Origin of the sequence: Citrobacter sp. Cpo221 (genome assembly GCF_030332345.1) — a bacterium.
Lineage (GTDB): Bacteria > Pseudomonadota > Gammaproteobacteria > Enterobacterales > Enterobacteriaceae > Citrobacter > Citrobacter portucalensis.
On sequence record NZ_JAOWIA010000057.1, the window covers coordinates 85,062 to 130,061 of the forward strand.

Annotated in this window: 34 protein-coding genes, 1 rRNA gene, 1 other RNA gene and 1 other annotated feature (1 of these 37 cut by a window edge); of the genes, 15 read left to right on the forward strand and 21 right to left on the reverse strand. The window is 52.8% G+C overall.

Annotated features, from left to right (window positions below; translation table 11 throughout):
* Window positions 1–79 precede the first annotated feature (79 nt).
* A protein-coding gene (locus OGY72_RS16050) for an IS3 family transposase (protein ID WP_103848104.1) occupies window positions 80–1,191 on the forward strand; the annotation gives its coding sequence in 2 pieces (ribosomal slippage) (window positions 80–341 and window positions 341–1,191; 1,113 coding nt in all).
* A gap of 138 nt (window positions 1,192–1,329) precedes the next feature.
* Here the strand turns inward: OGY72_RS16050 and OGY72_RS16055 are convergent.
* The 8 genes from OGY72_RS16055 to smpB all read right to left on the reverse strand — a co-directional run bounded on the left by OGY72_RS16055 (window position 1,330) and on the right by smpB (window position 20,962).
* Window positions 1,330–1,974 carry a hypothetical protein gene (locus OGY72_RS16055; RefSeq protein WP_286548284.1) on the reverse strand — a complete coding sequence of 215 codons (645 nt, stop codon included), beginning with the start codon at window positions 1,972–1,974 and terminating at the stop codon, window positions 1,330–1,332.
* Window position 1,975: 1 nt separating this feature from the next.
* Window positions 1,976–3,223, reverse strand: a complete 1,248-nt coding sequence (locus OGY72_RS16060) for an integrase domain-containing protein (RefSeq protein WP_286548286.1) — start codon at window positions 3,221–3,223, stop codon at window positions 1,976–1,978.
* A 166-nt stretch (window positions 3,224–3,389) separates the two neighbouring features.
* Window positions 3,390–3,753, reverse strand: a transfer-messenger RNA (tmRNA) gene (gene ssrA, locus OGY72_RS16065).
* 72 nt (window positions 3,754–3,825) lie between these two features.
* Window positions 3,826–4,989, reverse strand: coding sequence for a beta-barrel domain-containing protein (locus tag OGY72_RS16070; RefSeq protein ID WP_286548515.1), 1,164 nt, complete (start codon window positions 4,987–4,989; stop codon window positions 3,826–3,828).
* 7 nt (window positions 4,990–4,996) lie between these two features.
* Window positions 4,997–7,183: a type I secretion system permease/ATPase gene (locus OGY72_RS16075; RefSeq protein ID WP_286548288.1), complete on the reverse strand. Its 2,187-nt coding sequence runs from the start codon at window positions 7,181–7,183 to the stop codon at window positions 4,997–4,999.
* On the reverse strand, window positions 7,180–8,589 hold the full coding sequence (locus tag OGY72_RS16080; protein ID WP_286548290.1) for a TolC family outer membrane protein: 1,410 nt from the start codon (window positions 8,587–8,589) through the stop codon (window positions 7,180–7,182). The genes OGY72_RS16075 and OGY72_RS16080 overlap by 4 nt, the downstream gene beginning before the upstream one ends.
* Before the next feature lie 100 nt (window positions 8,590–8,689).
* Window positions 8,690–19,894, reverse strand: coding sequence for a BapA/Bap/LapF family large adhesin (locus OGY72_RS16085; protein WP_286548292.1), 11,205 nt, complete (start codon window positions 19,892–19,894; stop codon window positions 8,690–8,692).
* Window positions 19,895–20,479: 585 nt separating this feature from the next.
* Window positions 20,480–20,962, reverse strand: coding sequence for an SsrA-binding protein SmpB (gene smpB, locus OGY72_RS16090; RefSeq protein WP_003031211.1), 483 nt, complete (start codon window positions 20,960–20,962; stop codon window positions 20,480–20,482).
* Window positions 20,963–21,116: 154 nt separating this feature from the next.
* On the opposite strand from smpB, the gene ratA reads away from it, so the two are divergent.
* The gene (gene ratA, locus OGY72_RS16095; protein WP_003826396.1) at window positions 21,117–21,560 is read left to right on the forward strand and encodes a type II toxin-antitoxin system toxin RatA; all 444 of its coding nucleotides are present in this window, start codon (window positions 21,117–21,119) and stop codon (window positions 21,558–21,560) included.
* Window positions 21,544–21,840 carry an RnfH family protein gene (locus OGY72_RS16100; RefSeq protein WP_008785525.1) on the forward strand — a complete coding sequence of 99 codons (297 nt, stop codon included), beginning with the start codon at window positions 21,544–21,546 and terminating at the stop codon, window positions 21,838–21,840. The genes ratA and OGY72_RS16100 overlap by 17 nt, the downstream gene beginning before the upstream one ends.
* A gap of 49 nt (window positions 21,841–21,889) precedes the next feature.
* Here the strand turns inward: OGY72_RS16100 and bamE are convergent, their stop codons facing one another.
* The 3 genes from bamE to nadK form a co-directional block, all read right to left on the reverse strand.
* A complete protein-coding gene (gene bamE / locus OGY72_RS16105; protein ID WP_003826401.1) occupies window positions 21,890–22,234 on the reverse strand; it encodes an outer membrane protein assembly factor BamE in 345 nt (114 codons plus the stop codon).
* A 149-nt stretch (window positions 22,235–22,383) separates the two neighbouring features.
* Window positions 22,384–24,045 carry a DNA repair protein RecN gene (recN, locus tag OGY72_RS16110; protein ID WP_286548295.1) on the reverse strand — a complete coding sequence of 554 codons (1,662 nt, stop codon included), beginning with the start codon at window positions 24,043–24,045 and terminating at the stop codon, window positions 22,384–22,386.
* 85 nt (window positions 24,046–24,130) lie between these two features.
* Window positions 24,131–25,009, reverse strand: coding sequence for an NAD(+) kinase (gene nadK, locus OGY72_RS16115; protein WP_003826406.1), 879 nt, complete (start codon window positions 25,007–25,009; stop codon window positions 24,131–24,133).
* 122 nt (window positions 25,010–25,131) lie between these two features.
* Between nadK and grpE the strand changes: the two genes are divergently transcribed.
* The gene (gene grpE / locus OGY72_RS16120; protein ID WP_003826408.1) at window positions 25,132–25,725 is read left to right on the forward strand and encodes a nucleotide exchange factor GrpE; all 594 of its coding nucleotides are present in this window, start codon (window positions 25,132–25,134) and stop codon (window positions 25,723–25,725) included.
* Window positions 25,726–25,774: 49 nt separating this feature from the next.
* Here grpE and OGY72_RS16125 read toward each other — a convergent pair whose 3' ends face one another.
* On the reverse strand, window positions 25,775–27,064 hold the full coding sequence (locus tag OGY72_RS16125) for an HlyC/CorC family transporter (protein WP_286548299.1): 1,290 nt from the start codon (window positions 27,062–27,064) through the stop codon (window positions 25,775–25,777).
* A gap of 18 nt (window positions 27,065–27,082) precedes the next feature.
* Window positions 27,083–27,874, reverse strand: coding sequence for a cytochrome C assembly family protein (locus tag OGY72_RS16130; protein WP_003031224.1), 792 nt, complete (start codon window positions 27,872–27,874; stop codon window positions 27,083–27,085).
* A gap of 165 nt (window positions 27,875–28,039) precedes the next feature.
* Here OGY72_RS16130 and ffh point away from each other — a divergent pair, with 165 nt between their 5' ends.
* The 5 genes from ffh (at window position 28,040) to rplS (ending at window position 31,665) form a co-directional block, all read left to right on the forward strand.
* Complete coding sequence (ffh, locus tag OGY72_RS16135; protein ID WP_003031226.1) at window positions 28,040–29,401, forward strand: signal recognition particle protein; 1,362 nt, start codon at window positions 28,040–28,042, stop codon at window positions 29,399–29,401.
* A 249-nt stretch (window positions 29,402–29,650) separates the two neighbouring features.
* Window positions 29,651–29,899 carry a 30S ribosomal protein S16 gene (rpsP, locus tag OGY72_RS16140; RefSeq protein WP_003031228.1) on the forward strand — a complete coding sequence of 83 codons (249 nt, stop codon included), beginning with the start codon at window positions 29,651–29,653 and terminating at the stop codon, window positions 29,897–29,899.
* Window positions 29,900–29,917: 18 nt separating this feature from the next.
* A complete protein-coding gene (gene rimM, locus OGY72_RS16145; RefSeq protein ID WP_003031230.1) occupies window positions 29,918–30,466 on the forward strand; it encodes a ribosome maturation factor RimM in 549 nt (182 codons plus the stop codon).
* 44 nt (window positions 30,467–30,510) lie between these two features.
* Window positions 30,511–31,278, forward strand: a complete 768-nt coding sequence (gene trmD, locus OGY72_RS16150) for a tRNA (guanosine(37)-N1)-methyltransferase TrmD (RefSeq protein WP_003826417.1) — start codon at window positions 30,511–30,513, stop codon at window positions 31,276–31,278.
* 39 nt (window positions 31,279–31,317) lie between these two features.
* Window positions 31,318–31,665 (forward strand): 50S ribosomal protein L19, encoded by a 348-nt coding sequence (gene rplS, locus OGY72_RS16155; RefSeq protein ID WP_002914145.1) that lies wholly within the window; start codon window positions 31,318–31,320, stop codon window positions 31,663–31,665.
* A gap of 131 nt (window positions 31,666–31,796) precedes the next feature.
* Here rplS and OGY72_RS16160 read toward each other — a convergent pair whose 3' ends face one another.
* The 4 genes from OGY72_RS16160 to OGY72_RS16175 all read right to left on the reverse strand — a co-directional run bounded on the left by OGY72_RS16160 (window position 31,797) and on the right by OGY72_RS16175 (window position 34,562).
* The gene (locus OGY72_RS16160; protein ID WP_286548302.1) at window positions 31,797–32,279 is read right to left on the reverse strand and encodes an OmpA family protein; all 483 of its coding nucleotides are present in this window, start codon (window positions 32,277–32,279) and stop codon (window positions 31,797–31,799) included.
* Between the two features lie 15 nt (window positions 32,280–32,294).
* The gene (dgcN, locus tag OGY72_RS16165; RefSeq protein WP_286548304.1) at window positions 32,295–33,518 is read right to left on the reverse strand and encodes a diguanylate cyclase DgcN/YfiN; all 1,224 of its coding nucleotides are present in this window, start codon (window positions 33,516–33,518) and stop codon (window positions 32,295–32,297) included.
* Window positions 33,511–34,029 carry a regulatory sequestration protein YfiR gene (gene yfiR, locus OGY72_RS16170; protein ID WP_148361624.1) on the reverse strand — a complete coding sequence of 173 codons (519 nt, stop codon included), beginning with the start codon at window positions 34,027–34,029 and terminating at the stop codon, window positions 33,511–33,513. The genes dgcN and yfiR overlap by 8 nt, the downstream gene beginning before the upstream one ends.
* Window positions 34,030–34,187: 158 nt before the next feature.
* The gene (locus tag OGY72_RS16175; RefSeq protein ID WP_286548307.1) at window positions 34,188–34,562 is read right to left on the reverse strand and encodes a DUF2799 domain-containing protein; all 375 of its coding nucleotides are present in this window, start codon (window positions 34,560–34,562) and stop codon (window positions 34,188–34,190) included.
* Between the two features lie 215 nt (window positions 34,563–34,777).
* On the opposite strand from OGY72_RS16175, the gene aroF reads away from it, so the two are divergent.
* Window positions 34,778–35,848, forward strand: coding sequence for a 3-deoxy-7-phosphoheptulonate synthase AroF (gene aroF, locus OGY72_RS16180; RefSeq protein ID WP_003031241.1), 1,071 nt, complete (start codon window positions 34,778–34,780; stop codon window positions 35,846–35,848).
* A 10-nt stretch (window positions 35,849–35,858) separates the two neighbouring features.
* Window positions 35,859–36,980 (forward strand): bifunctional chorismate mutase/prephenate dehydrogenase, encoded by a 1,122-nt coding sequence (gene tyrA, locus OGY72_RS16185; protein ID WP_003826456.1) that lies wholly within the window; start codon window positions 35,859–35,861, stop codon window positions 36,978–36,980.
* A gap of 96 nt (window positions 36,981–37,076) precedes the next feature.
* Here the strand turns inward: tyrA and pheA are convergent, their stop codons facing one another.
* From pheA to bamD, 4 genes are all read right to left on the reverse strand, one after another.
* Complete coding sequence (gene pheA, locus OGY72_RS16190; protein ID WP_286548310.1) at window positions 37,077–38,237, reverse strand: bifunctional chorismate mutase/prephenate dehydratase; 1,161 nt, start codon at window positions 38,235–38,237, stop codon at window positions 37,077–37,079.
* 22 nt (window positions 38,238–38,259) lie between these two features.
* Window positions 38,260–38,385: a sequence feature (Phe leader region), on the reverse strand.
* Window positions 38,337–38,384 (reverse strand): pheA operon leader peptide PheL, encoded by a 48-nt coding sequence (gene pheL, locus OGY72_RS16195; RefSeq protein WP_100250063.1) that lies wholly within the window; start codon window positions 38,382–38,384, stop codon window positions 38,337–38,339. (Overlaps the previous feature by 48 nt.)
* A gap of 102 nt (window positions 38,386–38,487) precedes the next feature.
* Complete coding sequence (gene raiA / locus OGY72_RS16200; protein WP_003031244.1) at window positions 38,488–38,826, reverse strand: ribosome-associated translation inhibitor RaiA; 339 nt, start codon at window positions 38,824–38,826, stop codon at window positions 38,488–38,490.
* Between the two features lie 269 nt (window positions 38,827–39,095).
* The gene (gene bamD, locus OGY72_RS16205; RefSeq protein ID WP_003826460.1) at window positions 39,096–39,833 is read right to left on the reverse strand and encodes an outer membrane protein assembly factor BamD; all 738 of its coding nucleotides are present in this window, start codon (window positions 39,831–39,833) and stop codon (window positions 39,096–39,098) included.
* Between the two features lie 131 nt (window positions 39,834–39,964).
* Here bamD and rluD point away from each other — a divergent pair, with 131 nt between their 5' ends.
* The 4 genes from rluD to OGY72_RS16225 all read left to right on the forward strand — a co-directional run.
* Complete coding sequence (gene rluD / locus OGY72_RS16210) at window positions 39,965–40,945, forward strand: 23S rRNA pseudouridine(1911/1915/1917) synthase RluD (protein WP_003826464.1); 981 nt, start codon at window positions 39,965–39,967, stop codon at window positions 40,943–40,945.
* Entirely contained in the window at window positions 40,942–41,673 is a 732-nt protein-coding gene (yfiH, locus tag OGY72_RS16215) for a purine nucleoside phosphorylase YfiH (RefSeq protein WP_286548312.1), read from the forward strand. Before rluD ends, yfiH begins: the two co-directional genes overlap by 4 nt.
* 129 nt (window positions 41,674–41,802) lie before the next feature.
* Window positions 41,803–44,376, forward strand: coding sequence for an ATP-dependent chaperone ClpB (clpB, locus tag OGY72_RS16220; protein WP_003826468.1), 2,574 nt, complete (start codon window positions 41,803–41,805; stop codon window positions 44,374–44,376).
* Between the two features lie 443 nt (window positions 44,377–44,819).
* Window positions 44,820–45,000, forward strand: a 16S ribosomal RNA gene (locus tag OGY72_RS16225) (it continues 1,361 nt past the right edge of the window).

Below are 45,000 nucleotides of genomic sequence, written 5' to 3' on the forward strand. Positions count from 1 at the left end.
TGTAAGTATCCCGCATAATCGTGCCATTCACATTTAGAGACCCTCCGGCATAATCACTCTGCCAACAAAGGAGATCGCTATGCGTAAAGCCCGTTTTACTGAGCATCAGATCATTGCTGTAATTAAATCGGTTGAAGCCGGACGAACCGTTAAAGATGTCTGCCGGGAGGCCGGTATCTCTGAAGCCACCTACTACAACTGGAAGTCCAGATACGGCGGCATGGAGGCTTCTGATATTAAAAAGATCAAGGATCTTGAGGACGAGAATCGACGTCTCAAACAGATGTTTGCCGACCTGAGCCTTGAGAACCGGGCGCTGAAAGACGTTATCGAAAAAAAGCTTTAAAACCAGCCTTTAAGCGTGAGCTGGTCACTCATCTGATAACGACATTTGGACTCAGTATCCGTCAGGCCTGCCGGAGTCTGAACCTGAGCAGAACGGTTTACCATTACCGTCCGGATACCACGCGTGACGAACCCGTTATTGTCGCGTTACAGGCAGTGGCAGAGCGATACCCACGGTACGGTTTTCCAAAACTTTTCCAGGTTCTGCGGCGGCAGGGATACCCGTGGAATCACAAAAGGATCCATCGTATTTATTGTCTGCTGAAGCTGAATTTTCGCCGTAAAGGCAAACAACGGTTGCCGGTGCGTAATCCCTCGCCACTGGCCACACCGGAAGCGCTGAACCAGAGCTGGTCTGTCGATTTTATGCATGATGCTCTGGTCTGTGGCCGTCGTTTTCGCACGTTCAATGTCGTTGATGACTTTAACCGTGAGGCATTGTCGATTGAAATCGATCTGAATCTGCCAGCTTTGCGCGTGGTCCGTGTACTCGACAGGATCGCGGCAAATCGCGGCTATCCGGTCATGCTACGCATGGATAATGGTCCGGAATTTATCTCACTTGCACTGGCTGAATGGGCAGAGCAACATGCAGTAAAACTGGAATTTATTCAGCCGGGTAAGCCGACGCAGAACGCTTTTATTGAGCGCTTTAACCGAACATACCGTACAGAAATACTCGATTTTTATCTGTTCAGAACGCTGAATGAAGTGCGGGAAATCACGGAAAGATGGGTGTCAGAATATAACTGTGAACGCCCGCATGAATCACTGAACAATATGACGCCGGAGGAATATCGGCAACACAATCATTTGGCCGGGATCTCAAAAAATGCCTGGAACTAAAACGGGTCTATTTACAGTATCAGCTGATAAAGATCAAAATTACCTGAATCTGCTGAGGTTTTAAATGGGTGCAAAACCTTGTAAGTTCAAATTAGTGTGCCTGTTAGAGTCGCTACTTATGGTAAATATAATAGATGTCTACTCATCCTTTTCCCTTCCCATCCTCAAAACCTCATAAAATGTTCCTCTCCCAAGCCCATCCGACGGCAATTCCTGCTCCTGAGCCAGAACCTTCAGCTTTTGAAGTATCCTATCCGAAGCCGGTTTATCAGACGTACCGTACCGTCCGTCAGTCTCCTCAACCAGAAGCTGAACCAGCAGCCAGCAGAGTCGGGCAGTATTCTCCCGTGCCTTGTCGCGCTTATGTATCCCACGCTGGGAAGGTTGTATGGATGCAGTGAGATCCGGCAGCGCATCGTCGCCGAGCGTCTTCAGCCACTTGCGGCCACGGCTATTACGCGACAGTTTCATCACCGCCTTCAGGCTACGGTCTTTTACTTCTGACGGCGTCAGTTCGTCATCAATAAGCCGCCAGGCCAGGGCAAACATCTCATCGGCATAGAACATGCGCTTGTTCGCCGGGGCACTGACCATGCCTGTTGCCTTAATGGTCCGGCTGATGGCGTCGTGCAGGATACGGTAGTTTTCCTGATGTTCTTCCGGCAGGGCGTTTGCAGGTTGGGAAGCATCGAGGCCTAGAAGCAGAAGGGCGAGATGCCGCGCTTCCAGCAGCGGCATATCGCATTCCCGTTCAAACAGATTCTGACGAATGGGACTGGTCACATTATTCTCCTTCCACGATCCGCAGCGGTTCTTCCTCACCGAGCAATGCCTGCCGTCTGGCAGCATCAACGTAGTTTCCCCACCACTGCATCAGCGGTCGCCTTTGTTCCAGATAGTCGCTGCAGTTGTAGGCCGCTTCGATCTCATCTTCTTTCTGGTGCGCCAGCGCAGATTCCAGGACTTCACGGGGAAAATGACCTGCGCCCGCCGTTCTGGCGATGCTGCGCATGCCGTGGGCGACCAGCTCGCCACCAAACCCCATTCGGATAAGTGCGGCGTTCGCGGTTTGCTGGTGCATGTGCTCCAGTGGTTTGCGGATGCTGGGGAAGACCCACGGGCGATGGCGACTAACGGGCTCCATAACCTGAAGAACGCGCAGCGCCTGTTTGCTGAGCGGCACCGTGTGCGAACGGTTCATCTTCATAAAGGTGTCGGGGATGCGCCATTCCGCTTTTTTCATATCGATGTCGCACCAGCGGGCGCTGACGGCCTCGCCGGGGCGAACCCAGGTCAGTAGCTCCCATTCGATAAGGCAGCGGGTTTCCTTGCGGATAGAGGCGTTTTGTAGTGCCAACATTAGCCTGCCCAGTTCGCTGGGGTGAAGGGCGGGCATGTTCTGCTTTTTCGGTTTCTTGAAGCGGGCGACCAGGTTGTCTGCTGGATTAAACTCGATGAGCTCTTCGGAGATGGCGAAGCGGAAGATTTCATTGAGCCGTGAGATAACCCGCCGCAGCGTTTCGAGGATGCCCTGTTCTTCCAGCGGTGTGAGGTGTTCCTTGAGCATCTTCGGGCGGATTTCGGTAACGGGTGTATTGCCCAGAGAAGGGAAGACGTGCATCTCCAGCGAGCGCCAGACATCTTTGGCATGATCTTCGCTAAGATCGCTGGTCCGTTTCTTCTCTTTGAGCCACTGTTCCGCAACTTTTTCCAGCGTGCTTTCATTCTGGAGTCGTTGCTCCTCTGCAACCTGCTCCAGATGGGCCTGTGGGTCGATGCCCTGTACGAGTAAACGCCGGTATTGCAACCTGAAATCTCGCGCCATGGCGAGGGTGACTACCGGGTAGGGGCCAATGCTGATTTTGGTCCGTTTTTTCAGCGCCGGGGGAGTGTATTCGAAGTACCAGATCTTTCTGCCGGATGGCTTAATCAACAACGCCAGTCCGTCACCATCGCGCAGCATATACTCGGTCTTCTGCGGCTTGGCGGCAGCGATCTCGGTATTGGTTAGGGATTTCAATACCTTAGGCATGTTTTTGCACCTTGTTTTTTTAGCGTTCTGGCAACGCGGTGCAAAACAAGATACATAATGCTCAAGATTCATACAGAGATCATGACCACACATGCAACAAAAAAGCCTGCAACTCGTTGAAGTTACAGGCTTTTTTAAGGTTCATGATGCATCATGAATGAATGTTTGGTGGAGCTGGCGGGAGTTGAACCCGCGTCCGAAATTCCTACATCCTCGGTACTACATGCTTAGTCAGTCTTTACATTCGCCTGGCACCTGCGGACAGACACGCCACTACCAGACTAGCCTGATTAGATTTAACGCTTCAACCCCAGGCAGGGCCTCCACGCGATCTCTTTTGGGTTTGACCTCTCTTTGATCCCCGTCTTAAGAGCGGAAGCTAGGGAGAGAGGGCTCAGAGCAGGTTATTAAGCTGCTAAAGCGTAGTTTTCGTCGTTTGCGACTATTTTTTTGCGGCTTTTTACGAGGCCAACCGCCCCTCGGCATGCACCTTGGGTTTCGCGAATCCCGTCGAATCCAGAATCAGCCCCAATGTGTTAGAGCAAGTATAACAGACTTGTGACACGCGTGACCAGCCCCCGCAACCCCTAATCCTCAAGGATTTAGCGCTCGCGCAGCGCTTCTTTTGCGCGATTAAACGGTTTGATTAAATAGTCGACGATGGTTTTTTCACCTGTTTTTATATCCACTGTGGCAATCATGCCCGGTACGATGGAGAAATGGCGTCCCAGTTTGTTCTGTAAGAAGTCCTGATGCGTGCGGATAAACACGCGGTAATAGAAGATTTCCGGTTTCACTTTGTCCTGAATGGTGTCCGGAGAGATGGTTTCGACTACGCCTTCCAGGCCGCCGTAAATGGCGTAGTCATAGGCGGTAATCTTCACCAGCGCCCGTTGTCCAGGATGGATGAACGCGATATCACGCGGCGACAAGCGGGTTTCTATCAGCAGATGATCGTCCAGCGGCACAATCTCCATCATCTCGCCGTTGGGCGGGATAACGCCGCCGATGGTGGTGACCTGGATGTTTTTCACAATACCGCGCATCGGCGCGCGTACGGTCAGGCGGGTGACGGAATCCTCGCGTCCTTTTAAAATCGCCGCCAGCATGTCCACTTCGGCGTTAGCTTTTGACAGCGCTTCCCGCGCCTGCACGAAATATTGCGAGCGCAGGTCGGTGATTTTTAATCCCAGATCGCTTTTTTGTCGTTGCAGGCGCAGCACTTCTACGTGGCTGGCGGCGCCGCTTTTCTCCAGCCGTTGGGTGATGGCCAGTTCTTTATTAACTGAGACCAGGGCATCTTGCAGTTCCGCCATTGAATCCGCAAGCTGCGCGCGACGGCTTTTATACAGGCGAGTTTCGGAGGCGATGAGATCCGGCCATGCGCGCAGTGAATCGGGAAAGACCAGCGGCAGATCGTTAACTTCGGCATTAAGCCTTGCGCTGGAAGCCAGTGAGGCGCGATAACGGGCGGCGCTCTCCCCAACGTTGGACTCAGAACGGGTAGGGTCGAGGCGCGCCACAATTTGATTGGCCTGCACTTTATCTCCCTCGCGTATCGTAAGCTCAGCGAGAATGCCGCCATCCAGCGACTGCAAGATTTGCTCTCGCGAGCTGGGGATCACTTTCCCGCTGCCGGTTGAGACTTCATCCAGCTTGCCGAAATATGCCCAGATACCCAGGACGGCAAACAGCAGCGTGCTGAGCAGAATAATGCGGCTGGCCCCGGAAAAACGGTGCTCGCGGCGGATATCGAGGTCGTCCATGGCGGCATCATGCGGATTGGTTTTCATTTTTCCACTCCCGACCGTGAGTTGGGGCGGGTGCCCGACTCGCATTTAATGCCTGCGCTTTCGGGGCATCCATAACCAGTTGGCCTTCTTTTAATACCACCACGCGTTCGACCAGCTCCAGAACCGGTACGCGATGGGTGGCGACAATCAATGTGCGGTTGCCTAGCCATTGGTTCAGGCGCTGAATAAACTCCCGCTCGGTATGTTCATCCAGCGAGGCGCTGGGTTCGTCGAGCAGCACGATATTGGGCGATCGCAGCAGCATTCTTGCCAGCAGGATCGACTGCCGTTGTCCACCGGACAAACCGTTGCCGCCCTCCATAATGGGATGCGCCAGCCCTTTGGCGAGCTGTTTAACGAAGGCTGCCGCGCCGCTGACCTCCAGCGCTTCGAAGATCTGCGCGTCGCTGGCATGCGGCGCGCCGAGGGTCAGGTTCTCGCGCAGGGTGCCGAAAAACAGCCGCGCATTCTGGCTAAGAAAACCGATGTTGCGGCGTAAATCAGCCATATCGATCTGCGCCAGACTCAGGTTGTCGAGCCGGACATCGCCCTGGGTAATCTCCACTCCGCCCGCCATGGCCTGCAGTAGGGTTGATTTCCCGGCACCGTTACGCCCGAGAATCGCCACCCGTTCGCTGGGCATGACCTCCAGGCGCGAGATGCGCAGCGGAACGCGCTGATCGTCGCTGTGGTAGCGAAAGTGTGCGTTCTCAAACAGATAATGACCGTGAAAAATCTCCTGATGTACCCGGTCTTCGTCGTACTGCGTTTCGGTGGGGAGCTGCATGATGCTGTCCAACCCCATCTTCGCCGCCTTGACCTGTTGCCAGCGGGCCAGCACGCCGCACAGATTAGCCATTGGGGCAATCATTCTGGAACCGAGCATCGAGGCGGCCACCACGGCCCCGGTGGTCATCGTGCCTTCAATGACCATCGGCGCACCAAACATAATGATGGCGGCGTAGACCAGACTTTGTACCGACATGCCCCAGCCAATCAGCCCCTGAGTCAGCCTGCGCGTGCGCAGCCCGGACTCTCCGGTAATGCGGATGTAGCTGTTCCACTGCTGTAAAAAGCGGTTTTCAGCCTGCATCAGCTTGATGTCTTCCAGCCCCTGGACGCTTTCGACCAACACTGCGTTGCGCAGGGTGGATTCATGGGCAGCCTGGTTGGCGAGCACCGCCAGCTTCTTCTGTAACAACAAACCGGGCAGGATCATCAGCAGGGCCGCGACGGGCGCTATCCATGCCAGCGGCGGGGCGATAAAAGCCAGCACCACGATAAACAAAAAGAAAAACGGCAGATCGACAATGGTCGACATGGTCGAGGAGGTGATCATCTCGCGAACCTGTTCCAGCTCGCGCAGTTGAGAAATGAAGCTCCCCGTCGAGCGAGGGACGGCGCTGTTACGCAGGCGCAATGCATGGCTGAATACGCGATCGGAAATACGCATATCGGCGCGTTTTCCGAGCAGGTCCATTATGTGGGTACGCGCTTCACGCAGCAAAAAGCCAAACAGCACCGCCACCAGAACGCCAGTGGAGAGAACATACAGCGTTGGATAAGACTGAGCGGGGATCACCCGGTCATAAACCTGCATAGAAAAGATAATCCCGGCGAGCGACAGAACGTTAATCAGAAAGGCGGCAATCATGACCGGCAGGTAAGGGCGGATGTCCTTTAACACCAGTTCGCGCATCCAGTCGGGCTTGAAGCGCGAAATATAGCGGTCTACCCGACTGTCCTTCAGCGCCGACAGCGGGCGCAGCGCGGTAATACTCACGATCTCCGGCAGAAGCTCTGCGACCGTGAGCCGGTTACGCTGGCCCCCTTCGGCGATGATAAACACATCCAGTGCATCTTCGCCGTTGAAATGCTCTATCACCATTAGCTGGCCGTCGCGCAGTTCCGCCACCACCGGCAGATGCCACTGACCGAACGCCTGCGTGGCGGTATCCAGCGCATGAAATGACAGGCCCGCCTGACGCGCCAGTTGCGACAGGGCCGTTGCCCGGCTTTTTCCCGCAAACCACGGGGCGTTGGCCTGGATTGCGCCGGGAGAACAGGCCACGCGATAGTGATTGGCAATATGCGTCATCGCCAGCGCCCACTGGCTAAGAGCGTGTTCACTAATCGCATCTTCTGCATGTGAATCGAGGTCGCTCATAGCTTGATCTCCACCGATTGAATGCTGCGATTATTTAAGGCGAACGCCTGGCGAAGCGAGCCAGTGTTATAGAGGCAGTTCAGCTGGAGCTGGCGCAGCTGGTTTTGAGTCTGGAGTTCGGCAAAACGGGCCTGATACACCTCTTGCTCGGCGTTAAGCACGTCGAGCAGCGGGCGCGAACCGAGGTCCAGATACTGCTGTTGATAAAGCTCGCGCGTTTGTTCACTCAGTCGCTGCTGGCGGCGCAGAATCTGCAGGGCGGTGGCGAGGCTCATTGCCTGGCTGCGGGACTCCAGTAATTTTTGTCGTACTTCGAGTCGGGTGCGCTGGATGGAGTATTGTGCAGACTCTACCGCATGGCTGGCGGCGTTGCGCCTGGCGGTGAGTCCGCCCCCCTGATACAGCGGCATCTCAACTTTTACCCACGTGGAGTACTGGGTTTTGTCGAGTACCTCATGGCTGGGGTATTTGTCGTTGAGATAATGCTGAACCGACGGTTCCAAAGAGATGGTGGGCGTCATCTGCGTGTTGGCGTAATCGAGATTTGCTTGTGCCACATTCGCTTGTGCCCAGGCCGCCAGAACCGCGGGAACCAGTTTATCTTCCGGTTTGACCACATCGCAGCTGCTGTCCAGTTTGGCCGGGAATTCGTTGCTGATGCCGTTAAGTGAGTTCCAGCCGAGGTAACTCATCAATGTGGCCTTACTGCTGTCGAGATTGGCCTGATACTGCGCCAGCTGAGAACGTGCAGACTCGATACGCGCATCGGTTTGCACCACGTCGGACAGCGAGGTTGCCCCTTCATCATTGCGTTGTCGGGTCAGTCGACCAATGTCGTTTAAGGCGGTGAGCTGTTCTTCGGCGGCATCCACCATTTGTTGCCACGTCTGCACCTGGACTATCGCGTTGGCGGTTGCGTGGGCGATGGTATCAATACTGAGTAACACATTCGCCTGCTGTTGTGCGGCTCCGGCGGTCTCGGCGCGGACCTGGCTTGCCACTTTGCCGAAGTCGTACAGCATTTGTGACACCGAAATAACCAGCGCCGGGCTAAAGCCGTGGTCGGAATAGGTATTGCTGTAACCGTTATTCATTCCGGCAGAAACCTGCGGGTAATATTTCGATTTCGCCACGTCGATCTGCTCGTTTTGTGAGAGCAGTTTGCCGATCGATTCACGAATAGAAGGATGCCAGCTCACGGCACGACTTACCGCGTCGTTGAGCATCAGGTTGCCGGGGGCGGCAGCGCTCAGCGGCAGATCGGCAACCGCGCCGTCCAGCGAGGGAAGCATCTGGCTGGTGGCCAGTCCTTCCGGCGTAATAATTTGCGGTTCATCTTCGGCATTCACCCGCAGGGTACAGAGCGTTAATGCCAGAAGTAATGCAACAGGCGCGACATTTTTCATAGTTTATCCCTTACAAAATACGGCAGCGACGACTGTTATTGCCCCGGACGTCATGGCATCCGGGGCTGTAGTTATGGCGCTTTAATGCATTGCGTTAACGTCAGGGTACAATGTGATTTTGTTGCACCAGCTCATCGAGCGTGGTGTGTACGTTCTCCAGCGTTATGAGATTGGTTGAGTGATATGTGTTGCCCGTACCGTCGCGGTCGATGGCAATCACCGTGTTGTTACCGCTGGTGGTTACGGTGAGGTAGTTGCCGAGCGTAGCGTTCTGCCCGTTCCAGCCCACCAGCAGGTCGCCGATATCTATTTTGTCACCCTGGGCCAGCGAGAAGTTGGTCCAGGTATCGGTAGCACCATTGCTAATGTTGCCGCCGGTAGCGTCGTTGGCGTTGAGCAGGTGATAAATCAGCGTATCGCCGTAGGCGCTGCCAGTCAGGCGATCGGCATCGACGGTACTCACCACTTGCGGATTCATATTGATGGTCAGCGTAGCGGTATCGGTATGGCCATTCTGGTCGTTAAGGGTGTAGGTAAATGTCTCTTTGGTGACGATGGTGGAGAGCGAGACATCGCTGTTGAGGGCATAGGTGTAATGACCATCAATGCCAATGGTCAGTTTGCCGTACAACCCGTTAATGATGGCGCTGGTCGTGCTACTCAGCGGATCAAGCGTGGCGGTACTGCCGCCCGTGCCGTTCACCGTCAGCAAGGTATGCACGCTGGCAATATGGTCTCCGTCATAAATATTGCCGGTGACGCTGTTCGCTGTGGAAGTCTCGAAGTTTTGCAGGTCGATTATCGTGCCTTTCACGCTGGGGGTGATGGTGATATTCCCCAGCCCCAGCCCCCCGACGCTTCCGGTATAGTCGAGGCGATAGTTGCCGGGGTGCAGTACGATCCCGTTCAAGGCTATATCGATATTGCCGCCAACCAGCAATCCGCCATTGAAAGAGTTACCGGCAATCTTGATGTTGTTGCTGTCATACAGCGCCCAGGTGACGGTCAGCCCGCCCAGCGTCAGACCTGACGCGACGTTAAAATGCAGTATGGCGTTTTGCACCGCCGTTCCCGTAGCGATTTCAATGACGCCAGTACCACTTTTTGAGGTGGGTGAAAGGAGTTGGGCACTCCAGCTGGCGTTCCCGACGCTGTCGTCGGTAAACGACCGGGAAGTATCCGCCTGGGTGGTGACCGCCATCGTGCTGCTGACGTCATTTACTGCATCCAGCGCCTGCGGTGTTGGTTTGATATTCAGCGATGCACTGCCGGTATCACCGTTTGGTGCTTTGACCTTATACACGAAACTGTCCGGCGTATTGATACCGTCTGCGCCCAGTCCGCTTCTTAGCGTGTAGGTGTAGTTCCCTTTCGCATCAATAGTCAGCGTGCCGTACTGCCCGTTAATGGTGGTAGTGCCCGTTCCGTTTACGGTGACACCGTTAACTTCGGTGATAACGGTATTGGCCGGAGCCGAGTCGTTGACCAGCAGGTTTCCATTGGTTGTCGCACTCAGGCTGTCGACGGCGTAGGTGTGATCGGCCTGGATATTCAGGGTATAGCTGGTCAGCAGCGTCAGACCGCCGGAGGCGTTAAGCAGGAACAGGTAGTCACCGCCAGGCAGGGTGATGGTGTAATCCGTTGAGCTACCTCCTAGCAGCGCCGTGACCCAGTTGGGCTTCACGCGGAACTGCTCATACTGCTGAATGGACTCGTTGAAGCGATAAACATAGAGATCAAAACCGCCAACCGTGACGCCGAGAACGCTGGCCTTGACGGTCAGCGTGCGGGTTGCGCCATCATCCACATTAAATTTGATCGGATTGGTTAAACCGTTAACCAGGCTGACGTCCAGCACATTACCCAGTCCGACGTTGGCGAGGGTGAAGCCGGTTTGCTGTGATGTGCCATGATCAACCGCGATGACCTGCGTCCCGTAAGTCAGCGCAGCTACATCATCTGCCGCGGTTACCGTACTGGTGGTGGGCGCCTGACCCAGCGTTACCACCAGTTTTGCCGAGGAGTGATCGCCGCCATGCGTCAGCGTGTAGGTGAAACTTTCAGAACGGCCATACACCGAGATTGACGTATTGGTCAGGGTATAGGTGTAACTACCGTTCTGATTGATATGCAGGATGCCGTATTTCCCCTGCACATCAATGCCGCCCGCCGGGATGTTCACGACGTTGCCGTTACCGTCGGTGATGGCGGTGACCAGCGTGCCGGAAGGGGCATTATCCTGCCCGTTGGCGGGATCGGTATCGGTGATGATATTCCCGGATTCCGTGGTACCGCCGGTGATGGTCCCTGCGCTGGCTTTTACCACTGAGACATCAAGGCTGGTGTATGCCCCGGTCGCCAGCAGGTTGGTGTTGTAGCTGACCACGCGGTAATCACCGCCAGTCAGTCCGCTGTAATTGAGCGTTACGCCCGAGGCGCCCAGGGTGAGCAGGCTGGCAAAGTTTGGTTTCCCGGTATCCACGACTGTCACCCAGGTATTCAGCGCGGTGTCAAAGCGCTGGATGACGACTTCAAGCGTGTTTAAAAGCGACAGCACCACGCCGGTTGCAGCGGCATTGATCGTAATGGATCCGCTGCCGCCAGAGGCGATGCTGAAATTCACGCTTGCCGTATCGTTCCCCAGCACGTTGGCGACATTTCCCAGCGCATTGACCAACAGGAAACCATAATCGCTTTGATGCTCGGTGCTGACGGTGACATCGGTTTGTAGCGGCAGGCTGGTGACATTGTCTTCAGCCAGCAGCGGCAATACTGGTGCGAGAGCGCTTGTCGGCGATGAGGCATTTCCCGCCGCATCGGTCGCCGTGGCAGACAGCGACTGCCCTTCAATTTGGCGAACCGGCAGGTTGACGCTGTAGACACCGCTGCTGTTGGCGATTGCCGTCACGCTGGTGCCGCCGGGCAGAGAAATGGTGACGGTGCTTCCCGCTTCGGCGACGCCGCTGACGGTACCGCCATCGGCGCTGATCAGGATCGTTGGTGCGGTCGGTGGTGTGGTGTCCACAATTACGCTGAACGAACCGGACAACCCACTTGCGCCGTTGGCGTTGGTTGCCGTGGCGGTAAACGCATGGTTACCTTCGCTGAGTGCACCGGATGGGGTAAAGCTCCAGATCCCGTTACCGTCTGCGGTCGTGAAGCCCATTAGCACGCCGTTGTTGTACAGATTGATGACGGCGTTAGCCTGCGCCGTTCCGCTGAGCGTTGGCAGGGTGTCATTGGTGGTTTTACCGGGAGCGACGGGTCCCATGATAGTGCCGACGTCATCGAGCACGCTGGCAATAACAGGCGCAGGTGGTACGCCGGTAAACGGTGCCAGCACGTTACCCGCCGTACCGATGTTGCCTGCGGCATCCTGTGCGCTGACCAGCAGAGTTTGCCCACTGATTTGCGGTGGGTTCAGAGTGAAGGTGAAATTACCGGAGGCGTTGGCGGTTGCCGTGCCGAGTACCGTTCCTCCGCTGGAGGTAATAATGACCGTGCTGTTTGGCTCGGCAACGCCGGTGAGCGCGGTGCCGTTGGCGTTTACCGCCAGCCCGGTTGGGATACCCGGGGCAACGGTATCGACCACGATCGCTGCCGCAGACGATATGCCACTGGTATTACCCGCACTGTCCGTTGCAGTGATGGTAAACGAGTGGGTACCTTGTGCCAACGCGGTAGTCGGGGTGTAGCTCCAGTTGCCGCTGCCGTCCGCCGTTACGCTGGTGACAAAGCTGCCGTTATCATAAATATCAACTCGCGCGTTGGCTTCCGTGATGCCGTTTAACGTTGGGCGCGCGTCATTGGTCGGCTGATTGCTGCCAATCGGCCCGGTGTTTGGCCCGACATCGTCAATAATGCTGCTGATTGAAGGCTGCGTCGGCGCCGTGGTGTCAACTACCACGCTAAAGCCTGCCGTCGCGCCGCTGGTGTTGCCCGCCGCATCGGTGGCGGTGCCGGTGAAGGTGTGCGATCCATTTGCCAGCGGTGTGGTTGGGGTAAACGACCAACTGTTATTGCTTTGCACCAGCGCGGTACCCAACAGGGTGCTTCCGTCATAGATGCTGATGGTGCTGCCTGCCTCGGCGGTGCCGTTCAGCGTCGGACGCGCATCGTTGGTCAGCTGTCCGTTGCTGAGCGCTGCATTGAACACGCCGCCTGCGATATCATCCACCACAGAGACCAGCAGCGGGACGGATGGTGCAATGGTGTCGACATTAATCGTAAACCCGCCTGAGACAGGACTCACGTTCCCGGCGGCGTCGGTGGCGATGGCGGTAAACACATGCTGACCGTTACCCAGCGTGGCAGGCAGATATTCCCAGGTGCCGTCTATCGTCGCAGTCACCGTTGCCAGCAGCGCGCCATTATCGTAGATGGCTACCCGGGCACCGGCTTCCGCTGAGCCGCTGAGTACGGGGCGGGTGTCGTTGGTAGAGGCTCCGTTCGATAGCGTTCCGGTTCCCGGCTGCACGTCATCAAACGCCTGGATAATCGTTGGCGCAAGCGGGGCGACGGTATCAACAACGATGTTAAATCCTGCAGATGTCGGGCTGACGTTTCCGGCCGCGTCGGTGGCTGTTACCGTCAGCGCGTGGTTACCGTTGCTAAGTTGGGTTCCCGGTGTGAAGCTCCAGGCGCCCGTACCATCTACAGGAGCAGATCCGATCAGCGCTCCGTTATCGTAAATTTTCACCGTGGAATTGGCTTCTGCCGTACCGCTAAGCGTCGGGAGTGGATCGTTCGTGGCCTGACCGTTGTTCAGATTTCCAATCAGTGGGCCGACATCATCCGCAACCTGAGTAATCACTGGCGCTGTCGGTGCCAGAGTATCGACAGTGTAGGTAAAGCCACCAGAAGGCAGGCTGGTATTGCCTGCGCTATCTGTAGCCGTGACGGTCAGAGTATGCTGGCCGTTACCCAATGCCGCGGAGGGCGTAAAACTCCAGTTTCCGCCTGCGCCGACGATGGTGGTGCCAATCGGCTGACCATCGCTCAGGACGGTAATCGTCGCGCCAATTTCACCGGTACCGCTGAGCGCCGGGCGACTTTCGTTGCTGATTTTCCCATTGGAGATTGGCCCGGTTGTCGGCGCGGTATTGTCCTGAACGGTCAGAATTACCGGTGCAGACGGGGCAATAGAGTCCAGCTCAATAGTAAACGATGATGATACTCCGCCTGTGTTCCCCGCCTGATCTGTGGCAACGACGGTGAAAATATGTTGCCCCTGTCCCAGCGGAGCATCCGGAGTGAAGCTCCAGTTACCTGACTCGTCCACCTGAGTTGTACCTATTTCAGCGCCGTTATCACGGATCGTGATGATGGCGCCAATCTCGCCTTTGCCGTTCAGGGTAGGCTGCGCATCGTTTGTAAGCTGTCCGTTGGTCAGCACGGTATTGCCGAGCTGATCGTCAATTACTGAGGTAATGCTCGGTGCGGCTGGCGCCAGCGTGTCGACGACGACCACAAATGGTGGCGTTGTCGGGCTAATGTTACCCGCGTTATCTGTAACGCTGGCAGTCAGCGAGTGGCTTCCTTCTCCGAGAGCAGGGGCAGGCGTAAAGCTCCAGTTGCCATTTTCGTCGCTGGTGGTTGTGCCGATTACCGTGCCATTATCGCGGATGGTAACAACCGAATCCGCCTCGGTAACGCCAGCAAGCGTTGGGGTATTATCATTGGTCAACTGCCCTGAGGTCAGGGGCTGGATCGTACCAACGTTGTCCGTGACCGTCACAATAGATGGCGCATTCGGTACCAGGGTATCGACAATGATCCGGAAATCACTGGATGGATCTCCCTGGTTGCCAGCGGCGTCCGTTGCGCGGACGGTAAAGAGATGATCGCCTTCTCCCAGCGGTGCTGTCGGGGTAAAGCTCCAGAATCCGTTACTGTTTACGGTCGTTGTGGCATAAGCGATACCGTTATCGTAGGGGGTAATGGTTGCCCCGGGTTCGCCAGTTCCGTTGAGCGTCGGACGTGAATCATTTGTAATTTGCCCTTTATCCAACGATCCAGTGCCGGGGGCAACATCGTCGATAATGCTGGTGATCGTTGGCGCTTGCGGTGCCGTCGTGTCGATGGTGATAGCGTAGTTGGGTGACTGACCGCTCAGTATGTCATTGACGGTTTGCGCCACAGTGAAGTTATAGGTTACGCCATTAGTCAGTGGGTCGGGTAACTGATAACTCCATGCGCCAGACACGGCATCGGCAGTTACCGTGATGGGGAGCAATGTGCCATTTATATAAATATTAACAGTCGCCCCTGCTGTGGCCGTCCCTTGCAGCAACGGTAATGTGTCATTGGTAGTTTTACCGTTGCCAATCACCCCCATGATAGGCGCAATGTCATCAACGATCTCAAGCGTTGGTGGATGAGGAACGCTGGAGGTAGCAGCGCTAAACGTTGTCGGGTCGCTTTGATTTCCGGCGGGATCCTGAGCGATGGCGTTGAGCGCCTGACCGGTTGTTTGTGCTGGCGAAATTGTGACAGCGAAGTTACCTGAACCGTCTGCGATCCCTTGGCCGAGGATCGTGGTACCGCTGCGAATGATGACGGTACTGCCTGGATCGGCAGAGCCGCTAACCAGCGTACCTTTCGGGTCTACGCTGGTAACCGTAGGCGTTGCAGGCGGCAGGGTATCGACAATCAACGTCAGCGGGTTATCTGCTGTCAGTGAGTTACCAGCGTCATCCACGGCGCCGAAAGTCAGTGTGTGAGTGACATTGGGCGTGAGGGGGACATCCACACTCCAACTGCCGTTAGCAGCAACGGTAGCTGTCGCAATGGCGATGGGATTGTTACCATCGAAAATCAAAATCGTACTGCCCGGTGTGCCGGTACCGCTAATGGTTGGCGTTGTATCGTCCGTGACGCTGCCGCTGGTTAGCGAACCGGTAAAGACGCCAACGTTATCCTGGATATCCGTGACCTGCGGCAACGTTAACTTCGTGTTGTTAACCGTAAACGAAATGCTGTTTGAATTGTCGCTGACGTTACCTGCGGGGTCAGTTGCGGTAGCGCTTAATGTGTAGTTTCCGTTTGCCAGCGCAGTCCCGGGGGTAATACTCCAGGTACCGCCTGCCACCGTTGCAGTACCGATCACCGTACCGCCGTTATACAGAGTGATGATGTCTCCATTGACACCTGTACCACGAATGGTTGGCGTGGTGTCATCGGTCACGGCGTTGGGCGCAAGGTCACCCATGATATCGCCGACGTTATCATTGGCGGCGATAATCACCGGCGGCGCAGACGGCGTCGTGTCGATGTTCAGTGTTATAGCTGTTGATGGCTGGCTGATGTTGCCTGCCGGATCGGTTGCGGTGAGGGTTACCTGGTAAGTACCTGGAGTAACCGGTGCTGGCGGAGTAAAGCTCCAGGTTCCGTCTGCACCTACTGTTGTCGTTCCCTGCAAAGGGGGAGTGCCGTTCAGATAAATGGTAATCAAATCCCCGACGTTTCCCGTGCCGCTAAAGGTTGGCGTGGTATCGTTGGTGTTGCCGTTAGTGACCACACCTGTTACCGGAGCCACATCGTCGGTAATGATTGGCGCGGCTGGTTGTGCGGGAGGTGTGTTGTCTACCGTCAGGGTAAAGCTGGCTGATGGGATCCCCGTGTTGCCTGCAACATCAGTCGCTGTAGCGGTGAATTTGTGCGGTCCGTCGGCGAGTGAGGTTGGGGTAAATGTCCAGGTGCCGTCTGGCTGTACGGTGACGGTGCCAATGGAACCGCCATTATCATAAATCGTAATCTTCGCGCCGGGCTCGCCGGTTCCGGAGAGTTCGGGATTTAAGCTCTTGGTACTGCTGCCGTTACTCAGTGTTTGTAGATTTGTCCCAATCAGACCTTCTGCGGAGCTGATAACAGGGGCTGCTGGTGGGGTGGTATCAATCGTTAGCGTAAAGGTCCCGGCATTACTGGCGTTGCCTGCAACGTCCGTGGCAATAGCGGATAAATTGTGTGAGCCTTCACTGAGCGGTTGGTCGAGTTGAATACTCCAGGTGCCTCCGGGCAAAACAGTCGTGCTTCCAATTGGCGTAGTTCCATCATAGAGAGTGATCTTAGAACCGTCTGTTCCGGTTCCTTTCAGCTCTGGCAAGGTATCGTTTGAACGGCTTCCGGTAGGCAGATCGAACGGTGCATTCCCAACGTCGTCGGTAGCAGCCAAAATGACAGGATCGCCTGGCGGTTGGGTATCTACGGTAACGCTGACCACTGTGGGTGAGGTGATGACATTACCGGCGGCATCAGTTGCCGATACCGTAAACTGATGGGTGCGATCGCTGAGCACCTGATTCCCCGGAACGGTATAACTCCAGGTACCCGAGCTGTCGACAAGAATAACCGTCAATAACTGAATGCCATCGTACAGGTTCACCAGTGAACCTGGCTCACCGGTACCCGAGATGGTTGGCGTATTGTCGTTGGTGACCCAACCGTTATTTGCAACGCTGCCCGTAATGCTGCCAACGTCATCGTTAACCAACGTTATCACTGGAACAGTTGGCGCAATGGTATCGACAATTATTTTCCAGCTTGCCGCGCTGCTGGTGTTATTCGCGGCGTCTGTGGCTGTCACCGTGAAGATGTGAGCGCCCTCGCTTAGCGCCGAGACTGGCGTATAGTTCCAGTTACCGTTGATATCAGCGACAACGGTCGTCAGCAGGGTGCCGTTATCGTAAATTTTGACCTGAGAACCTGCTTCGGCGGTGCCTTCCAGCTTAGGTTTGCTATCGTTGGTGACATCGCCGTTTTTGAGAGGGCCCTGGTACATGGGCTGGTCATCCGTCACGGCGGTGATGATGGGTGTTCCGGGGGCGGTAATATCCGGAGCCACCGCGGAAGTTGGCTGACTCTCGTTATTGCTGCTGTCCGTTGCGGTAACTTTTACCGTTTCGCCGTTCATTTTCGACGGCGTAATCGACACCGTGAAGTTGCCGCCGCTGTCAGCCTGGCCTGTGCCGATCTGATTACCATTGCTGTCTTTTACGGTGACGGAGCTTCCCGCTTCAGCATGTCCGCTTACAGAACCACCGTCCCCGGCGACGATGACGCCGGTAGGCGCGTCAGGTGCCGTGGTATCCGGGGCGGTAATCGCGCTGTTGCCGCTGGTATTGCCAGCCGCATCCGTCGCGTTGGCGACAAGATGTTCTCCGTTGGTCTGCGGCGGAACCAGCGTGGCGGTGAATTCTCCGTTCGAGCCGGCGGTTGCTGTTCCAATTATCGCGCCACCAGGATCCAGAATATGTACCGTACTGTTGGGTTCCGCCATGCCGGTAACCTGATCGCCTGTGGAGTTAATCACCAGATTAGCTGGCGGTTGTGGTGCTGTGATGTCTGGCGCGAGCGCGGTTTCCGGTTGGCTTGGGTTCCCGGCGGGATCGGTGGCAATAGCGGTAATGGTTTCACCATTGGTCTGTGGCGGGTCAATGGTAATGGTAAATGAGCCATCCGTTCCGGCGACGCCGCTGCCGATCTGAAGACCGTTATTATTGATGGTCACGGTACTTCCTGGTTCGGCTGTACCGGTGACGACAGAGCCGTCGGCAGATACGTTCAGATCGTCCGGCGCTGACGGTGGCTGAGTATCGATAGTGATATTGAATGCCGCTGACGTTCCTCCCGTGCCCAGGTGGTTGGTTGCTGTGGTGGTGAAGGAGTATGAGTCGTCCTGCAAGTTGGTGTTGGAGGTCCAGGTCCAGTTGCCGCTGGAATCGGCAAGCACGCTTACAACAAGCGCACCGTTGTTATAAATGTTAACCGTGCTGTTGGCGTCTGCGGTACCCGAGATCGTAGGCGTTGGGTCGTTGGTGGCCTGATTATTGTTCAATGGTCCAGTTGAGGGGGTAATATCATCCACAATGCTGATGATAACGGGTACGCCCGGGTAGCCAGAGTTAGTGGCATTGAAGGAGGTATCTGGCCCGACGTTGCCTGCCTGGTCCTGAATCTTCGCGATCAGCGCTTCACCGTGCGTCTGTGAAGGTGAAATCGCGATGACGAAATTGCCGATTTGATCAACGGTAGTTGAACCCAAAACCTGATTGTTACTACCGATGATAATGACCTGGCTTCCCACCTCTGCACTACCGGTTACCTCGGTGCCTTGCAGGTTTACGGAGGAAATGACCGCGCCTTCAGGCGGGGTGGTATCAACGGTGAATGTCGGTACACTCGTTTCCGTGCTCACGTTACCCGCATCGTCAGTTTGCGTCAGCGTCAGATTGTGAACACCGTCGCTTAGCGGTGTATCCGGTGTAAACGTCCAGTTACCATTGTCATCCACCTGAACCATGCCAATCAGAATGCCATTATCAGAAATACTGATGTAAGAGCCCGCTTCACCAGTGCCTGTGAGTGTTGGCGTGGCATCGTCGGTTACGCCGTTATTACCTATCAAGCCTTTAATGGAACCTGAATCGTCAGTTACTTCTGTGACCACAGGGGCGTCGGGGGCAAGCGTATCGACAATAATCTCCCAACTGTCCGACATGTCGCTGCTGCCCGTACCGTCTGATGCACTGACGGTAAACTTGTGGGTACCGTCTGCGAGCGGAGAGGATGGCGTAAACGACCAGTTGCCGTTGGCATCGATAGTGACCTGGCCGATTTTGACGCCGTTATCAAAAATATGTAATGTGGCATTTGCGGGGCCGGTGCCCTGGAGAGTGGGCGTATTATCGTTGGTGGATTCCTGCTGATTAACAGGACCAGTAATCAGCTCCTGGTTATCGATTATGCTGGTGATAACGGGTACGTCAGGCATGTTAGGGGTTGTTGTTGGCGGTGAGCCGCCATCCCCATTATTACCGTTGCCATTTCCGCCATTTCCGTTTCCGGCGTTATTATCACTCCCGCCGCCGCCGCCGCCGCCGCCGCCGCCGCCGCCGCCACCTGCCGCGAGGCCAATTCCGCCTGCGACCGCGATCCCACCAAGAACCCACGGCCAGACGGCGCCGCCTTCATGGCTTCCCTCGGCAGTCATTAGTGGAGTGAGATCGTCCAAATGCTGGAAATGGAATGCCCCATCAGTATCCTGAACCCACCACAGCGCACCATTACTGTCTTCCAGAACAAGCTGGTTTTGCGCATCACCTTTTCCGACGTAGAAGTTCTTAATGGTGATGGTTTCACCTGAGCGGAGTGTGACAACCAGATCCTGATTAACGCGTGTCAGTTGACTCACCTCCTCACGCGACACCGACAGTTTCACGATAGAAGGCGAACTGAGCGTAACTTCAGAGGATTCAACATTTGTGGAAACGCCAGTTAATTTTGATACAACGGCGAGTAGACGCATATGTTCACTCCTGATGGCATGTCGGGAGTATTAATCCGCAACAGCGCGCTGGGAAAATGAGCAGACAGGGGCCCCGTTCATCATAAAGATGAATTTAGACATGTAATTACATTGATTAGGTCATACAGATGTTCGTTTACTTATCAAATACGTTCGGGACCTGTCGGCTGAATAGTTCTTTCGTATTAGATGATATAGTCAGAAAGAAAGTATTCTGCAACTTATCCATATTAAAAATATATTTGGCTTATTGAAAAGGATACTTTCCGGTGCGTATTTAATGGTTGGTTTTTTAGTTAATTTATTGTATCTAAAGGGTTTGTGATTTAACTGAAATGAGGGGGTGATATAATAAACAACAGTAATAATAGTGTTATTAAATAAGTTTAAATACAGGTGGTATGGTCTTGAAGTTTTATTTTATTAGACTATGGAGTGCTACGGTAATGCCAGGGAAGTTTATTTTATACCTGAACGATTCAGCTCAAATAAACCATAAACTCGATGAATGTATTAGGTGGGTTTCAATAACTAAAAAATAAGGACCAGTCTCAGGATGAGAGACTGGTCATAGGGGAGTAGCGATTAGCGACCAGCATTTTTCATAATACGTGCTTTATCTAACTGCCATTCGCGTTCTTTCACATCGGAGCGCTTGTCGTGCTGTTTCTTACCTTTTGCGACGCCAATTTTCACTTTGCACCAGGCATTTTTCCAGTACAGTGAAAGCGCAACGACGGTATAACCGTCACGATTCATACGACCATACAGGGAGTCGAGTTCACGCTGGTTTAACAACAGCTTACGGGTACGGGTGGGATCACATACCACATGCGTTGAGGCAACAGCCATCGGTGTGAAGTTGGCGCCAAACAGGAACGCTTCGCCGTCTTTAAGGATGACGTAGCTGTCGCCGATGTTAGCTTTACCCGCGCGCAGGGATTTGACTTCCCAACCTTGCAGAGCGAGTCCTGCTTCGAACTCTTCTTCAATAAAGTATTCGTGTCGTGCGCGCTTGTTCAGCGCGATTGTGGCTGAGCCAGGTTTGTGTGCTTTTTTCTTCGTCATAATGCCGCTCAGTATAGGTAATCTGGAATCGAAAAACACCCCATTTCATCCAGCGGGGCGCAAGGCGCTATCTTAGCACGAGTTAGGCTATAGCGTTTTTTTTAGCGGGGGATAAATGGTATTATTTGTGTGATTGATATTGATGGAAATTGTTATGCCTCAGATTAGCCGGACCGCTTTAGTACCTTACAGTGCGGAACAGATGTATCAGCTAGTGAATGATGTTAAATCCTATCCCCAGTTTTTACCGGGTTGCACCGGTAGCCGTGTGCTGGAGTCAACTCCGGGACAGATGACAGCGGCGGTGGATGTCTCGAAAGCAGGGATCAGCAAAACGTTCACTACGCGCAATCAACTGACCAGTAACCAGAGCATCCTGATGCATCTGGTCGACGGACCGTTCAAGAAACTCATTGGCGGATGGAAGTTTACGCCACTGAGTCATGAAGCGTGCCGCATTGAATTTCATCTCGATTTTGAGTTTACCAATAAATTAATCGAGCTGGCGTTTGGTCGTATCTTTAAAGAGCTGGCTTCAAACATGGTGCAGGCCTTCACGGTTCGCGCGAAAGAGGTTTACAGTGTCAGCGTCAGCTAAAATTGTCGTTGAAGTGGCATATGCGCTGCCCGAGAAACAGTATCTGCAACGTGTAACGCTGCAACAGGGCGCTACGGTGGAAGAGGCTATCCGCGCTTCCGGGCTGCTGGAATTACGTACGGATATCGATCTCAGCAAAAATAAAGTGGGCATTTACAGCCGTCCGGTAAAGCTTGCTGATGTTCTGCAGGACGGTGACAGGGTGGAAATCTACCGGCCACTGATTGCTGATCCGAAAGAGCTGCGCAGACAGCGAGCAGAGAAATCCGCTAAAAAATAGCAGACAATAAAAAAGGTGCTCATTGAGCACCTTTTTTGATCTCTCAAACCTACTTGTTGTCGGTCAAAGCAGGTTTGTTATCAATGTTGGTCAAAACGCCGCTGCTGTTAAAGGTCAGCGTCAGTGTTTGCTGGGTTACGCCTTCATGACCAGGTTGCTGACGGAACACATAAAACCAGGTGTTAGTGCCAAAAGGATCGGACATCATTGGTGTACCCAGAGCATAAGCAACCTGTTGTTGCGTCATACCCGTGCGCACTTTGGCGACATCGGTAGGTGTCAGATAATTTCCCTGGTTGATGTCAGGGCGGTAAACCACTCGCTCCAGAGTGGAACAGCCTGCAGTCAACATCAGTAGTACTGCTGCAGCAGCAGTCAGCGTTTTACAGCGCATAGTGATTTGATTCCTTTTCGGGCCCGAGCAGTACGCGGCTCATATGTAATATGCCGATGATAATAGACCTTTCACCACTTTAAAACCTTTTGCTGTCGGGTCGGTCGGCGATTTTATGTTGAACTCAGACCTTAACAAGGTAAAAAAGTTTATGCCGCCAGCAGTTCTTTTGCATTTGCGAGGGTATTGCGCGTTACTTCGCTACCGCCAAGCAGGCGGGCTAATTCCTGCAGGCGAGCGCGTTTATCAAGCGGCTGCATGTGTGTTTCGGTCATCGCGCCATCCGTTTCTTTGCTGACGTAGAAGTGTTGATGGCCACAGCCAGCAACCTGCGGCAGGTGAGTAACACACATTACCTGAGTTGACTCGCCCAACTGACGCAGCATTTTTCCCACTACCGCAGCAGTCGGGCCGCTGATACCGACATCCACTTCATCGAAAATCAGCGCAGGTGTTTCCATTTTGCGTGCGGTAATAACCTGAATAGCCAGCGCAATGCGCGACAGTTCCCCACCTGAAGCCACTTTCGCAATCGGCTGCAACGGCTGGCCTGGGTTAGTGGTCACTTTAAACTCTACGTGATCGGCACCGTCTGCGCTCAAATGATGTTCCTCAAATTTCACATCAATGCAAAAGACACCGTGCGGCATTGAGAGAGTATGCATGCTCTCTGTAATCAGTTGTCCCAGTTCCTGAGCATAATGCTGGCGCTGTTTGTGCAGCATTTTTGCCGTTTCCAGAGCCTGCTGGTGGTGATTATTCACCGCCAGGGTTAAGGTTTCGAGCGAGTCGGCCTGATCGTCTAACTGCTGTTGTTCATCCAGCAATGACTGATAGAACTGTGGCAGCGCTTCAGGGGCAACATGATGCTTGCGGGCCAATGAGATTTGTTTGGAAATACGCTGTTCAAGTTCGAACAAACGGTTAGGGTCCAAATCCAGACGATCGCAATAGTGGCGCAGCTCGTCGCTGGCTTCGCTGAGCTGGATAGTGGCCTCTTCCAGCATATCCAGGATACCGGAAAGTTTGCCGTCCATGCCTGCCAGTTCAGTGACCAGGTGCTTTGCGGTGTACAGTTGGCTTTGCAGGTTGATGTCTTCGCCATCCGCCAGGATAGCCAGCGCCTGTTGGCTGGTGGTGAGCAATTGCCCGCTGTTAGCCAGACGCTTGTACTCTTCATCAATTTGCTCAAATTCACCCGGCTGCGGATTGAATTCGTTCAGTTCCTTTAACTGGTATTGCAACAGTTCCGCCCGAGCTGCGCGTTCCTGACTTTGTTGTTGATGATGCGCCAGATCACGACAGCTTTGGTGCCACAGCTGGTAGCGCGCAGCCATTTCCTGAGTCAGGGACGCTTCATTGGCGTAACCATCCAGCAGAGACTTTTGGTGTTCTGATTTTGTCAGGAGCTGATGCGCATGCTGACCGTGGATTTGAATAAGCAACTGGCCCAGCTCGCGCAGCTGTGACAACGGTACGGCAGTGCCGTTAATGAAGCCGCGTGAACGTCCGTCGCTGCTGATAACACGGCGCAGCAAACATTCACGGCCTTCCTCAAGCTGGTTTTCTTCCAGCCAGCGCAGAGCCGCGGGGGTGTCTTTTAAGGCGAATCGCGCGCAGAGGTCGGCTCGCGTGGCGCCTGCACGTACCATGTCGGCGTCTGCGCGTCCGCCCAGGCACAAACCGAGAGCATCAATGGCAATGGACTTACCCGCACCGGTTTCACCGGTAATAACGGTCATTCCGTTCTGGAAATCGATCTCAAGTTCACGAACGATAGCAAAATTGCTGATGGTCAGTTGTGCCAACATAGCTGTTTTCCTGTATGAAAAACCATAACTGTAATTACATACAGTATAAACTGGTTTTTTATACAGTAAAGAGGTTGGCGTTAAATTAGAATAATTTTTTTGACCAGCCTAGTTTAGTGCTTAATGTGTTGAAATAGCTGTAATCTTTTGGGTGTATCAGGTTTAGATGATAATCACAGCGGCGAATTAATACGTCTTCACCTTCCTGTATAGGCAGGGCGATCTGGCTGTCGCAACTGATTTCCAGATCGTTACGGCGATGAGAGAAGCGCAGGCGAATGGTGCTGCTACTGTTGATCACCAGCGGTCGCGCGGAAAGCGTATGCGGGAACATCGGGACCAGCGTAATAGCATCCAGCGAAGGCGTCAGGATCGGACCTCCGGCAGAGAGCGAGTAGGCGGTAGAGCCGGTCGGTGTGGAAATAATCAAGCCGTCCGAGCGCTGGGAGAAGGCAAAAATTTCATCGATATAGACTTCAAATTCAATCATGTGCGCCACTTTTCCGGGGTGCAACACAACTTCATTGATCGCCGTGCTAATACGCTTCTGGCAATCCTGTTGGCACACCTGGGCTTCAAGTAAAAAGCGCTTTTCGCTGATGTAGTGGCCTTCCAGCACGTCAGCTAACTGTTGGTGGGCATTGTCTGGGTCAAGGTCGGTCAGAAAACCGAGATTACCGCGGTTAATGCCAATAACCTTGATGTCATAACGTGCAAGGGTGCGTGCGGCGCCCAGCATATTGCCGTCGCCGCCGACTACCACGGCGAGGTCTGCCTGCTGGCCAATCTCTGCGAGCGTACCGGTTTTCACATTTTTCAGCTGCAGCTCGTGGGCGATTTGTTGCTCAACGATAACCTCATAACCTTTGGCGCACAGCCAACGGTAGAGCATTTCATGTGTGGTCAGTGCAGTGGGGTGACGTGGATGCCCCACAATGCCAATACACTTGAAATGTTTGTTCATTTTCTCGAGGTCCTTGTAACGAAGATTAGTGACAATGTGAGTACTTCCCTTGAATCCCTGAATCTGATCCCCATAATAAGCCAAGTTAGCGAGATGAATGCGAAAAAAACGCGGAGAAATTCATGAGTAGTAAAGAACAGAAAACGCCTGAGGGGCAAGCCCCGGAAGAAATTATCATGGATCAGCACGAAGAAGTTGAGGCGGTTGAACCAGACGCTTCTGCTGAGCAGGTGGATCCGCGCGATGAAAAAATTGCGAATCTGGAAGCTCAGCTTGCTGAAGCCGAAACGCGCGAGCGCGACAGCGTGTTGCGTATCAAAGCGGAAATGGAAAACCTGCGTCGTCGTACCGAACTGGACGTAGAAAAAGCGCATAAGTTTGCACTGGAAAAATTCGTCAACGAACTGCTGCCGGTGCTGGATAGCCTGGACCGTGCGCTGGAAGTTGCGGACAAAGACAATGACGCTATGGCGGCTATGGTCGAAGGTATTGAGCTGACCCGTAAGTCAATGCTGGATGTTGTGGCGAAGTTTGGCGTACAGGTGGTTGCGGATATCGACGTGCCGATGGACCCGAACGTGCACCAGGCGATTGCAATGGTAGAGTCTGACGACGTTGCTGCCGGTAATGTGCTGATGGTTATGCAGAAAGGCTATACCCTGAACGGACGTACCATCCGTGCGGCGATGGTCTCTGTGGCGAAAGCCAAAGGCTAATTAGCCTCAGACCGGGTAATGCTGATGCGCTACCCGGTCTGGATTACTCTCACTGGTCCGATACGCTTTCCCGCAGCGGTTTGACGGGCAACACCTGCACCTGTTTAATCATATTATCCTGCACGTCGAGAATATCGATATCGTACTGCCCAATACGCACACGTGTGCCAGCAACCGGGATCTCTTCCAGCGCTTCAAGAATAATACCGTTCACAGTACGTGCGTCATCTACCGGCAGGTGCCAGTTAAACGCCTTATTGATTTCACGAACGTTGGCGCTACCGTCAATGATCACCGAACCGTCATTCTGCGGCGTGACTTCTTCGGCAAGCGTCGGTGACATTGAGGTCGTGAAGTCACCAACAATCTCTTCCAGGATATCCTCGACCGTAACCAGTCCCTGAATATCGCCATATTCATTGACGACCAGTCCCACTTTCTTCTTATTGCGCTGAAATTTAATGAGCTGAGTGCTGAGTGGCGTGCCTTCCGGAACGTAATAAATTTCGTCGGCGGCGCGTAACATGGTCTCTTTGGTGAACTCTTTTTTCTCGGCCATCAATCGCCAGGCTTCACGTACGCGCAGCATGCTGATGGCGTCGTCGAGCGAGTCGCGATACAGCACAATACGACCGTGCGGGGAGTGCGAGAGCTGACGCACGATTGATTTCCAGTCATCGTTAATATCAATGCCGATGATTTCATTACGCGGGATCATGATGTCATCGACGCTGACTTTTTCCAGATCCAGCACTGACAGCAGCATATCCTGGTTACGGCGTGATATTTGCGAGCGCGATTCATTCACCAGTGTGCGTAGCTCATCTTTACTCAACGAACCGCTCACCACGATATCCGTTTTGATGCCCATCATGCGCATCAGCAGCCGCGTGATGGTGTTGAGTAGCCATACTAACGGCATCATCAGAATCTGTAGGGGAGCCAGCAGGACGCTGCTCGGATAGGCGACTTTTTCCGGATATAGCGCGGCAATCGTCTTTGGCAGCACTTCGGCAAAAACCAGCACCACAAACGTCAGTACCCCGGTGGCAATAGCGACGCCCGCATCGCCATACAGGCGCATACCGACAATGGTGCCGAGCGCGGAGGCCAGAATATTCACCAGATTATTACCGATGAGCACCAGGCTTATCAGGCGATCCGGCTTGCGAAGTAACTTTTCAACGCGTTTTGCCTGTCGATTTCCCTGCTTGGCCCGATGACGTAGACGATAGCGATTCAGGGTCATCATTCCGGTTTCAGAACCGGAAAAATAGGCGGAAATGACCACCATGATGAGGAGCGTGACAATGAGCGTGGTGGTGGAGATGTGTTCCACGTAGGATTCCTTAAAGATTTAACTCACGAACTGCTGCAGGATGCGACTGCCGAAATAGGCCAGCGTCAGAATGCCTGCGCCTGCGACGTTAAACCATACGACGCGACGTCCGCGCCAACCTTCATGGTAATGCCCCCACAACAGAACGATATAGACAAACCATGCCACGATAGAGAGAACGGCTTTATCAATGTTCTCGGTACTGAACAGGTTATGCATGTAAAACAGGCCAGTGCACAGGGTGAGCGTCAGCAGAACCACGCCAATTTGGGTGATATGAAACATTTTCCGCTCAATACTCATCAGTGGCGGCATCTCATTGCTGAAGGCCAGTTTCTTGTTTTTCAGCTGGTAGTCAATCCACGCAAGCTGTAGCGCATAGAGTGCGGCGATAATCAGCGTGGCGTAAGCGAACAGCGATAGCCCGATGTGAATCATCATGCCCGGCGTAGCTTCGAGATGAGTGATGAACTCGTTAGGCATAAACGTGGCGAAGGCCAGGTTTATCAGCGCAAAGGCGTAGACAATAGGCAGCAATAACCAGCCACGATTGCGGGACGCGACGATGGTCATTACCGTACAGATCATCAGGCTTACCAGCGAGCCGACGTTCAACAGACTCAGGTTTTGTCCGCTTTCACCGCCGGGTAGGATACGCGCTTCCAGGGCGATAGCATGGCTTACCAGCGCAACAACCGCAGAGAGAATAGCCATACGCCGCCAGCCGCTGTTTTTTTGCAGCAGTGCGGGAATAATCAGCGCGAGGCTGACTGAGTAGGCGACAAGGGCGAGCAGAGCAAAAACGGGCATATAGGTGTCGACAGTTGGCCAGTGATAAAGAAAAGCAGTATAGCGTTACGTGACCGCTGCTCCAACCGTTGCATAACAACAAAGGCGGCTTCATGTTATACTGCGACAAATTTCTGTTGATGTGTCGCTGTCGCGACCGACCGTTTCCACCCCAGGCGAGAGACAATGTTTGATAATTTAACCGATCGTTTGTCGCGCACGCTGCGCAATATCAGTGGCCGTGGACGCCTTACTGAAGACAACGTTAAAGAGACGCTGCGCGAAGTGCGCATGGCGCTGCTGGAGGCTGACGTAGCGCTGCCGGTAGTGCGTGAGTTTATCAATCGCGTAAAAGAGAAAGCGGTTGGTCATGAAGTTAACAAAAGCCTGACGCCGGGTCAGGAGTTCGTCAAGATTGTCCGTAACGAACTGGTTGCGGCAATGGGCGAAGAAAACCAGACCCTGAATCTGGCTGCACAGCCGCCAGCCGTGGTGCTGATGGCGGGCCTGCAGGGTGCGGGTAAAACGACCAGCGTCGGTAAGCTGGGTAAATTCCTGCGCGAGAAGCATAAGAAGAAAGTGCTGGTGGTCTCCGCGGACGTTTATCGCCCGGCGGCGATTAAACAGCTGGAAACGCTGGCCGAGCAGGTCGGTGTGGACTTCTTCCCGTCGGATGTCGGCCAGAAGCCGGTCGATATCGTTAACGCCGCGCTGAAAGAAGCCAAACTCAAATTCTACGACGTGCTGCTGGTGGATACCGCCGGTCGTCTGCACGTTGACGAAGCGATGATGGACGAAATCAAACAGGTCCACGCTTCTATCAAACCGGTAGAAACGCTGTTTGTGGTCGACGCCATGACCGGTCAGGATGCCGCGAATACCGCAAAAGCCTTTAACGAAGCGCTGCCGCTAACCGGCGTAGTGCTGACAAAAGTTGATGGTGATGCCCGTGGCGGTGCGGCGCTCTCTATTCGTCATATTACCGGTAAGCCGATTAAATTCCTCGGCGTCGGCGAGAAAACCGAAGCACTGGAGCCGTTCCATCCGGACAGGATTGCTTCGCGCATTCTCGGCATGGGCGACGTGCTGTCGCTGATCGAAGATATCGAAAGCAAGGTTGACCGCGCGCAGGCAGAAAAATTAGCCAGCAAGCTGAAAAAAGGCGATGGCTTCGATCTCAACGATTTCCTTGAACAGCTCAACCAGATGAAAAACATGGGCGGTATGGCAAGCCTGATGGGCAAGCTGCCGGGCATGGGTCAGATCCCTGACAATGTGAAATCGCAGATGGACGATAAAGTGCTGGTGCGTATGGAAGCCATCATCAACTCGATGACGATGAAAGAACGCGCTAAGCCGGAAATTATCAAAGGTTCCCGTAAACGCCGTATCGCTGCCGGTTGCGGTATGCAGGTTCAGGACGTAAACCGCCTTCTGAAACAGTTCGACGACATGCAGCGCATGATGAAGAAAATGAAGAAGGGCGGAATGGCGAAGATGATGCGTGGTATGAAGGGGATGATGCCGCCTGGATTCCCAGGCCGCTAATCGGCCTGGCTTGTTTGCCATTTCGGCACCGGGGTGTGCTCGCCATCCTCACGTACTGCGTGTACGCTCCGGTGGCTGCGCGCACGCCGGCACCGAACTGACGGCACCGCCAACGGCCTTTTATAGCAGAGTTATCAACTGCTGATTGCATTTTCCCCAGAAATCAGTAAAATTTTCGGGCTTTTAATATGACACCCGGGCTCCGTTCCTCGATGGGGCCTGGGTGTTTTATTCACACAAGAGGATGTTATGGTTACTATTCGTTTAGCTCGTCACGGCGCTAAAAAGCGTCCGTTCTACCAGGTTGTTGTTACCGACAGCCGTAATGCACGCAACGGTCGCTTCATCGAGCGCGTTGGCTTCTTTAACCCAATCGCTAGCGAAAAAGAAGAAGGCACTCGCCTGGATCTGGATCGCATCGCTCACTGGGTTGGCCAGGGCGCGACTATTTCTGATCGCGTAGCTACGCTGATCAAAGCAGCAAACAAAGCAGCTTAATCTGTCACGGTGGTCATGATGAGCAAGCAACTCGCCGCACAGGCTCCTGTGGAACCCATCGTTTTGGGGAAAATGGGGTCTTCTTACGGTATCCGTGGTTGGCTCAGAGTGTTTTCTTCCACTGAAGACGCCGAAAGCATTTTTGACTATCAGCCCTGGTTTATCCAGAAGGCGGGTCAGTGGCAGCAAGTACAGCTGGAAAGCTGGAAGCACCACAATCAGGATCTGATCATCAAGCTGAAAGGCGTTGACGATCGTGATTCGGCGAATCTACTGACTAATTGCGAAATTGTCGTGGATTCCTCGCAGTTGCCAGCGCTGGAAGATGGTTCCTACTACTGGAAAGACCTTATGGGCTGCCAGGTAGTGACTACTGAAGGCTACGATCTCGGTAAAGTCGTCGATATGATGGAAACCGGTTCGAATGACGTCATCGTCATCAAGGCAAACCTGAAAGATGCGTTTGGTATCAAGGAACGTCTTGTGCCGTTCCTCGATGGGCAGGTTATCAAGAAAGTCGATCTCGCTACTCGTACTATCGAAGTAGATTGGGATCCTGGTTTTTAAACCACCGGATAAACGGTAAAAGTCGGCGTTATGGGGATTGGCTTGTGTTTATAGGTATCGTTAGCCTGTTTCCAGAAATGTTCCGCGCAATTACCGATTACGGGGTAACTGGCCGGGCAGTAAAAAATGGCCTGCTGAACATCCAGAGCTGGAGTCCTCGTGACTTTACTCATGACCGGCACCGTACCGTGGACGATCGTCCTTACGGCGGCGGACCGGGGATGTTAATGATGGTGCAACCTTTACGGGACGCCATTCATGCAGCAAAAGCTGCGGCTGGTGAAGGCGCAAAGGTGATTTATCTGTCACCTCAGGGACGCAAGCTTGATCAAGCGGGCGTTAGCGAACTGGCCACGAATCAAAAGCTGATTCTGGTATGTGGTCGCTATGAAGGAATAGATGAGCGCGTGATTCAAACCGAAATTGACGAAGAATGGTCAATCGGCGATTACGTACTCAGCGGTGGTGAGTTACCGGCAATGACGCTGATCGACTCCGTTTCCCGGTTTATTCCGGGAGTTCTGGGTCATGAAGCTTCGGCAATCGAAGATTCTTTTGCTGATGGGTTGCTGGATTGCCCGCACTATACCCGACCTGAAGTGTTAGAGCAGATGGAAGTACCGGCAGTGTTACTGTCGGGGAACCACGCTGAGATACGTCGCTGGCGTTTGAAGCAGTCGCTGGGCCGGACCTGGCTTAGAAGACCTGAACTTCTGGAAAACCTGGCTCTGACTGAAGAGCAAGCAAGGTTGCTGGCGGAGTTCAAAACGGAACACGCACAACAGCAACATAAACATGATGGGCAGGCGTAAGCCCCCAATATCAGTTTACCCAGGATAAGAGATTAAATTATGAGCAACATTATTAAGCAACTTGAACAAGAACAGATGAAGCAGGACGTACCTTCCTTCCGTCCGGGTGATACCGTGGAAGTGAAAGTATGGGTTGTTGAAGGTTCCAAAAAACGTCTGCAGGCATTCGAGGGCGTGGTTATCGCTATTCGTAACCGCGGTCTGCACTCTGCATTCACTGTTCGTAAAATTTCCAACGGCGAAGGCGTTGAGCGTGTCTTCCAGACTCACTCTCCGGTAGTTGACAGCATTGCTGTTAAACGTCGTGGTGCCGTTCGTAAAGCTAAACTGTACTACCTGCGTGAGCGCACTGGTAAGTCTGCTCGTATCAAAGAGCGTCTTAACTAAGATTCGCGCAAGCGACATCCTGTTAGAAAAGGGCTGGCCGAAAGGCTGGCCCTTTTTTTATCCCGACGTTTACTCTTTTGTTCTTTATGGCAATGGAAGGACTGCGCGGCGCGCAGCCAGTTGGGGGATGATTATGGTGTCGTGATCACGACCGCCACGCGGCGGTTTTCAGCGCGACCTTTTGATGTCTGGTTGCTCGCAATGGGATATTTCTTCCCGAGTCCCTGAGTCGTCAGGTTGGTGCGGGGAATATTAGCGCCCTGCGCCCAGGCATCGGCAACAACATTAGCGCGTTTGAGTGACAGAGCTTCGTTATAGCTGTCTTCGCCGTAGTTATCGGTATGACCATCCAGACGCGCATGGTTTAGCCCGGTAGCTGCCAGTTTGGATGCCATTTCCTTGATCTGTTTTTCACTTTCAGGACGGAGCTTATAGTCATTTTTGTCAAACAGGATGTTGTCAGCCAGGCCAAGAGACCAGTCTCCTGATGCTTCGGTAAATCCATACGATTTCATGGCTGCAATTTGCTCTGGGGTAAATTTCCCCTGAGGTGCCTGACAGCCTGCAAGAATCAGTAAAAGCAGAAGAAACGGGGATAATAAACGTTTTAGCATGTGTGTAATTCCTTATTATTTAATAATGCGTTCAGAACGCAAATGTTTAGCCTGATACATATTTTGATCGGCAAGTTCTTGTAATTTTTCGGCAGAGGCATGTTCCCACGTCAGCGCAAACCCAATGCTGAGTGTCATGCTTGCCAGATGACCATTATGCAGGTCAAAAGGTCGGTTAAACTCTTGTGACAGTGCCGCGCAGATCCGCTGAACCTCATATTCAGAGTGAACGCTATACAGCACCATAGCGAACTCATCGCCGCCAAGTCTGTATGGGTAATGGCGACTCCCCCCAAACTCGGATAACCTTTTTGCGACTTCAATCAGGACCCGATCCCCCGCTGCGTGGCCCCAGGTATCATTAATAAATTTAAAATTATCGCCATCAAGGAATAACAATGCCGAGCTGCTGTGCGCTGCGTCGTCATTCATTAGGGCATTTATGCTGCTGCGAAATGCGGCGCGATTAGCCAGACCCGTCAGAGGATCATGTAGTGCAGTACGCAAAAGCTGAGCGTTTTTTGCCTGCAGTTTAAGTTGCCACTCCTCCATCTCGTCCAGCAGACTATTAAAGTCCAGGGCAAAGAGATGAAACTCTTCAATGCGTTCCTCTGATACGCGCCGTGAAAAGTTACGGTTGGTACGAACATCATGTACCACTTCGGTAATGTTTTGCAGTGCATCCACAACACCATTGTGTAAATAGCGAGTGAGCATTAATGCAATACTGGATGCCACCAGAATGCACCCGGTAAGGACGGCCAGCGACAAATAGATGAAATGACTGATAACGCTATCGCGCGCAGTCAATCGTACTTCGCCGATGACGTTGCCATTATGCAAAATCGGCTGAGTGACCGGTTGTGGGAACAGCCAGTGGCTGATCATCCCGCTGATCTTTTCAGTGGTATCCTGCGCGTTATAGCGCCAGGTGGCGATCACCTTCTGGTTTTTATTACGGACTTCTGCAACGGAAAATTGCCCCTGCTGGCCCAGTGCCGCCAGCGTTTCAGTTGCTGCAACACTATCAGAAAAGACTAATGCAGCTTCGAGCGTACGGGTCATGGTAGCGGCAGTCAGATCCAGATTCTTTTGCGCATACTGTCTTAATGCCAGCACGGAAGAAATGCTGAGCAGCAGCCAGATCAGCATCATGGTTACCAGAACGCTGATTATGCTGATACGCCGTAATGTTCGCTTAAACGTCGGGCGTGCTATGGGAGAATGGCCCTTATCCATGCTTATTATTCCGTGCAAGCATCAATACGTCTGGACTGACCCTTACGCCGCTGCGTGAAAGGGAATCCATATTTACGGAAAATCTTACATCTTCGTCTTTAATTATGAGACAAAAGGCGCTGCCAATAACGCATTCGGGGTTCTGTTCAGCAATTAATAACAATGCCTTAGTCGGATATTTATTCTTTAATTCCACCTGATAAGTAGGGGATTCTTTTCCAAAATAAAAACCGTCACACTGCGAAACTAATATTTCTTGTTCCGTACGGATGATGACGGGAAGATAGGGTAATGCGCCTGCACTGGTATCTTTCAGGACACTGGAAAAACGCGATGAAGAGAAAATACACAGTTTTGGGGGCCCGGAAAGTGCAGGCCAGCGTGTATAACTGACGATGCCGGAAACCATAGTGCGTACAGATTTTGCTTCTTCCGTAACGCTTTGGGCATACAGCGGTAATCCGGTCAGGAGCAGTGCCAGTAGAAGTATGAGTCGGTAAGAATAGCTCATGAATAGTTACCTACCAGCGTTTGCTGTAAAACGTCGAAATACATTCAAGATTGTTTGCAACAAAATAACATTATTTTCCTAAGCCGTCATTATTCCTGGAATAATGCTATTGGTGATTTAAGTTAAATCTTAATGGTTTATAAAATATAAACCATTGTTTAATTTAATCTTATCGAGGCGGCACCCTCGTTTGCCCCTTGCTGCCAGGCGCTGTGTAACTGGTCAACATTTTCGACAGTATCGCAACTGGGCGGAAAAGTTTTTCCGGTCAGGCCTCTGGCATAAACAAAATCCTGCTGGCAGGTTTTACGCTGTCCCTCGGCGTAACCCTTAAGGTATTCCGTACGATCGACGTTGCGGTCATTGTAGTTGTCGGCAAGCGTTTCATTATCTTTAACGGCATAGCCCGAAATGGCATCTTGTATCCCGGCGTCGTACCAGTCGGTACCAGTCCAGGTAGGGGCATGGGTGTAGGGATCTATCTGACATCCGCTTAGAAGTAATAGAAATAAGGTGCTGATGAGTTGCTTCATTGCCTGTGCTCCTTCGTTTTTTTAAGCATAGTGGATCTGAAAATTTGGTAATGTAAACTTAATTGTACATTTATAAGGGCTGATTTTGCCTTAAAATATCACCATGTAAATTAAAATTTACGGATTGTGGATTGAAATCTTTACCCGTTGTGATATCGTTATTTCCTCCTCGCTGAGGATCAACTATCGCAAACGAGCAAAACAGGATCACCATCATGCAAAAAGACGCGCTGAACAACGTACATATTACCGACGAACAGGTTCTGATGACCCCGGAGCAGCTGAAAGCTGAATTTCCGCTGAGCCAGGAGCAAGAGGCGCAAATCGCCCAGTCGCGTAAAACCATCTCAGATATTATCTCTGGTCGCGATCCTCGCCTGCTGGTGGTATGTGGCCCATGCTCCATTCACGATCCTGAAATGGCGATTGAGTATGCTCGTCGATTTAAAGCCCTTGCCGCAGAGGTCAGCGATAGCCTCTACCTGGTGATGCGCGTCTATTTTGAAAAACCCCGTACCACTGTCGGCTGGAAAGGGTTAATTAACGATCCTCATATGGATGGCTCTTTTGATGTTGAAGCAGGTCTGAAAATTGCGCGTCAGCTGCTGCTTGAACTGGTAAATATGGGACTGCCGCTGGCAACTGAAGCGCTGGATCCAAATAGCCCGCAATACCTGGGCGATCTGTTTAGCTGGTCCGCAATCGGTGCCCGTACTACGGAATCGCAGACTCACCGTGAAATGGCTTCCGGTCTTTCGATGCCGGTTGGCTTTAAGAATGGTACCGACGGTAGCCTGGCGACCGCCATTAACGCCATGCGTGCGGCTGCGCAGTCGCACCGCTTTGTCGGTATTAATCAGGCCGGGCAGGTTGCACTGCTGCAAACACAGGGGAATCCGGACGGTCACGTGATCTTGCGCGGGGGTAAAGCGCCGAACTACAGCCCGGCAGATGTCGCCCAGTGCGAAAAAGAGATGGAGCAGGCGGGACTAAGACCTTCTCTGATGGTAGATTGCAGTCATGGTAATTCCAATAAAGATTACCGCCGTCAGCCTGCCGTGGCTGAATCCGTGATTGCACAAATCAAAGATGGCAATCGCTCGATCATTGGCTTGATGATTGAAAGTAATATTCACGAAGGCAACCAGTCTTCTGAACAGCCGCGCAGCGAAATGAAATACGGCGTGTCCGTAACCGATGCCTGCATCAGTTGGGAAATGACGGATGCGCTGCTGCGTGAAATTAGCCAGGATTTAAACGGCCAGCTGTCGGCGCGTGTAGCATAAGAGGTTGGTTATGGTTGCTGAATTGACCGCATTACGCGATCAAATTGATGAAGTCGACAAGGCGTTGCTGGATTTACTGGCACGCCGCCTGGAGCTGGTTGCCGAAGTTGGTGAAGTAAAAAGCCGCTTTGGGCTGCCGATCTACGTACCGGAACGGGAAGCCTCTATGCTGGCCTCTCGTCGTGCGGAAGCGGAAGCCCTTGGCGTGCCGCCGGACCTGATTGAAGATGTGCTACGCCGCGTTATGCGTGAGTCCTACTCCAGTGAGAACGACAAAGGGTTTAAAACGCTTTGTCCTTCTCTGCGGCCGGTGGTGATTGTCGGCGGTGGCGGTCAGATGGGGCGTCTGTTCGAAAAAATGCTCACCCTGTCAGGTTACCAGGTGCGGATCCTGGAACAGCAGGACTGGGATCGCGCGCCGGAGATCGTCTCTGATGCCGGCATGGTGATCGTCAGCGTGCCGATCCACGTCACCGAGCAGGTGATCGCCAAACTACCGCGTCTGCCGTCTGACTGCATCCTGGTGGATCTGGCTTCAGTGAAAAATGGTCCTTTGCAGGCGATGCTGGCTGCACATGATGGCCCGGTGGTGGGGTTACACCCAATGTTTGGTCCGGACAGCGGCAGTCTGGCCAAGCAGGTCGTAGTTTGGTGTGACGGACGTCAGCCGGAAGCTTATCAGTGGTTTCTGGAACAGATTCAGGTATGGGGTGCGCGACTGCATCGGATCAGCGCCGTTGAACATGATCAGAACATGGCGTTTATTCAGGCACTGCGTCACTTTGCGACCTTTGCTTACGGTCTGCATTTAGCGGAAGAGAACGTTCAACTGGAGCAGCTGCTGGCGCTCTCTTCGCCGATTTACCGCCTTGAACTGGCAATGGTTGGCCGTCTGTTTGCCCAGGATCCGCAGCTCTATGCCGATATTATTATGTCGTCTGAGAGCAACCTTGCGCTGATTAAACGCTACTACCAACGTTTTGGCGAGGCGATCGGTTTGCTGGAGCAGGGCGATAAGCAAGCGTTTATCGACAGCTTCCGTAAGGTGGAGCACTGGTTTGGCGATTATGCGAAACGCTTCCAGAGTGAAAGCCGTACTTTGTTACGTCAGGCGAATGACAGCCGTCCTTAATTAAGATGCCGGATGGCGGCTTCGCCTTATCCGGCCTTCAAAAATCGTATGAATCGTAGGCCGGATAAGCGTAGCGCCATCCGGCATTGTCAAACGTTAGCTCGGATCGACTGGCACCACGTTCTCACTTGGATAGCATCCCAGTACTTTCATCGAACGCGTAATCTCACCCAGCTCTTTCAATGCTTTTTGCATCTGGGGCGATTCCAGGTTGGCCTGGATATCAAGATAAAACATCTCTTCCCACGGATTGCCGTGAATCGGGCGTGACTCCAGTTTAGTCATAATCAGATTATGGTTACGCAGTACCAGCAGCGCCTCAACCAGCGCACCGGCCTGTTGTCCTGTTGCCATCAGCAGCGTGGTTTTTGCCGGAACCTGGTCGGATACATTGATTGCTTTACGTGCCAGCACCACGAAACGGGTGATGTTTTGCGACTGGTTAGCCTCAATATGTTCGAGAACCTGCAATCCATACAGTACGCCTCCGGCTTCGCTCCCCAGGGCCGCCACGCGCGGTGAGTTAGCCTGCGCAACTTTTTCCATCGCCGCAGAGGTGCTTTCGGTGTACTCAATCTTCCAGTGCGGGTAGCGATTCAGGAACTTGCTGCACTGCTGGAACGGCTGCGGATGACTATATACCGTTTCAATGGTCTCAAGATCCGTTGTGCCAGACACCAGTACACAGTGGTCTATTGTAATGGTCATCTCGCCAACGATAGACAGGCTGGTGTGCTGAAGCAGGTCGTAAACGTCGTTAATCCCACCGGAGCTGGTGTTTTCAATCGGAACTACAGCATAGTCAGCCTGTCCGGTTTCGACCTGATTAAAGATATCGGCAAATTTTGCGCAGCCGCTTTCAATAAATTGTTCAAAATGGCGGGCAGCGTACTGACGTGCTGCGAGGTGAGAATATGACCCTTTTGGCCCAAGGAAGGCCACGCGCGCGGAGTGTGGGTTAATTTTGTTCAGGTGCTGCTGGAGCAGTGCCTGTTGAGTCAGGACGGAGTCTTCGATGATGAGCTGGAACAGGCGAGTAATGTAGTGAGCATCAAGATGATGTGCTTTGCCAAGCTGAATGAGTCGGTCCAAAAGGTCACGTTCACGGTCGATATCACGAACCGGACGATGCGAAAGCAGTTTGGCTTTACCAACTTCTACGGCCAGTCCACGTCGCTCAGCCAGCAGGGCCAGTAATTTTTCATCCAGCGTGCTGATCTTATCGCGCAGCGCCAGCAATGGGTTTTTCGATGTCATAGTGTTGCCTTTCTTGTTATCAATAAAAAAGGCCCCCCGTTGTGGGAGGCCTTATTGTTCGTCTTCGCATTCTTTATCACACGACGAAACGCCTCCCATTCAGGGGAAGGTAAAAAAGAATGCGAAGAAGAACGGGACAAGTTTCATGTAATTTTCCTTTGGCTACGTCAGTAAAGTACCCGTACTGTTTTCACCCTGTCAACAAAAAACGCGCCCGAAGGCGCGTTGGCGATACACTCAATGTAAGGGACTACTCTTCTTCTGCTTCGACGAAGTTGGCGTCTTTGACTGAAGTTGTTGCACGACGGGCTTCGCCTTTGTGCTGCACTTTATTGAGCTGCCGTTCCAGCTTGTTGATCAAATCGTTAATTGCGGTGTACATATCCTCGTGTTTTGCGCTGGCGACCAGATGTCCGTTCGGTGTATTGATGGTGGCATCAGCAATGAAACCCTGTGGCTCCTTAGACAGAATGATATGTGGATTAATCAGATGAGTTTGCCATTTTTCTAGTTTGGCGAGACGGTCTGCGACATGCTGGCGGATTGCCGGAGTAATTTCCATTTGTTTACTGGTAATGTTCATTGTCATAAATTTTACCTCTTGTCTTTCCCGTCTTGGTGATTCCAGCATACCGTTCCTAATGTCAAAATGTGTGATCTAAATCACATTATTTTGTCGCTTTTTGTCAAGAAAACCTTTTTGTGAGGCACCGCAGGAACAGGCGATTTTTTACTTGAGGAATACCTGAAAGCAGGCCATATTTGATGGGATGCGTTGGAGCTAAACCGCTTCAGTTGTGGCGTTAACGGATAAAAAAACGGCAGCCCTTGGGCTGCCGTTTTGCATTCTGAGGCAAATCAGGTATTGCTGCTGTTGGCGGCAATGATTTTCGCGACTTTTTCAGCCTGCGCATTCATCTGCATCTGGCGATAAGCGTTTTCCATCAACGGCAGGGCATTACGTGTTGCCTGGGTATCCGGGTAGTCGCGCAGCATGCCTTCCACACGGTTTACCACGGCAACCCATGCGCCGCGCGCAGTGTAGTATTCTGCAACGGAGTATTCATACTTCGCCAGCCGGTCTTTCAGGAACACCAGACGTTTGGTGGCGTCAGTGGTGTACTGGCTATTCGGATACCCACGCACCAGTTTGGAAAAGTCATTAAACGCAGCTCGGGCATGTTGTGGATCGCGATCGCTGCGATCCACACCAAAGAATCCTTGCAGTGCGCTATCATCCAACGCCATATTGGTCAGGCCACGCATATACATGACATAATCAATGTTAGGGTGTGTCGGGTTAAGACGGATAAAACGATCGATGGCAGCCTGAGCAAGTGGCAGATCGGCGTTTTTGTAGTAGGCATAGATGAGATCTAATTGCACCTGCTGAGAATACGGTCCAAATGGATAACGGTTATCCAACGCTTCCAATTGCGTTATTGCCTGTTTCCAGTTACCGTCCTGCAGCTTTTGCTGAGCAGTCGCGTAGATTTCATTTGGCGGATTATCGGGCACCTCTTCCTTTGAACCAGAGCAACCCGCCAAAAACAGGCTCAACGTGGCTGCTGCCACCAGATATTTCATGCGCGTCATGACGTTTTGACTTTCCTCAAAATGTAATACGGGAGATTCTCTGTTCCTGCTCCCGGTTAAGACCAGCTACAATAGCACACTATATTAAACGGCAAAGCCGTAAAACCCAACGTTAAACGAAGAAGCAGTTTATGGCACAACGAGTAGAACTCACCGCAACAGTCTCCGAAAATCAGCTCGGTCAACGCTTAGATCAGGCTTTGGCCGAATTGTTCCCTGATTATTCGCGATCGCGCATAAAAGAATGGATCCTCGACCAGCGCGTACTGGTAAATGACCAACTTTGCGATAAACCGAAAGAAAAAGTGTTGGGTGGAGAGCGTGTCTCCATCAACGCAGAAATTGATGAAGAGGTTCGTTTTGAACCTCAGGATATCCCACTGGATATCGTTTATGAAGATGACGACATTCTTGTCATCAACAAACCCCGTGACCTTGTAGTGCATCCGGGCGCCGGGAATCCCGATGGCACGGTATTGAATGCGTTACTGCATTACTACCCGCCAATCGCGGATGTTCCTCGTGCCGGTATCGTACACCGTCTGGATAAAGACACGACTGGATTAATGGTGGTGGCAAAAACGGTTCCGGCGCAAACACGTTTGGTGGAGTCGTTGCAGCTGCGCGAAATTACCCGTGAGTACGAAGCCGTGGCGATTGGTCACATGACTGCTGGCGGAACCGTTGAGGAACCGATTAGCCGTCACCCGACCAAGCGTACGCATATGGCGGTACACCCAATGGGTAAACCGGCGGTAACGCACTATCGCATTATGGAACACTTCCGTGTGCACACGCGTCTGCGGTTGCGTCTGGAAACCGGACGTACGCACCAGATCCGCGTGCACATGGCACATATCACTCATCCTCTGGTGGGCGATCAGGTCTACGGTGGCCGTCCACGTCCACCGAAAGGCGCTTCTGACGAATTTATCTCCGTACTGCGTAAGTTCGACCGTCAGGCGCTGCATGCGACCATGCTGCGTTTGTATCACCCGATTTCCGGTATCGAAATGGAATGGCATGCGCCGATTCCACAAGATATGGTGCAATTGATTGAAGTGATGCGCGCTGATTTCGAAGAACACAAGGATGATATTGCCTGGCTATGAGTAAGCTAATTGTCCCGCAGTGGCCGATACCGCAAGGTGTCGCGGCGTGTAGTTCTACCCGTATTGGCGGAGTCAGTATGCCGCCTTACGATTCGCTGAATCTGGGCGCCCATTGCGGCGATAACTCGGAGCATGTTGAAGAGAACCGCAAACGACTGTTTGCTGCGGGCAATCTGCCGTCAAAGCCGGTCTGGCTGGAGCAGGTCCACGGTAAGGATGTCCTGAAACTGACCGGCGAGCCTTACGCCTCCAAACGTACAGATGCGTCGTACAGCAACACGCCGGGCACCGTGTGTGCGGTGATGACCGCTGATTGTTTGCCGGTGTTGTTTTGCAATCGTGCCGGAACGGAAGTTGCTGCTGCCCATGCGGGTTGGCGCGGATTATGCGCCGGCGTGCTGGAAGAGACGGTGGCGTGTTTTGCCGACAAACCTGAAAACATTATTGCCTGGCTAGGCCCGGCGATAGGTCCAAACGCGTTTGAAGTTGGACCAGAAGTCCGCGAGGCGTTCATGACGAAAGATCCGCAAGCGGACCTTGCATTTGTGCCGCGCGGCGACAAGTATCTGGCGGATATCTACCAGCTTGCCCGTCAGCGCCTGGCCAATGTCGGCGTGGAGAATCTCTACGGTGGCGAACGTTGCACCTTCAGCGAAAGTGAGACGTTCTTCTCTTATCGTCGCGACAATACCACGGGTCGTATGGCAAGTTTTATTTGGCTGATATAACCTAAAGAATCAAGACGATCCGGTACGTGTAATTTTCTTTTCACATAATTCAGGTCATTCACCTTGAATAATTGAGGGATGACCTCATTTAATCTCCAGTAGCAATTTTGACCTGTTATGGGAGGAGTTATGCGTCTGGATCGTCTTACTAATAAATTCCAGCTTGCTCTTGCCGATGCCCAGTCACTCGCATTGGGGCACGACAATCAATTTATCGAACCACTTCATCTAATGAGCGCCTTGCTGAATCAGGAAGGGGGATCGGTACGTCCTTTATTAACGTCTGCTGGCATTAATGCTGGCCAGTTACGTACAGCCATTGACCAGGCGTTGAGCCGTTTGCCACAGGTAGAAGGTACCGGCGGCGATGTGCAGCCTTCTCAGGAACTGGTGCGTGTACTGAATCTTTGCGACAAGCTGGCGCAAAAACGTGGGGACAACTTTATTTCGTCAGAACTGTTCGTTCTGGCGGCGCTTGAGTCACGCGGTACGCTGACCGATTTATTAAAATCAGCAGGCGCGACGACCGCCAATATCACTCAGGCAATTGAACAAATGCGTGGAGGTGAAAGCGTGAATGACCAGGGGGCTGAAGACCAACGTCAGGCCTTGAAAAAATATACCGTTGATCTGACCGAACGTGCCGAACAGGGCAAACTCGATCCGGTCATCGGCCGTGATGAAGAAATTCGCCGTACCATTCAGGTGCTGCAACGTCGTACTAAAAATAACCCGGTGTTAATCGGTGAACCCGGTGTCGGTAAAACCGCCATCGTTGAAGGGCTGGCCCAACGCATCATCAATGGTGAAGTGCCGGAAGGCTTAAAAGGCCGTCGTGTACTGGCACTGGATATGGGCGCGCTGGTGGCTGGGGCCAAATATCGTGGTGAGTTCGAAGAACGTTTAAAAGGTGTGCTGAACGATCTCTCGAAACAGGAAGGCAACGTCATTCTGTTTATCGACGAATTGCATACCATGGTTGGGGCGGGTAAAGCCGATGGCGCAATGGACGCCGGGAACATGCTGAAACCTGCATTGGCCCGTGGGGAGCTGCACTGCGTAGGTGCAACAACGCTTGATGAATATCGCCAGTACATCGAAAAAGATGCGGCGCTGGAACGTCGTTTCCAGAAAGTGTTTGTGGCTGAACCTTCAGTGGAAGACACCATCGCAATCTTGCGTGGCCTGAAAGAACGTTATGAACTGCACCATCATGTGCAGATTACTGACCCGGCGATTGTTGCGGCAGCTACGCTGTCTCACCGCTATATTGCCGATCGTCAGTTGCCGGATAAAGCTATCGACCTTATTGACGAAGCGGCATCCAGCATTCGTATGCAGATTGACTCCAAGCCGGAGGAACTCGACAGACTCGACCGCCGTATTATCCAGCTCAAACTGGAACAGCAGGCATTAATGAAAGAGTCTGATGAGGCAAGTAAAAAACGTCTCGATATGCTCAACGAAGAGCTGGACGACAAAGAACGTCAGTATTCTGAGTTAGAGGAAGAGTGGAAAGCTGAAAAAGCTTCCCTCTCGGGAACGCAAACTATCAAGGCTGAGCTGGAGCAGGCAAAAATCGCCATCGAACAGGCGCGCCGCGTTGGCGACCTGGCGCGGATGTCTGAACTGCAGTACGGCAAAATTCCTGAACTGGAAAAACAGCTGGAAGCAGCCACCCAGTCTGAAGGCAAAACCATGCGTCTGCTGCGTAATAAAGTCACGGATGCAGAAATTGCTGAGGTGCTGGCGCGCTGGACCGGGATCCCGGTTGCTCGCATGCTGGAAGGCGAACGGGAAAAACTGTTGCGTATGGAGCAGGAGCTGCACAGCCGCGTGATTGGTCAGAACGAAGCGGTGGAAGCCGTTTCTAACGCCATCCGTCGTAGCCGTGCGGGCTTGTCTGATCCGAATCGTCCGATTGGTTCATTCCTGTTCCTTGGTCCAACCGGTGTCGGTAAAACCGAACTGTGCAAAGCGCTGGCAAACTTTATGTTCGACAGTGACGATGCAATGGTGCGTATCGATATGTCCGAGTTTATGGAGAAACACTCCGTGTCTCGTTTGGTCGGGGCACCTCCGGGATATGTCGGTTATGAAGAAGGTGGTTACCTGACGGAAGCAGTACGTCGTCGTCCTTACTCTGTCATCTTGTTGGATGAAGTGGAGAAGGCGCATCCGGATGTGTTCAACATTCTGCTGCAGGTGCTTGATGATGGTCGTCTGACTGACGGACAGGGGAGAACGGTCGACTTCCGTAATACGGTTGTCATTATGACCTCAAACCTGGGTTCCGATCTGATCCAGGAACGCTTCGGTGAGCTGGATTACGGCCATATGAAAGATATGGTGCTGGGCGTTGTGAGCAATAACTTCCGCCCGGAATTCATCAACCGTATAGATGAGGTTGTTGTGTTCCACCCGCTGGGTGAGCAGCATATTGCTTCTATTGCTCAGATCCAGTTGCAGCGTCTGTACAAACGTCTGGAAGAGCGTGGCTATGAAATCCATATTTCTGACGAGGCGCTTAAACTGCTGAGCGCGAATGGTTACGATCCGGTGTATGGCGCGCGTCCATTGAAACGTGCTATCCAGCAGCAGATCGAAAACCCGCTGGCGCAGCAAATTCTGTCTGGTGAACTGATTCCGGGCAAAACGATTCGTCTGGAAGTGAATGACGATCGCATAGTGGCAGTGCAGTAAGTCACAAAACAACAATAAACGGGCCCTGCGGGGCTCGTTTTTGTTTAAAATCCAGGCGGAAATGGACGTATTGATTGAAAAGTAATCGCTTGATAAGTTTTTTATATTTTTAACTTGTCAGCCTGAAATAACTCCCTATAATGCGCCTCCACTGACACGGAACAACGGATTACAAGCCGCCGGGTCAGCGGGGTTCCACTGAGAACTCCGGCGAAGAAAGCGAAATTAAATGCTTGACTTCGTAGCGGGATGGCGTAATATGCACACCCCGCGCCGCTGAGAAAAAGCGAAGCGGCACTGCTCTTTAACAATTTATCAGACAATCTGTGTGGGCACTCGAAGATACGGATTCTTAACGTCGCAAGACGAAAAATGAATACCAAGTCTCAACGAGTGAACACGTAATTCATTACGAAGTTTAATTCATTGAGCATCAAACTTTTAAATTGAAGAGTTTGATCATGGCTCAGATTGAACGCTGGCGGCAGGCCTAACACATGCAAGTCGAACGGTAGCACAGAGGAGCTTGCTCCTTGGGTGACGAGTGGCGGACGGGTGAGTAATGTCTGGGAAACTGCCCGATGGAGGGGGATAACTACTGGAAACGGTAGCTAATACCGCATA

Excerpts from the sequence above, each read along its gene's own strand:
- OGY72_RS16060 (WP_286548286.1), bottom strand. The coding sequence starts at position 3,223 with ATGCCTAAGGTATTGAAATCCCTAACCAATACCGAGATCGCTGCCGCC.
- OGY72_RS16070 (WP_286548515.1), bottom strand. The coding sequence starts at position 4,989 with ATGGACGACCTCGATATCCGCCGCGAGCACCGTTTTTCCGGGGCCAGC.
- OGY72_RS16075 (WP_286548288.1), bottom strand. The coding sequence starts at position 7,183 with ATGAGCGACCTCGATTCACATGCAGAAGATGCGATTAGTGAACACGCT.
- OGY72_RS16080 (WP_286548290.1), bottom strand. The coding sequence starts at position 8,589 with ATGAAAAATGTCGCGCCTGTTGCATTACTTCTGGCATTAACGCTCTGT.
- OGY72_RS16085 (WP_286548292.1), bottom strand. The coding sequence starts at position 19,894 with ATGCGTCTACTCGCCGTTGTATCAAAATTAACTGGCGTTTCCACAAAT.
- smpB (WP_003031211.1), bottom strand. The coding sequence starts at position 20,962 with ATGACGAAGAAAAAAGCACACAAACCTGGCTCAGCCACAATCGCGCTG.
- ratA (WP_003826396.1), top strand. The coding sequence starts at position 21,117 with ATGCCTCAGATTAGCCGGACCGCTTTAGTACCTTACAGTGCGGAACAG.
- bamE (WP_003826401.1), bottom strand. The coding sequence starts at position 22,234 with ATGCGCTGTAAAACGCTGACTGCTGCTGCAGCAGTACTACTGATGTTG.
- recN (WP_286548295.1), bottom strand. The coding sequence starts at position 24,045 with ATGTTGGCACAACTGACCATCAGCAATTTTGCTATCGTTCGTGAACTT.
- nadK (WP_003826406.1), bottom strand. The coding sequence starts at position 25,009 with ATGAACAAACATTTCAAGTGTATTGGCATTGTGGGGCATCCACGTCAC.
- grpE (WP_003826408.1), top strand. The coding sequence starts at position 25,132 with ATGAGTAGTAAAGAACAGAAAACGCCTGAGGGGCAAGCCCCGGAAGAA.
- OGY72_RS16130 (WP_003031224.1), bottom strand. The coding sequence starts at position 27,874 with ATGCCCGTTTTTGCTCTGCTCGCCCTTGTCGCCTACTCAGTCAGCCTC.
- ffh (WP_003031226.1), top strand. The coding sequence starts at position 28,040 with ATGTTTGATAATTTAACCGATCGTTTGTCGCGCACGCTGCGCAATATC.
- rpsP (WP_003031228.1), top strand. The coding sequence starts at position 29,651 with ATGGTTACTATTCGTTTAGCTCGTCACGGCGCTAAAAAGCGTCCGTTC.
- rimM (WP_003031230.1), top strand. The coding sequence starts at position 29,918 with ATGAGCAAGCAACTCGCCGCACAGGCTCCTGTGGAACCCATCGTTTTG.
- rplS (WP_002914145.1), top strand. The coding sequence starts at position 31,318 with ATGAGCAACATTATTAAGCAACTTGAACAAGAACAGATGAAGCAGGAC.
- OGY72_RS16160 (WP_286548302.1), bottom strand. The coding sequence starts at position 32,279 with ATGCTAAAACGTTTATTATCCCCGTTTCTTCTGCTTTTACTGATTCTT.
- dgcN (WP_286548304.1), bottom strand. The coding sequence starts at position 33,518 with ATGGATAAGGGCCATTCTCCCATAGCACGCCCGACGTTTAAGCGAACA.
- yfiR (WP_148361624.1), bottom strand. The coding sequence starts at position 34,029 with ATGAGCTATTCTTACCGACTCATACTTCTACTGGCACTGCTCCTGACC.
- OGY72_RS16175 (WP_286548307.1), bottom strand. The coding sequence starts at position 34,562 with ATGAAGCAACTCATCAGCACCTTATTTCTATTACTTCTAAGCGGATGT.
- aroF (WP_003031241.1), top strand. The coding sequence starts at position 34,778 with ATGCAAAAAGACGCGCTGAACAACGTACATATTACCGACGAACAGGTT.
- tyrA (WP_003826456.1), top strand. The coding sequence starts at position 35,859 with ATGGTTGCTGAATTGACCGCATTACGCGATCAAATTGATGAAGTCGAC.
- pheA (WP_286548310.1), bottom strand. The coding sequence starts at position 38,237 with ATGACATCGAAAAACCCATTGCTGGCGCTGCGCGATAAGATCAGCACG.
- raiA (WP_003031244.1), bottom strand. The coding sequence starts at position 38,826 with ATGACAATGAACATTACCAGTAAACAAATGGAAATTACTCCGGCAATC.
- bamD (WP_003826460.1), bottom strand. The coding sequence starts at position 39,833 with ATGACGCGCATGAAATATCTGGTGGCAGCAGCCACGTTGAGCCTGTTT.
- rluD (WP_003826464.1), top strand. The coding sequence starts at position 39,965 with ATGGCACAACGAGTAGAACTCACCGCAACAGTCTCCGAAAATCAGCTC.
- yfiH (WP_286548312.1), top strand. The coding sequence starts at position 40,942 with ATGAGTAAGCTAATTGTCCCGCAGTGGCCGATACCGCAAGGTGTCGCG.
- clpB (WP_003826468.1), top strand. The coding sequence starts at position 41,803 with ATGCGTCTGGATCGTCTTACTAATAAATTCCAGCTTGCTCTTGCCGAT.